Annotated in this window: 48 protein-coding genes (1 of these 48 only partly in view); 20 read left to right on the top strand and 28 right to left on the bottom strand. The window is 64.6% G+C overall.

The annotated features are described in order from the left end of the window. The first annotated feature begins 47 nt into the window (after positions 1-47). Positions 48-290: a hypothetical protein gene (locus QXZ85_RS06195; protein ID WP_315750931.1), complete on the top strand. Its 243-nt coding sequence runs from the start codon at positions 48-50 to the stop codon at positions 288-290. Between the two features lie 240 nt (positions 291-530). Here QXZ85_RS06195 and QXZ85_RS06190 read toward each other — a convergent pair whose 3' ends face one another. Continuing rightward, on the bottom strand, positions 531-1,211 hold the full coding sequence (locus QXZ85_RS06190) for a hypothetical protein (protein ID WP_315701223.1): 681 nt from the start codon (positions 1,209-1,211) through the stop codon (positions 531-533). Between the two features lie 204 nt (positions 1,212-1,415). Then, positions 1,416-2,591, bottom strand: coding sequence for a lipase family protein (locus QXZ85_RS06185; protein ID WP_315701222.1), 1,176 nt, complete (start codon positions 2,589-2,591; stop codon positions 1,416-1,418). Positions 2,592-2,992: 401 nt separating this feature from the next. Here QXZ85_RS06185 and QXZ85_RS06180 point away from each other — a divergent pair, with 401 nt between their 5' ends. Further along, a complete protein-coding gene (locus QXZ85_RS06180) occupies positions 2,993-3,229 on the top strand; it encodes a hypothetical protein (protein ID WP_315701221.1) in 237 nt (78 codons plus the stop codon). A 111-nt stretch (positions 3,230-3,340) separates the two neighbouring features. Here the strand turns inward: QXZ85_RS06180 and QXZ85_RS06175 are convergent, their stop codons facing one another. After that, entirely contained in the window at positions 3,341-3,982 is a 642-nt protein-coding gene (locus QXZ85_RS06175) for a hypothetical protein (protein ID WP_315701220.1), read from the bottom strand. Between the two features lie 370 nt (positions 3,983-4,352). On the opposite strand from QXZ85_RS06175, the gene QXZ85_RS06170 reads away from it, so the two are divergent. Beyond that, the gene (locus QXZ85_RS06170) at positions 4,353-4,571 is read left to right on the top strand and encodes a hypothetical protein (protein WP_315767193.1); all 219 of its coding nucleotides are present in this window, start codon (positions 4,353-4,355) and stop codon (positions 4,569-4,571) included. Positions 4,572-4,643: 72 nt separating this feature from the next. Here the strand turns inward: QXZ85_RS06170 and QXZ85_RS06165 are convergent, their stop codons facing one another. Then, positions 4,644-6,866 (bottom strand): tetratricopeptide repeat protein, encoded by a 2,223-nt coding sequence (locus QXZ85_RS06165; RefSeq protein ID WP_316168272.1) that lies wholly within the window; start codon positions 6,864-6,866, stop codon positions 4,644-4,646. 276 nt (positions 6,867-7,142) lie between these two features. Between QXZ85_RS06165 and QXZ85_RS06160 the strand changes: the two genes are divergently transcribed. After that, on the top strand, positions 7,143-8,369 hold the full coding sequence (locus QXZ85_RS06160; protein WP_315763729.1) for an MFS transporter: 1,227 nt from the start codon (positions 7,143-7,145) through the stop codon (positions 8,367-8,369). A 30-nt stretch (positions 8,370-8,399) separates the two neighbouring features. Here the strand turns inward: QXZ85_RS06160 and QXZ85_RS06155 are convergent, their stop codons facing one another. Then, a complete protein-coding gene (locus tag QXZ85_RS06155; protein ID WP_315743010.1) occupies positions 8,400-8,699 on the bottom strand; it encodes a helix-turn-helix transcriptional regulator in 300 nt (99 codons plus the stop codon). Positions 8,700-8,764: 65 nt separating this feature from the next. On the opposite strand from QXZ85_RS06155, the gene QXZ85_RS06150 reads away from it, so the two are divergent. Beyond that, positions 8,765-9,718 carry a threonine/serine dehydratase gene (locus QXZ85_RS06150; RefSeq protein ID WP_315701215.1) on the top strand — a complete coding sequence of 318 codons (954 nt, stop codon included), beginning with the start codon at positions 8,765-8,767 and terminating at the stop codon, positions 9,716-9,718. 97 nt (positions 9,719-9,815) lie between these two features. Here QXZ85_RS06150 and QXZ85_RS06145 read toward each other — a convergent pair whose 3' ends face one another. The 6 genes from QXZ85_RS06145 to QXZ85_RS06120 all read right to left on the bottom strand — a co-directional run bounded on the left by QXZ85_RS06145 (position 9,816) and on the right by QXZ85_RS06120 (position 18,832). After that, positions 9,816-11,408, bottom strand: a complete 1,593-nt coding sequence (locus QXZ85_RS06145) for a gamma-glutamyltransferase family protein (RefSeq protein ID WP_315743008.1) — start codon at positions 11,406-11,408, stop codon at positions 9,816-9,818. A gap of 159 nt (positions 11,409-11,567) precedes the next feature. Next, entirely contained in the window at positions 11,568-11,951 is a 384-nt protein-coding gene (locus tag QXZ85_RS06140) for a RidA family protein (protein WP_315701213.1), read from the bottom strand. Positions 11,952-12,082: 131 nt separating this feature from the next. Next, a complete protein-coding gene (locus QXZ85_RS06135; protein ID WP_316168273.1) occupies positions 12,083-14,416 on the bottom strand; it encodes an acetamidase/formamidase family protein in 2,334 nt (777 codons plus the stop codon). Between the two features lie 203 nt (positions 14,417-14,619). Further along, the gene (locus QXZ85_RS06130; protein WP_315767197.1) at positions 14,620-15,861 is read right to left on the bottom strand and encodes an acetamidase/formamidase family protein; all 1,242 of its coding nucleotides are present in this window, start codon (positions 15,859-15,861) and stop codon (positions 14,620-14,622) included. Between the two features lie 232 nt (positions 15,862-16,093). Then, a complete protein-coding gene (locus QXZ85_RS06125; RefSeq protein ID WP_315807003.1) occupies positions 16,094-17,722 on the bottom strand; it encodes an amino acid ABC transporter permease/ATP-binding protein in 1,629 nt (542 codons plus the stop codon). A 219-nt stretch (positions 17,723-17,941) separates the two neighbouring features. After that, complete coding sequence (locus QXZ85_RS06120; protein ID WP_316168274.1) at positions 17,942-18,832, bottom strand: ABC transporter substrate-binding protein; 891 nt, start codon at positions 18,830-18,832, stop codon at positions 17,942-17,944. Positions 18,833-19,227: 395 nt separating this feature from the next. Here QXZ85_RS06120 and QXZ85_RS06115 point away from each other — a divergent pair, with 395 nt between their 5' ends. From QXZ85_RS06115 to QXZ85_RS06085, 7 genes are all read left to right on the top strand, one after another. After that, entirely contained in the window at positions 19,228-20,052 is an 825-nt protein-coding gene (locus QXZ85_RS06115) for an ABC transporter permease (RefSeq protein ID WP_315701207.1), read from the top strand. After that, positions 20,052-21,116 carry an ABC transporter ATP-binding protein gene (locus tag QXZ85_RS06110; RefSeq protein WP_315701206.1) on the top strand — a complete coding sequence of 355 codons (1,065 nt, stop codon included), beginning with the start codon at positions 20,052-20,054 and terminating at the stop codon, positions 21,114-21,116. Before QXZ85_RS06115 ends, QXZ85_RS06110 begins: the two co-directional genes overlap by 1 nt. A gap of 13 nt (positions 21,117-21,129) precedes the next feature. Next, positions 21,130-22,158, top strand: coding sequence for an extracellular solute-binding protein (locus QXZ85_RS06105; RefSeq protein ID WP_315701205.1), 1,029 nt, complete (start codon positions 21,130-21,132; stop codon positions 22,156-22,158). A gap of 16 nt (positions 22,159-22,174) precedes the next feature. Continuing rightward, on the top strand, positions 22,175-23,005 hold the full coding sequence (locus tag QXZ85_RS06100) for an ABC transporter permease (RefSeq protein WP_315701204.1): 831 nt from the start codon (positions 22,175-22,177) through the stop codon (positions 23,003-23,005). A gap of 131 nt (positions 23,006-23,136) precedes the next feature. After that, positions 23,137-24,747 carry an amidohydrolase family protein gene (locus QXZ85_RS06095; protein ID WP_315701203.1) on the top strand — a complete coding sequence of 537 codons (1,611 nt, stop codon included), beginning with the start codon at positions 23,137-23,139 and terminating at the stop codon, positions 24,745-24,747. Next, positions 24,744-25,757, top strand: a complete 1,014-nt coding sequence (locus tag QXZ85_RS06090; RefSeq protein WP_315701202.1) for a CobW family GTP-binding protein — start codon at positions 24,744-24,746, stop codon at positions 25,755-25,757. Before QXZ85_RS06095 ends, QXZ85_RS06090 begins: the two co-directional genes overlap by 4 nt. Before the next feature lie 4 nt (positions 25,758-25,761). Next, complete coding sequence (locus QXZ85_RS06085; RefSeq protein ID WP_315701201.1) at positions 25,762-27,591, top strand: CocE/NonD family hydrolase; 1,830 nt, start codon at positions 25,762-25,764, stop codon at positions 27,589-27,591. Positions 27,592-27,679: 88 nt separating this feature from the next. Here QXZ85_RS06085 and QXZ85_RS06080 read toward each other — a convergent pair whose 3' ends face one another. Continuing rightward, on the bottom strand, positions 27,680-28,402 hold the full coding sequence (locus QXZ85_RS06080; protein ID WP_315701199.1) for a pyridoxamine 5'-phosphate oxidase family protein: 723 nt from the start codon (positions 28,400-28,402) through the stop codon (positions 27,680-27,682). Positions 28,403-28,467: 65 nt separating this feature from the next. Between QXZ85_RS06080 and QXZ85_RS06075 the strand changes: the two genes are divergently transcribed. After that, on the top strand, positions 28,468-29,922 hold the full coding sequence (locus QXZ85_RS06075) for a PLP-dependent aminotransferase family protein (protein ID WP_316173246.1): 1,455 nt from the start codon (positions 28,468-28,470) through the stop codon (positions 29,920-29,922). 81 nt (positions 29,923-30,003) lie between these two features. Here QXZ85_RS06075 and QXZ85_RS06070 read toward each other — a convergent pair whose 3' ends face one another. The 10 genes from QXZ85_RS06070 to QXZ85_RS06025 form a co-directional block, all read right to left on the bottom strand. Beyond that, complete coding sequence (locus QXZ85_RS06070) at positions 30,004-30,564, bottom strand: hypothetical protein (protein WP_315701197.1); 561 nt, start codon at positions 30,562-30,564, stop codon at positions 30,004-30,006. Positions 30,565-31,031: 467 nt separating this feature from the next. Further along, entirely contained in the window at positions 31,032-31,565 is a 534-nt protein-coding gene (locus tag QXZ85_RS06065; protein ID WP_315701196.1) for a putative immunity protein, read from the bottom strand. A gap of 33 nt (positions 31,566-31,598) precedes the next feature. Next, entirely contained in the window at positions 31,599-32,399 is an 801-nt protein-coding gene (locus QXZ85_RS06060) for a class II aldolase/adducin family protein (protein WP_316173249.1), read from the bottom strand. Between the two features lie 66 nt (positions 32,400-32,465). Beyond that, positions 32,466-34,007 carry a galactarate dehydratase gene (gene garD / locus QXZ85_RS06055; protein WP_316173251.1) on the bottom strand — a complete coding sequence of 514 codons (1,542 nt, stop codon included), beginning with the start codon at positions 34,005-34,007 and terminating at the stop codon, positions 32,466-32,468. A gap of 259 nt (positions 34,008-34,266) precedes the next feature. After that, entirely contained in the window at positions 34,267-35,715 is a 1,449-nt protein-coding gene (locus QXZ85_RS06050; RefSeq protein WP_315750949.1) for an aldehyde dehydrogenase family protein, read from the bottom strand. Between the two features lie 54 nt (positions 35,716-35,769). After that, entirely contained in the window at positions 35,770-37,125 is a 1,356-nt protein-coding gene (gene gudD, locus QXZ85_RS06045) for a glucarate dehydratase (RefSeq protein ID WP_315767203.1), read from the bottom strand. A gap of 175 nt (positions 37,126-37,300) precedes the next feature. Further along, positions 37,301-38,245: a 5-dehydro-4-deoxyglucarate dehydratase gene (gene kdgD, locus QXZ85_RS06040; protein ID WP_315750953.1), complete on the bottom strand. Its 945-nt coding sequence runs from the start codon at positions 38,243-38,245 to the stop codon at positions 37,301-37,303. 135 nt (positions 38,246-38,380) lie between these two features. Beyond that, the gene (locus tag QXZ85_RS06035) at positions 38,381-39,286 is read right to left on the bottom strand and encodes a LysR substrate-binding domain-containing protein (protein ID WP_315742985.1); all 906 of its coding nucleotides are present in this window, start codon (positions 39,284-39,286) and stop codon (positions 38,381-38,383) included. A 429-nt stretch (positions 39,287-39,715) separates the two neighbouring features. Further along, positions 39,716-41,053, bottom strand: coding sequence for an MFS transporter (locus QXZ85_RS06030; RefSeq protein ID WP_315750954.1), 1,338 nt, complete (start codon positions 41,051-41,053; stop codon positions 39,716-39,718). Between the two features lie 263 nt (positions 41,054-41,316). Then, positions 41,317-42,093: a class II aldolase/adducin family protein gene (locus QXZ85_RS06025; RefSeq protein ID WP_315742980.1), complete on the bottom strand. Its 777-nt coding sequence runs from the start codon at positions 42,091-42,093 to the stop codon at positions 41,317-41,319. 232 nt (positions 42,094-42,325) lie between these two features. Between QXZ85_RS06025 and QXZ85_RS06020 the strand changes: the two genes are divergently transcribed. Both QXZ85_RS06020 and QXZ85_RS06015 read left to right on the top strand, forming a co-directional pair. Then, the gene (locus QXZ85_RS06020) at positions 42,326-43,351 is read left to right on the top strand and encodes a histone deacetylase family protein (protein ID WP_315750956.1); all 1,026 of its coding nucleotides are present in this window, start codon (positions 42,326-42,328) and stop codon (positions 43,349-43,351) included. A gap of 171 nt (positions 43,352-43,522) precedes the next feature. After that, the gene (locus QXZ85_RS06015) at positions 43,523-44,959 is read left to right on the top strand and encodes a lysophospholipase (RefSeq protein ID WP_315767204.1); all 1,437 of its coding nucleotides are present in this window, start codon (positions 43,523-43,525) and stop codon (positions 44,957-44,959) included. A 98-nt stretch (positions 44,960-45,057) separates the two neighbouring features. Here the strand turns inward: QXZ85_RS06015 and QXZ85_RS06010 are convergent, their stop codons facing one another. Continuing rightward, complete coding sequence (locus QXZ85_RS06010; RefSeq protein ID WP_315767205.1) at positions 45,058-46,584, bottom strand: Do family serine endopeptidase; 1,527 nt, start codon at positions 46,582-46,584, stop codon at positions 45,058-45,060. Between the two features lie 167 nt (positions 46,585-46,751). Next, on the bottom strand, positions 46,752-49,223 hold the full coding sequence (ppsA, locus tag QXZ85_RS06005; RefSeq protein ID WP_315767206.1) for a phosphoenolpyruvate synthase: 2,472 nt from the start codon (positions 49,221-49,223) through the stop codon (positions 46,752-46,754). A gap of 270 nt (positions 49,224-49,493) precedes the next feature. Between ppsA and QXZ85_RS06000 the strand changes: the two genes are divergently transcribed. Continuing rightward, positions 49,494-50,636: an SbmA/BacA-like family transporter gene (locus QXZ85_RS06000; RefSeq protein ID WP_315701184.1), complete on the top strand. Its 1,143-nt coding sequence runs from the start codon at positions 49,494-49,496 to the stop codon at positions 50,634-50,636. Here the strand turns inward: QXZ85_RS06000 and QXZ85_RS05995 are convergent. The 3 genes from QXZ85_RS05995 to QXZ85_RS05985 are packed head-to-tail and all read right to left on the bottom strand — an operon-like array spanning position 50,596 to position 53,921. Beyond that, positions 50,596-51,534, bottom strand: coding sequence for a 1-phosphofructokinase family hexose kinase (locus QXZ85_RS05995; protein WP_315767207.1), 939 nt, complete (start codon positions 51,532-51,534; stop codon positions 50,596-50,598). The two genes, QXZ85_RS06000 and QXZ85_RS05995, sit on opposite strands and share 41 nt — an antisense overlap. Before the next feature lie 3 nt (positions 51,535-51,537). Beyond that, complete coding sequence (gene glk, locus QXZ85_RS05990) at positions 51,538-52,521, bottom strand: glucokinase (RefSeq protein WP_315767208.1); 984 nt, start codon at positions 52,519-52,521, stop codon at positions 51,538-51,540. Continuing rightward, a complete protein-coding gene (locus tag QXZ85_RS05985) occupies positions 52,518-53,921 on the bottom strand; it encodes a GH1 family beta-glucosidase (RefSeq protein WP_315767209.1) in 1,404 nt (467 codons plus the stop codon). The genes glk and QXZ85_RS05985 overlap by 4 nt, the downstream gene beginning before the upstream one ends. Positions 53,922-54,189: 268 nt before the next feature. On the opposite strand from QXZ85_RS05985, the gene QXZ85_RS05980 reads away from it, so the two are divergent. Continuing rightward, entirely contained in the window at positions 54,190-54,519 is a 330-nt protein-coding gene (locus tag QXZ85_RS05980; RefSeq protein WP_315763715.1) for a hypothetical protein, read from the top strand. Between the two features lie 12 nt (positions 54,520-54,531). Here the strand turns inward: QXZ85_RS05980 and QXZ85_RS05975 are convergent, their stop codons facing one another. After that, entirely contained in the window at positions 54,532-55,266 is a 735-nt protein-coding gene (locus tag QXZ85_RS05975; protein WP_315701179.1) for an SDR family NAD(P)-dependent oxidoreductase, read from the bottom strand. 65 nt (positions 55,267-55,331) lie between these two features. On the opposite strand from QXZ85_RS05975, the gene QXZ85_RS05970 reads away from it, so the two are divergent. The 3 genes from QXZ85_RS05970 to QXZ85_RS05960 all read left to right on the top strand — a co-directional run. Further along, positions 55,332-55,538 carry a DUF2934 domain-containing protein gene (locus QXZ85_RS05970; RefSeq protein ID WP_315742966.1) on the top strand — a complete coding sequence of 69 codons (207 nt, stop codon included), beginning with the start codon at positions 55,332-55,334 and terminating at the stop codon, positions 55,536-55,538. A gap of 138 nt (positions 55,539-55,676) precedes the next feature. Continuing rightward, complete coding sequence (locus QXZ85_RS05965) at positions 55,677-56,627, top strand: ABC transporter permease (protein WP_316173257.1); 951 nt, start codon at positions 55,677-55,679, stop codon at positions 56,625-56,627. Beyond that, positions 56,624-56,900, top strand: partial view of an ABC transporter permease gene (locus tag QXZ85_RS05960; protein WP_409997824.1) — the 5' end (the start) only. It continues 617 nt past the right edge of the window; the window shows 277 of its 894 coding nt (coding positions 1-277); its start codon is at positions 56,624-56,626; the stop codon falls past the right edge of the window. Before QXZ85_RS05965 ends, QXZ85_RS05960 begins: the two co-directional genes overlap by 4 nt.

The following is a 56,900-nucleotide window of genomic DNA, read 5'->3' as shown; positions in this document are numbered from 1 at the left end:
GAGCACGCTGCCTGCAAAGCACATAGACGCACGCAGGGAGAGAAAACATGAAGGAGCCGGGTCTGGATGGTCGTCACCGGGACAAGGATGGCGAGATCAGCAGAAAGCACGGCAACGCCCTGATCGGCACATTACGCAAGATCTACGGAAAATCGTTCGCGGCCGGCTATCCGGATACGGCAAAACTCAGCGAGGTCCTGTCTCAGCTGAATGAGACATCGCTGAGCCAGTTGCGCCGCGATCACGGCACGGGGCATCTCGAGCACAAGATCACCCAAGCTTCGAAATGATCGCCGCGGTCCGCAGCCGGAATTTCGGTGGAAATTGAAATTCGTTGACAGTGCATTCAATTAAACGAGACCGTAGAGTCTGCCAGGAGGGCCGAAGGCTCGACGACGCTTGGCTGCTTCCATCACTTCGGGGTATTAAGTGCAGTGTCAGCGTAACTCCCAGGTCAAACGGCCAACAGCGAGCTCGATGGCTTACTCGCCCGCATCCTTTCGCCGTGACGAAATGCGCCTGGCTCGTCGTTAAGGGTCGAGATCGTACAAACTACTTTTTTTGATAACTATCGGCTTATTCTCTTCGAAGAGAGCAGTAAACTGGCCGACGTTACTTTCAAGCTTGATGGTGTAGGCAAGCTGTTGCCAAGTTTTGACGAAGCTGTCAGGGGTCGCGAGATTGAGTTGAATACAAATCAGGATTCGGTCGCCTTCTTTGAAGTCAGACCTCGGTATACTTATTATGCCGTCTTTTTCAGCGGTAATCCAGGTGAACAGTGCCTCAACGCCGGAAGGTATTGCGATAGCTGCCTCGACGACTTTTATTTCGCCTGGATTTAAGACAAACGGCTTCGTGTCAAATGGGATAGAAAAGACGAGTGCATCTTTTCGACTGCAATCTTGTATCTTAGGCGATCTCGAATCTAAGCGTTGGGCTGAGGCACTCAGGCCGGATATCCCAGCGGGTCGGTTGCCAGAGTTTATGAATGTCAGCAGCGGATTTCCGAACACTTTGAACTTATTGGTGGACAAATCTAGACCGACCAACGGGTGTCGATCGATCATCATCCGTACATCGTCTCGCGGGATTAATACATTGATGGAGGTGACTGCGGAAATGATCAACGAACCCAGGGAAATGCCAATGGCTACCCAATCTCGTCGTGGCCTTACGGGTTCCCCCACCAAACCTTCAACCGTCTCGCTCATTCCGCTTCCTGTGGCTTGTTTTAGTAGCGGGGGTTTCTCGTGCCGACGGCGCGCGACCCGCCGCTCTTTCCATATTGGTGAGGCAAGGCGGATGACGCTTCGCTAAATCCGCCTTACGGCGCTCACGCGATCTGTTGGAGGCATAAAGACGTGGATGGCCGGGACGAGCCCGGCCATGACGATGACGGCCGTTCGCGGCAATCCTCACCCGCCATATTGCTGGGTCAGGTACTTCAGATAATTGAAGAGGTGGTGCTGCCAGAAATAATCCAGCTTCTGGCAACCTTTCGTGCCGTCGCTCGGGTTGCCGCCGGGGGTGGCGAACAGCGGCACCAGCGCGCCGACGTCGGCATAATCCAGCGAGAGCTGGAGCTGGTCGAGGATCTGCTGGATCACGCCCGCGACGGTCGCGCCGGTGATCGGTGCGGCGGAGGGCGCGCCGAGATCGGAGGCCTTCAGGTGGATCGGCTCGGACGGCAGCCGTGCGGAGAGTGTGGCGACCCGCTGCTGGAGCCGCCGCTTGTGATCTTCGTAGACGCGACCGACGGTCCCCTCGACGTCGACGGTCAAGCCGCCGAGCGCGAGCAGCGCCTCGGGATCGGGACTGCCCTTGAAGGCGCGCAGCGGATTTGGCGTATTGAGGTCCGACAGCCACTCCAGCGTAAACGGCACCTGCGGCACCCAATCCTGCGTCGAGGTCACGGCCCAAGCGTATCCCTCGACTGCGGCGAGCCGGGCGTAGTCATAGGCGTAATGGTCGTTGCCGGCCTTGGCGGGGGCGAACGTGTAGGTCTTGTAGACCGGCCCCTTGAAATCCACCGTCGAGTGCCGGACCAGCGAAGTCAGCAGCGTCGCGATCGAGGCGCCCTGGCTGTGCCCGGTGATGTAGACGCTCTTGGCCGACTTCGCGAGCAGCAGCAGGGTCAGGAACAGCGGGCTGTCGGTGGTGAACAGCATCAGCAGAAGGCTCAGGGCGAAGCCCGAATGCACGCCGGCCTTGACCGCGCTGTCGCCCTCGTCGCGGGCCAGATAGAACGGCAGCGTGTAGCCATCGACCTTGATGTCGAAGCGCGCGTTGATCAGGGGAAACAGCAGATCGGCCAGCACGCTGGCTGTCGTGTCGACGGTGCCGCGCACCGCGATCGCGTACTGACTCTCGTCGTTCTTGTTCTGCCAGACCTGCCAGTAATTATCGAGCAGCGTGGCGCTCGTCGGGGTGAGATCGCGACGAATAGTCCAATTTGTGCTTGGGGGCGGGACGGGGCCCACGCCGCAGGTTGCCGCCGCTTCGCTCAGCGACGGCGTGCCGGCATAGGCCTGCTGCGCAATCTCGAGCAGAAGCTGCGCTTCCGCGAATTGGAATCCGGGCTTGAGCGTCATCCTGTCCCTCCCCTGCAATGGCTGATGTTCAACCGCTCGTCTTCGGATATCGGCGGCCGATACGTCTCATTCTTTGCAGCAATCACAAGATGTGTCTACGAATAAATACAATATTAAGATGTCTTTCGGAGTCTCATCGGAAGTTCGCGTGCCGCTTCTCCGTCATTCCGGCGCTCATAAACTTTTCTTGAAGTGTGAGATCGCCCACACTCGCATCGCGCGCGCAGTGCTTCGCTTTCGGAGCTCGCATCATATCCGGTGCTTTCGTTAGCGAACGTCAGAATCCAAGAGCACCGGCCGCTCATTGAACTCGCTGCGGCTTTGAATTCGAAGTTCGGATGCAGAGGGCGCGGACAAGCTGATCGGACATTTCAAGTCCGCCGCGCCAGCGATTCAAATATATGTCAATCGATAGTGGAGCCTATCCGATGGACCAGGCGTCATTTTCGTTGCGGGGCATTCATCCGCCTCGCATCATCTCCCAAGCCACGCCGCAACGCACCGGCATTCTCAAGACCCTTGTGGCGGTGTTGCACCTGTCCCGGCGGCTGCAGGCCGAACACGTCCTGCGACAGCACGCCGACCTGTTCGAGAAGCATGGCGAGCTGCTTGACCTGACGAAACTGCGGGATTTCTGACGACGCCGGGCGGCGTGCGCGACGCCCGTTCAGTTTTTCATCCCGAACGACGACGCTCTTGTCGTGACCGCGATCGGCCTTGGCACCCAGGGCGTTCTGATGCTGTTATGACTAACCCCGGTCGCAGCCGGCGGAGCGCGCCGCCTGCGCTGCGCTCTCATAGGCCTGCCGGAACTCCTGCGAGGCCGGCGCGAAGTGCTGCTTGGACTCGGCCTCCTGCGTCGCCGTGTTCAGCTCGAAGCAGCGCAGGGCATGCGCCCACGGGCTGTCGTCGTTGCTGATGATGACGAAGTCCTGCGGGAAGCTCTCGATATAGCTGACGTTGAATACGTCGCCCTGCTGCGGATAATAGACGCCGTTGGCCGGCGGGTAGACGTTGAAATCCGCATCCGTGAACCGCGCCTCGATGGTGCGCGCGTCCGTGATCCTGATCAGCACGTTGTGGCTGCGGACGCGCTGGTCGTTGTAGAAATCGTTGGTGTCGTAGGAACCGGTGACGGTCGCCTGGCCCTGCGCGCCGAAGCGATGGACGAGGTTGGCGGAGATCTCGGTGCCATAGACGAGGTTGCCGACGCCGAGCACGACCCCGAGCGGGATCGGGAGCATGGCGCGTAACCGCCCCTTTCCGTCGGCGCCTCGCCGGAACGGCGGCAGCGCCTGCGCGGCCAGCGCCAGCAGCACGCAGGCCGGCAGCACCAGAAAGCGCCACTGCACCAGCTTGTAGAGAATGTGGAGGAGCGTGTCGGTCAGCATGGCGAGGCTCGAGCGAAAGAAAGCCTATTTATGCCCGATCGACGACGGCGATTTGACGGCGGCGGCAAGGAGCTCACGATGTCAAGCGCAGGACATGATTCCTCGCCGTCACAAACGACGGACACCCAACGTCCTCGCGGGCCGTTCGGGAGTGGAAGGCGAGGGCGCCCTGAGGCAGACGCGGAACGTGAGACCTGCAACGCCGACGCTGATCCGCCGCGCGCACCGTCGATGCAACCGGAAGGTGTGCGGCCCGGCGGGGCCTCGGCTTTCTCTTGCTTTTTGCCTGGCCTATCGCAACTCCCGCCATTGACATATGCGCGCCATACGCCACGGTTAGGAACCAAGCAAGATGATGGCGAGGAGCAACATGGCCGAGACGGATATTGAAGTTCTCATGAACGCGCGCACGGTGCTGGTCGAGATGCGCCAGAACTGGATCAAGACCATTGCGGCGGGTTACAAGCAGGGTGAGACCGAAGCCGCGATCAAGGGCCTGATCGAGATCCAGCAAGCCATCGATGTGGTCGACGACGCGGCCCAGGAACAAGAGCTCGAGGAAGAACTCGAGGAGCTCAGCGAGGACTGACCGGACGCCCCGCCGGTCCCGGTCCCGGTCTCGGATGTGACGGCGCTGGAGCCTCGTCGGCCGTCGCGCGCATCATGCGCCCGTGGCACAGTATTCGCGCCAGAACTGCCGGTAGCCGGCCTCGACGTGCTGCGTGTAGACGGCGACATTGCCGGCCGCGGAACGCGCGATGCGCGCGGGAAGCTCCGCCCGTAGCTGGGCAAGATGCGCCGGCTGCGATGCGAAGTGCTTTGCGATACTGATGTAGCCGTCGTCATCGCCGGCCACCCAATCGTCGAGGCCGATCGCCGTCAGGATGCCTCCGGCCGCGCGCGAGGCCGCACCGCGGCCGAGCTTGGCCACGACCGGCACGCCCATGTAGAGCGATTCCCAGGTCGAAATGCCGCCGTTCTGCGGGAACGGATCGAGCGAGATGTCGATGGTCTGAAGAGCCCGCAGATGGTCGCTTCGCGGGCTCGAACCGAAGCAGGCGATCCGGTCCTGCGCGATGCCCTGCGCCACGAAACGGTCCACCAGCGCATCGCGCAGGAATGTTTCATCAAGGGCGACATGCTTGATGACGATCTTGGCGCCTTCGACCTCGCGCAGCAGTCTCGCCCACACCGCCAGCGCCTCGTCCGAGATCTTGTCGATCCGGTTGAAGACGCCGAATGTGAGATGACCGTTTGATAGCATCGGCAGCGCGGACGGCGTGGCATCCGTGATCGGATCGATCGTGATCACCGACGGCAGATCATAGACGGTTTCCGCGAACAGATGCCGGACATCTTGTGGGATCGTCATGGGGTCGGCGAAGAAATAGTCCATGGTCGCAACGCCGGTGCCGGTGCCGCTGCCCCAGGCCGTAACCTGGATCGGCGCCGGCTTGCGCGCAAACACCGCCATGCGATTGCCGGTGGTGTGGCCGGAAAGGTCGACGAGGATGTCGACGCCGTCGGCCTGGATGCGGTCTGCCAGTTCGTCATCCGACAGGTTGTTCGCATTCACCCAGACATCGGCCAGCGACTCGAAGGCAAGGGTGAACTGATCGCGTACAGCCGACGACGAGTAGCAGTTGATCTGGACCTTCGTCTTGTCGTGGCATCGCAGCACCGGCAGGAACGCAAACCCCGCCGAATGCCTCCTGAAGTCGGCCGACACATAGCCGACGATGATGCGCCGGTCCGGGTCGAGCGCGCGCGCGCCCAGCTTGCGCCGCGGGAATTTGCTGCCGACCGTATCCCACCAATAACGGCGCGTCGCCTGCTGGGCTGCGAAATCCGCCTGGCTGAGAAAATCCTGATAGAAGATCTTCTTCGTGATCGCTTCGTCGTAATCCGGCCGGATCGCGATGGCGCGGTCGAAATGCGCGATCGCACCGGCCGTGTCGCCCAGCCGTCCGAGACAGGCGCCGAGCAAAGTGAGGCCGACTTCGGAACTATTGTCCTGCTCGAGCACGCGCCTGCAGGCGACGATCGCCTGCGCCACGTTGCCTCTGAGCATGCTGATCTGGGCCTTGCCCTGCCATCCCAGTTTGAGCGTGGGCTCGCGCGCGACCGCGGCATCGAAATCGGCTTCGGCCTGGTCGATTCGACCCGCCAGTATATGCAGCCGGCCGCGATGGGCGCGCACCTCCGCCATGTCGGGCCTGATCTCGATCGCGGTATTGAAGGCCGCTTCCGCCAGCTCGAAATGCCTGAGTTCGAGATGCGCCAGCCCCTTGTTGACCCAGCCTTCGAAATGGCGCGGCGCCAGCGCCAGCGCCCGCTCGGCGCTGACGGCGGCAGCATCCCAGCGCCTGACCATCAGCTCCGCGACGCCGCGGTTGCACCAGGCGTCGGCGTCGTCGGGCTTGAGCTCGATCGCGCGGGTGAAGGCGGCGATTGCCGGCTCCGCCAGTTCCAGGCGCAGCAGGGCGATCGCCAGATTGCGCTGCGCGGTCTGGGAATTTGGCCGCAGCTTCACGGCCTTTTCCAGCAGGGCGCGGGCCTCGTCATAGCGTTTGAGGTTGATCAGCGCAAAACCGAGATTGGAATTGGCATCCGCTGAACCTGGATCGAGTGCGACGACGCGCTCGAGGATCTGCCTGCCTTCCTCGAACTGTCCGCATTCGATGACCGATACGCCGAGCAGATGCATGGCATCGAAGTAGGTGGGCAAATCCTGCAGCAGCTGCCGGCACAGCGACTGCGCCTCGGCATGGCGCCCGGCGCGATAGGCCGTCATCGCTGCCGGCAGCAACGTCTCCGCCTGCTTCTTCAGTTTCTTCTGCAGCCTGGCGTTCTGGAAGGCGCGGGATCCTACATTGCTGGCCAAGGCTCGTTCTCCAGGAATTTCTTTATGATTTTGCGCAGCCGCCAGGCTGGCGGTCACGCTCCGCCGTGTCTGATCGCGCGACACTGCCCACCTTCACCCGGCAAAATTTACCCAGTACATGGTTAGCGGCTGGTTAACGGTGAGGTTCCGTGGATGTGCGAGGCCGCCGCCGGGGTCGTGCGGGGATGCTCACGCAGCTTCTGCATATGCACCCTGCGCGACTGCGGCTTGACCGCAGATTGCCGGACGACACAGTTGCGCATCGTGCCTGCTCAAATGAATCGCCATGAGGAAACGTCCGGCTTCGCCCCTGACTCGCGTCAGGCCTGGGTGCGGCTCGGCCTTGCGCTGCTGATCGGCTCGATCGGCGGGGTCGGCATGTGGTCGGTCGTGGTGGTGCTTCCGGTGGTCCAGGCCGAATTCGGCGCGAGCCGGGCCGCGGTGTCGCTGGCCTATACGCTGACGATGTTCGGCTTCGGGTTCGGCGGTGTCATCGTCGGCCGCATCACCGACCGGTTCGGCATCGTCGCGGCGATGGGCCTCAGCATCGCCTTGACCGGCGCGGCCTACGTGCTGGCGGGCGTGTCGACGACGCTGTGGCAGTTCCAGGCAGTCTATTTCCTGATCGGAATGGGCACCTCGGCGACCTTCGCGCCGCTGATGGCGGAAGCCTCGCACTGGTTCGACCGCTATCGCGGCCTCGCCGTAACGGTCGTCGCGGCCGGCAGCTATGTCGCCGGGACGATATGGCCGCCGCTCGTGACGTTCGGCATCCAGCGCGCGGGATGGCGCACCACGCATATCGCGATCGGACTGTTCTGCGCGGGTGCGATGACGCTGCTGCTGTTGGTGCTGCGCGCGCGGATGAGCGGCACCGGCGCGCAAAGCCATGTCCAGGCGCCGCCGCCGCGGCTCGACCTCGGCATTTCCGCCAACACGCTCACGGTTCTGCTCTGCATCGCCGGCGTTGCCTGCTGCGTGGCGATGGCGATGCCGCAGGTCCATATCGTCGCCTATTGCGGCGATCTCGGCTATGGCGTCGCCCGCGGCGCCGAGATGCTGTCGCTGATGATGGGCTTTGGCATCGTCAGCCGTATCGGCTCCGGCTTCCTCGCCGACCGCATCGGCGGCGTGCGCACGCTGCTGATCGGCTCGCTGGCCCAGGGTTTTGCGCTCATGTTCTACCTGTTCTTCGACAGCTTGAACTCGCTCTATTTGATCTCGGCGATGTTCGGCCTGTTCCAAGGTGGCATCGTGCCTGCTTACGCGATCATCATCCGCGACACCATGCCGGCGCGCGAGGCGGCCACGCGGGTCGGCATCGTGGTCTTCGCCACCGTGGCCGGCATGTCGTTCGGCGGCTGGGTCTCTGGCGTGATCTTCGATGCTACCGGCTCCTATGCCGCAGCCTTCGCCAATGGCGTTGCCTGGAACGCCGTCAACGTCTCGATCGTGCTGAGCCTGTTGATCCTGGCACGGCGGCACCGGGCGGTCGCCGCCTGACGGTCCCGACCGCAGTTGCCGCGGCAGCTCTCAGAGACCGTTCACCAGCCGGCGCGCCGCCTTCAACCCGTTCTGGTCGCGCTTATAGAAGGTCCAGCCCTTGGCGCGCTTGGCCTTGACCAGGCCGGCCGCGGTCAGGACGCGCATGTGCTCGCTCAAGGTCGGCGCGGAGACGCCGAGCTTGTCGGCGATGAAGATGCCGCAGACGCCGTCCCTGACCAGGTCGCCATCGGCCTGCGGCGGAAAATGCCGGCGCGGCTCCCGCAGCCAGTCGAGGATCTGCAGCCGCCTGTCGTTGGCCAGCGCGCGAAAAATCAACTCCGGCTTCATTTCGTGACTTTGCCAATTAGCTAATCCATGTCAAGGGTGGCGTCGGAAGAACAGTGAGGTGAAGCATGTCCGATGCGCCGAGATCGGTGAACCGCGACGGGATCGCGGCGACCTATGGGCTGATCCGACCTCATGTCCGCCATACGCCGCTGGTCACGGTCGATGCCGCCGAGTTCGGCCTGCCGCCGATGCGATTGCGGCTGAAGCTCGAATTCATGCAGCATGCGGGCTCGTTCAAGGTGCGCGGTGCGTTCGCCAATCTTCTGACCCGCGAGGTTCCGGACGCCGGTGTGGTGGCTGCGTCCGGCGGCAACCATGGCGTCGCGGTCGCGTTGGCGGCGAGCCGGCTGGGCAGGAGGGCGGCGATCTTCGTGCCGACCATCGCCTCGCCATCGAAGATCGAACTGATCAAGCGCTATGGCGCCGAGATCCATGTCGGCGGCGAGCGTTACGCCGATGCGTTGGCCGCGAGCGAAGCGATGGTGACCAGTACCGGAGCGATCCCGATCCACGCCTTCGATCAGGCCGAGACCATGCTGGGGCAGGGCTCGGTCGGGCTCGAAATCGAGCGCGACGCTGACGATATCGACACGCTGCTGGTCGCTGTGGGCGGCGGCGGGCTGATCGGCGGCATCGCCGCCTGGTACGAGGGCCGGATCAAGGTCGTGGCGGTCGAGCCGGCTGGCGCGCCGACCTTGCGCGATGCGCTCGCGGCCGGTCGGCCCGTCGATGCGCCCGCCGGCGGCATCGCCGCCGACAGCCTCGCGCCCCGGCGGATCGGCGAGCTGATGTTTCCGATCGCCCGTGACTTCGTCGCGCCCGACGTCGTGCTGGTTGATGACGACGCCATCCGCGCCGCGCAACGCGCGTTGTGGGCGAACCTGCGCGTCGTGACCGAGCCGGGCGGCGCGGCCGCCTTCGCGGCCTTGCTATCGGGTGCCTATCGCCCGGCGCCGTCCGAGCGCGTCGCGGTTCTGCTCTGCGGCGCCAACACCACGGCGGTGAATTTCGAGAGCTGATTGGCGCGGTAACCGAGAAGCAATCCAGGACCTCACGCAGGTCTCCGGATTGCTTCCTCGCCAACTCCTCGCAGTGACGGCATTTGCCCGAACGACGCTAATCTTCCGCGACCGCATCGCCCCAGGCATGGAAGATCTCGGTGGCGCCGCTGTTGGTGGCGCCGTCGCGCAGCACGATGCTCGGGCAGGCGAACTTCATCGGTAGCGTCTGCACCGGCGCCTGCTCGACGTCGAACTTCGCCGCGAGCGCCGACTGCACCCCGGCCGGCAGCCGCGTATCCGCACCGACGATGTCGCCCTCGCTGGCATCGATCCGTGGCTGGTGGATGGCCTGATCCAGATCCATGCCGAAATCCATCACGAAGGACAGCAACTGCGTCACAGCCGGGAGGATGCGGCGGCCACCGGAGGCGCCGAGCGCAAGACGACGGCCGTCGGCGGCTTGCGCCACCACGGGCGTGTAGTTGGTGAGGCAGCGCTTCCCGGGCGCAAGCGAATTGGTCGTGCCCGGCGTCGGGTCGAACCACATGATGCCGTTGTTCATCATGATGCCGCTCTGCGGAGTCTGGAATTTCGAGCCGAAGCTCGACAGCAGCGTCTGCGTCACCGCGGCCATATTGCCGTCGCGATCGACCACCGAATAATGCGTCGTACAGGCAGGCGCGAGATATTCGGCGCCGAGCGCGCGGCGTCCTTCGGCATCGCCCATGCCGTTGAGCCGTTCGCGATAGGCCGATTGCAGGGCCTCGACATAAGCGAGATAGGCGGCGGCGTTCGGGGTGCCGCCCGACTGCAGGTTCGCTTGCAGCAGGCGCAGCGTATGCGCCAGCGTGGGACCGGCGGTCAGCTCCGGTGTCGCGAACACGGTGCCGCCGCGGTAGGGAATTTTCAGCGGCTCGCGCACATGCGCCTTGAAGGCCGCGAGGTCTTCGACCGACAAGGCCCCGCCGGCGGCCTGGATGTCGCGGCTGACGGAGCGGGCGAGATCGCCCTCGTAGAAGTCGCGCGCGCCCGCACTGGCGAGATGCGCGAGCGTGGCCTTGAGCTGCTCCTGGGGTAGCCGCACCACCGATTTGATGCCCCATTGCGGGTTCGGCGGCAGGCCGTCTTTCAAGTATGCCGCGGCGCTGGCGCTGTAGCGGCGCAGATCGGCGGCCGCGCTCGAGATCATGACGGTGGTCCACCAGTCCACCAGCAGTCCTTCGCCGGCGAGCGCCACGCTCGGCGCGAGCAGGTCTTTCCAGGGCAGCTTGGCGTAACGCTTGCGTGCTTCCTCCATGCCGGCGACCACGCCGGGCACGGCGATGGAGCCAGGGCCGTGCAGATTGCGGTCGTCCTTGACCCGCGCCCAGGGGAAGATGTCGGCGGCAACGCCGCCATCTTTGCTGAGCGGATAATCCTCGATGCGCAGGCTGTCCGGCGTGCGCATGCCGTAGTCGATCACCTCGACCCGGTTTTCCTTGGCGCGATAGAGCACCATGGCGCCGCCGCCGCCAATGCCGCTCATCCAGGGTTCCAGCACGCCGAGCGCAAAGCCGGTGGCCACCAGCGCATCGACGCAGTCGCCACCGGCGGCCAGCACCTCCGCGCCGATCTCGGCCGCGCGGCGCGATTGTGCGGCGACGATGCCGCCTTTCGAGCTGACTGCTGGCTTTCTGATCTCTTGGCGGTGGGAGAAGTGGTTCGGCATGGCGGCTCCTTGCGACGTCGATGGCGCTGGTCGGCGCCGGAACACGGGCGAATTGACACCGCGCGACGGCGCGAGGCAATCCGCGAAAGCGGCTGGCCGCTGCGACGTCAGCGAATGGTCAGGTCCCCGCGCCGGTGAGGATGTATTTACCTTTAGCCACTATGGTCGTTTGCAGACCAGATCGATCTCGATCAGCGCATCATAAGCGAGCCCGGTCACGCCGACACAGGTGCGGGCAGGCAGCCGGTCTACGGGGAAGAATGAACGATAGGTTTCATTCATTGCCGCGTAATCCTGCTTGAAGCGCGTCAGGTAAATCCTAGCCATCACAATATGTTCGAGGCCAAGGTTGAGACCTTGGAGTATGTACTTCAAGTTCTGCATCACCGCCTTCGTCTGATCGATGATGCCGTCCGGCAGCACGCCCGGTGCTTCTGGTGAGTCCGGCATCTGGCCGGTGACGAACACGAAGCCGTCGGTCTCCACGGCGTGGCTGAATGGCGCGACGGGCCTGGTCGCGCCGGGGATCATGTGGAATTGCATGGTTTGGTCCTTTCCGTGATTGATTCTGTGGGGTGAGCGAAGCGACGCGAGGCGGCGCGTGCCCACCCTCCCAGTGTCGTCGCTCAGCGGTGGGCACGCTTGCTTTGCCCACCCTGCGAGTTGAGTGGAAATCAGCTTCCGTCCCCGAACAGCCGTTTGCTCAGGATCGCGTGCACGCCCCAATTGCCGTCGACCACCTGCGTCACGCCGAAGTCGACGGCGGCTGACATCAAGGCGATCGCCTCGTCCTCGCTGAGACCTTTGCTCTGCATCAGGAACCGGCGCATCTTGCGGAACGCGTCCTTCATTGCGAGGTCGAGCGAGGAGGTCGCGTAGACCTCGCTCTGCCCCTGCGCGCCGAACTCGGCGAGATAGTTCGGGTGACTGAAACCCGTCAGCACCCAATCGGTGGCGGTCTCGATCAACGGATAGCTGAGATCGGCAAACGGCTTGCCGGCGAGCTGGCCCTTCTTGTGCAAAATCACCTGAAAGGTGCCGGTCATCGAGCACTCGATCGCGGTGCCGGAGAGTTCGCCGTCGCCCTGGGTCGCATGGGGATCGCCGACCGAGAGCAACGCGCCGGGGACTGCGACCGGCAGATAGACGGCCGCGCCCTTGCCGAGCCGCCAATTGTCGAGATTGCCGCCGAAATAGGAGGGCGGAATCGAATCGACGAAGTCGACCTCGCGCGGGGCGACGGCGATGACGCCGAAATGTGGCCGCAGCGGAATCCGGATGCCGTCGAGCACGCCGTGGCGGCGCTTGACGCTACCGGGCGCAATGGGGATGCCGGGATAGTCGTAGGTCGCGTGCACGACGCCGAACGGATCGGTCTGTGGCTCCCAACGATAGGAATAGAGGGCGCGTGCATGCGGCTCGGAATCGTCGGCGAAGATCTCGTAGATCGTCACCGCCTCGCGCGGCGTCGGCCCGCCCAAGAACTCATTGTAATGATAGCCCCACCAGGCGGCGACGCTGGAGCCGAACACGCGCCCCGCATAGGCCGGACTGCGGCTCGGTCGCGGCACGATGTCGACGACCCGCACCTCCAGCACGTCGCCCGGCTGTGCGTCCTTGATCGCGACGGGGCCGGTGCAGATATGCACGCCAAAGCCCTCGCCGGCGCCACGGCCGAATACGCTGGCGTCCATCGGGCCGGCGCCGCGGCGATCGACATTCTTCTTCTCTCTCGTCCAGCCGAACACGCTCTCCGCGTCGGCATCGCCCACGATCATCCGCTCGGGATCATCGGAGGCGTGCTGGGTCAGCGTCTCGATCGTGATGGTGTCGCCCGAGGCGATCTCGAGAAGCGGCGGCAAGGAACGGCTGAAATAGCCCCAATGCACGCGGTCGGCGGCGACCGAGAGATGATGGGCATGCGCCGCTTGCCTGTCACGATCGTTGGCCGGCGCCGGCAAGTTCGTTTCGACCCTGGCGCCAAGCGAAGTTTGCGGGGCGCGCGCCTGCGCCAGCGCCGCGAGCGGCCAGCCGCGCTGTCCGCGCGGTGCCGCCGCCGATCCTTGCTCTGCCTTCTGCTGTCGGAATTCACGCGGTGACAGGCCGAAGCGCTGGCGGAAGCTGCGGCTGAAATGCGCGGAATCGGCAAAGCCGTAGCGATAGGCGATCTCGGAGATTGAATGGCTGGCTTCGGCGGGATTGGAGAGATCGGCCAGCGCGCGCTGCAGCCGCCGTTCGCGGACATAATGGCTGAAATTGTCGCCGGCGCCTTCGAACAGCTTCTGCAGGTAACGCTCGGAAATGCCTTCCGCCTGCGCAACGCGTGCCGGCGTCAACTCGGCATCGTCGAGCCGCCGCTCGATGGTCTGGCAGATCCGATGCAAGGTCGCGGCCTGCGCCGCGCTGCTGCAGCCATCATTGATGGGGGCCGCCTGCTGATGGGCCAATGTGAGCAGCAGGTCGATCAGGGATTGCGCGACGGTGCTCCATTCGGCATCGCTCAAGCCTTCGAGCGATCGTGCCGCCGCCTCCAGCGTGCGGCAGAACACATCCGCCAAGCCGTTCGGCTGGATCACTTGGGGTCTGGCGAGCTTGAGCTTGCCGCCGATACGGCCATGCAGGGCTTCTGACGTCACTGACAGGGCAAGCGCGCGCAGGTCGCGCTGAAACGCGATGCTCCATTCGCTCGCACGCGGCAGCAGCACGAGATGCCCGGCGGGTACGATGCGGTGGCCGTCCTTGCTCTTGAGAACGGCCCCATCCTCGATCGGAAGAAGTGCGATCGGCAGATCCTCGTGCGGCTGCGCGAGTGGTGCGACGGCCTGCGGTCCCGCCGCAAGCCGCGTCAGCGCGAGGCCGGGGGCATTGCGATGCGATGCGGTCGCGTGGCCGTCATAGAAGGAGGCGTTCGACGCGGGCTGCAGCCCGATCGCGTTCAGGACGTCGCGCCACGCTTCAGGACGATCGTCCTGTGCATAGGATTCGCTGGTGAAAGGGCGAAAACTCATGGGACTGCTCGACACCCCCAGGGTCAAGCAACCACCGTGCCAGATGAGCTTCACCATTGGGCGCTGGAGCGGCGGCCTATCGACGCGTGTGACGTTCAATCGTCTCTCAATGACTCATTGTGTCCAGTGCGATCGCCGCGGGCGGTCTGTTCCCCCCCAAGGGGGGAGGGAGCGCACCGCATTCTTTGGCGGCGGATCCGATCCTACTCACACCGGAAGACGTTCTTCCGGATGGTGCCGTGAACGCCCCAATTGGCATCGACCACCTGGGTGACGCCAAAATCGGCACCGACCGACATCAGCGAGATCGCTTCATCCTCGCTCAGATGATGCACCGTCATCAGGAACCGGCGCAGCTTGCGGAAGGCATCACGCATCGCGCGGTCGAGGCTGGAGTGATTGGCAATGTCGGTTTGCGCGTTGGCGCCGAGCTCGGCGAGATAGTTCGGATAGGTAAAGCCGTACACCGACCAGGCCTGATCGGTTTCAAGCAGAGGATGGGTGAGGCCTTCGAGCGGCGTGCCGCCGAGCTCGTTGTTCTTGTGAAGGATGAACTCGAAGTCGCCGGTCAATGATGTCTCGATGGCGGTGCCGCCGAGCTCGCTGTCGCCCTGCGCGGCATGCGGATCGCCGACCGAGAAGAAGGCGCCGGGCACGGCCACCGGGTAATAGATCCGCGCGCCCTTGCCGATGCGCCAGTCGTCGATATTGCCGCCGGTATAGCCGGGCGGAATCGAGGAGACGAAATCGGCTTCCGTCGGCGCAAGCCCCATCGTGCCGAAATGCAGCCGCGCCGGCACCTTGATGCCGGGCAGGATGTTCTCGCGTTTGGCGATCGTGGCGTGATCGACACGCACCCCGGGATAATCGATGGTCGCGTGCACGATGCCGTCGGGGTCGGTCTGCGGCGTCCACACATAGTTATACACCGCCTTGGCATGAGGCTCGCCCGCGGTGTCGAGCTCGAAGATGGTGATCACCTCGCGCGGCTTCGGCTCCTCGATCAGGTCGTGATAGTGGAAGCCCCAGTTCGCCGCGACATTGGAGCCGAAGCATTTTCCGGCGTGGCAGCCGCATTGGCTCGGCCGCGGCCGGATGTCGAGGATGCGCACTTCCAGCACATCGCCGGGCTCGGCGCCTTCGATCGCCACGGGGCCGGTGAGCAGGTGGACGCCGAGGCCTTCGCCGGAGCCACGGACGAACGGACCTTCGGTGGGCCCCGCGCCGCGGCGCGCGACCGCCTTGTGCTCGCGCGTCCAGGCGAACACGCTCTCGGCGCCGGGATCGTCCTTGATCATGCGCTCGTAGTCGTCATTGGCATGATGCGTCAGAGTCTCGATGGTGGCGCGATCGCCGGAGCGCAGCGTCAGGGCCGGGGCAACCACTTTGCTGAAATAGCCCCAATGAACGGTTTTGGACGAAACCGGCAGCAGATGATGTCTCATGCAAGGGCCTCTTTGCGCACAGATCTGGGAAGAGTTCGGATTGGATCTGGTCCTGGCCTCATGGTTCGAGACGGCTCTGCGCGCCTCCTCACCATGAGGGTCTGACGTGTTGCTGCGTAAAAGGTCCTCATCCTGAGGAGCCCGCCGCAGGTGGGCGTCTCCAAGGATGGCCACGCAAAGGATGCCGCTGCGGCGTTTACTGCCAGAGCCGTTCGCCTTGCTGTATGGGATATCATCGCACGGACTCCTTCTGCCGCTCCGCATCCATCACAGAGAGGAAGCGCGCGGTCAGCGGGTGGCGCGGGTTGGACAACACCTCGTGCGCCGGGCCTTCCTCCAGGATCACCCCGCCGGTGAGGAAGGCCACGCGGTCAGCGACCTCGTCAGCAAAGCGAATCTGATGCGTGGAGATGATCATGGTCAGCCCGTCGTCGATCGCGAGCCGGCGGATCACCTCCAGCACCTCGTTGACGAGCTCGGGGTCGAGCGCCGAGGTCGGCTCGTCCAACAACAGCACGCTGGGATTGGGCGCAAGCGCACGGGCGATCGCGACGCGCTGCTGCTGGCCGCCGGACAGATGCCGAGGCAATGCGTTGGCGCGATGGCTGAGGCCGACGCGGTCGAGAAGCTCCGTTGCCCGGCGATCGGCTTCGAAACGTCCCATGCCGTGAACCCAGCGCAAGGGACCGGCGATGTTCTCCTTCGCCGAGAGATGGGCGAACAGGTTGAATTGTTGGAACACCATGCCGACGCCGACATTGGCGCGCTCGTTGGCGATCGCGCGCGGTGACAGAGCCCGGCCGTCTTCACCGTGACCGAGGCGCTTGCCGCCGACGCGCACCAAGCCGGAATCCCAGTTCTCCAGATGATTGATGCAGCGGAGCAGGGTGCTCTTGCCCGAGCCGCTGGGGCCGAGCAGCGCGACCACTTCGCCGATGCGCACGGTGAGATCGAGGCCGTCGAGGACGGCGTGGCCGTCATAGCTCTTGCGCAGATCCTTGACCTCGACCGCGATGTTGTTGCGGGCGATGGTGGCGGCGCGCCTGGCGCGGTCCTCGCTGGTGAGCGCGAGCGGCGGCGTCTCCTTCAGCTCGGCCGGTTCGGGCGCCGCGGTGTCGGTCGCGGGGCCGGTTGTCTCGGCCAACGCCAGCTTGGTCGCGAGATCGATGCGGCGCCACGGCAGATAGTCCGCGAGCCGGCGCTGCTTCGTGCTGCGATCGAGATCGAGCAGCCATTCCAATCCGAGCTGGACCACGCTGACCGCGCCGGTCAGCACGAGATAGAGCAGGCCGGAGGCGAAGAAGATCGAAAAGAAATCGAAGGTGGAGGAGGCGAGCTGGGTCGAGCGCAGCGTCAGCTCCTGCACCGCGATCACCGAGGCGAGCGAGGAGTTCTTCAGCGCACTCACCGCTTCGTTGCCGAAGGCGGGGATCATGGTGCGGATCGCCTGCGGGGCGATGATCCGCCGCATCAGGACTGCCGGCGTCATGCCCAGCGCCTGTCCCGCAAGCAGCTGGCCGCGATCGACGCCAAGCACGCCGGCACGCAGCATTTCGGCGATGAAAGGGGCTTCGTTGCAGGCGAGCGCAAGTCCGGCGGCCAGTACCGCCGGCAGCTTGATGCCGATATGCGGGAGCGCGTCGTAGGCGAACACCATCTGCAGGATCAGCGGCGTGCCGCGGAAGATCACGGTGTATCCGCGCGCCAGTGCGGCGAGCGGCCAGAAGCGGCTGAGCTGCATGGCCGCGATGATCACGCCGAGCATCAAGCCGCCGATCAGCCCGAGCGCCGTGACCTGCAGGGTCAGCTCGATGCCCTGGAGCAGGTATGGCAGGCTGAGATAGTGCAGGAACAGGGACATCGGTGAAGAAGGCCTGACGAGTTGCGGCTAGGTTGGTTCGGCGAGCCGTCATTGCGAGCGAAGCGAAGCAATCCAGAACCGAAAAAGGCTGGATTGCTTCGTCGCTTCGCTCCTCGCAATGACGAATTCCCTGTTTCTATGGCCGAGGTTCTTCCCCCTCTCCCAAGGGGAGAAGGGGAATCGGCGGGGGACGCTCATGGGAGCAAATCGTACGAACGCTCAATCCGCCTGGAGGATATCCGGCTCCTTGAAGTTGGCGGGATCGAGCTCCCACTTCTTCAACAGCTCCTGGTGAATGCCGGCCTTCTGCACCTCGATCAGCGCGGCGAGCACAGCATCACGGAATTTCGGCTTGTCCTTTGGCACGGCGATGCCGACCGAATAGGGGATCGTCACCGCGATCGCCTTCTCGAGCTTGTCGGGATAGGCCTTCACGGCCTGGTCCACCGTGTTGACGTCGTTGATGTAGGTATCGGCGCGTCCGGCCAGGATCGCCTGGATACAGTTGGCGTTGTTGTCGTAGAGCTGCAGCGTCGGTTCCGGCTTGCCGGCTGCCTTGCACTTCGGTCCCATGTCCTGCACCAGCGGCACCTCGACGAAGCCGGTATTTTCCGCGGCGGCCGCGCCGCACAAGGTCATGTCGATGCCGTGAATGCCCTTCGGATTGCCCTTGGCGACCAGCACGCCGTCGAACACTTTCGAATAGGTGATGAAGTCGGCGGCCTTGGCCCGCTCCTTGGTGGCGTAGATATCGGAGATCACGATGTCGGCCTGGCCGCTCGCGAGCGTGGTCAAGAGCGCTGCGAAGGTCACCGGCTTGTAGGTCAGCTTGAAGCCGAGGCAGTCGCCGATGGCTTCACCGAGATCGATGTCGAAGCCGACATATTTGCCGGGATCCTTGGGATCGATCGATTCATAACCCGGCGTGTGCGGGTTGATCGCGTTGACCAGCGTCTTGCCTTTCCAGTCCGGAAATTTGTCCTGCAGCGTCGCGCAGCCCGCGGGCGTCGCGGCCTGCACGCCGACAGGCGCCAACAGTCCCGCCGCGATCACGGCGCCGAACGCGGCAAGACACGCGCGCCGCGCCTTGGTGAATAGCCAATTCTGCATGTTGCCAGCTCCTTCGAACGGTGATGGTTGCGTGGTCCGGCGGTGCTGTGATGCCGCCGCCGCGGTCCAAGCTCGAAGGCAAGCTTAGGTGTGCGTGCGCACGGAAAACTTGTCCGTAGGCGCACAATAAGTTGCATCGCTGTAGGTCAGAGATTGAGCAGAGCTTGCCCAAAAACTATCCGCGTCAGTCCGACCCGGACATTGGTCAGCGCTCGTGTCTGAGGTGAAGCGTCGCGGACTTACGCCTACTGATCATTGCCGCGTGCCCGCTGAGGCTATGCAAGTGTGCATCGCGAGACCTTGCGCCGTGGGCTTGGCTGGCGCGTTGCGGCCGACTACTGTGCCGCCATTCGACGTCGAGTGTATGGGGCGATCTCGTTGGTTAGGTATCTGCAATGATGTTCCGTTTGACGGAACAGCTGTCGTTTGGCCGAGTCCTGATGCGGACTCTGATCGTCCTCGCCTATCTCATCATCTTCGCGCCCGTCGTGATGATCGTGGTCACGAGCTTCTTTGCGCAGGAGCTGATCAGTTTCCCGCCGCCGGCGCTCTCCCTGAAATGGTACGCCAACGCATGGGACAAGCCCGAATTCCTGCGCGGCCTGCTCACGAGTTTCCAGGTCGCCCTCTTGGCGGCGGCGATCGGCGTGCCGATCGGCACGGCTGCCGCGCTCGCCATCGTGCGCGGCGAGTTCCCGGGACGCCAGGCCTTGAGCTCCTTCCTCCTGGCGCCGCTCGCCGTGCCCGGCGTGGTCGCCGGCTCCGGCCTCTATATGCTCTACGTGCTGGCCGAGGATTTTTTTGACCGCGATATCAAGGCGACCACCGAAGGGCTGGTGGTGGCGCACTCGCTGCTCGCAATCCCCTGGACCGTGCGTCTTGTGGTAGCGAGCCTGCAAGGGCTCGACCGCAGAGCTGAAGAGGCGGCCGCCAATCTCGGCGCTGGTCCGTTCACCGTGTTTCGCCGCATCACCTTGCCGATGATGCGGCCGGGCATCGTCGCCGCGGCGATGTTTTCCTTCATCCAGAGCTTCGAGAATCTCGACCTCTCGATGCTGCTCGTCGGCCCCGGTCGGATCACGCTTCCCGTCGCGATGCTGAACTATCTCGAATTCCGGATCGATCCCACCCTGGCTGCGGTGGCGACCGTCCAGATCACTCTGGTTGGCCTGCTGATGCTGGTGACCGACCGCTTCGTCAAACTCTCCCGGGTCGTTTGATGTCGCGGCTGTCTCTTGAAAAATTGAGCAAGCGCTTCGGCACCTCGGTCGCGGTCGACGAACTCGATCTCACGATCCAGCAGGGCGAACTGGTTGCGCTGCTCGGCCCCTCCGGCTGCGGCAAGACCACCACCTTGCGGATGGTCGCGGGCTTCCTGCCGCCAACCGGTGGCCGCGTGCTGTTCGACGCCGAGGATGTCACGAGGTTGCCGGCCCACAAGCGCGGCACCGGCATGGTGTTCCAGTCCTACGCGCTGTTTCCGCACATGACGACGGCCGACAATGTCGGCTTCGGACTCGAAATGCGCGGGCTGAATGCAGCGGAGCGCAAGGCGAGGATCGACGAGGCGCTCAGGCTCGTGCGGCTGTCGCATCTTGCCGATCGCTTGCCGCGTCAGCTCTCCGGCGGCCAGCAGCAACGCGTGGCGTTGGCGCGGGCGCTGGTGATCAACCCGCGCATCTTCCTGCTCGACGAGCCTCTGTCCAATCTCGATGCCAAATTGCGCAGCGAGGTGCGGCTGGAGATCCGCGCGCTGCAGCAGCGCCTGGGCCTGACCACCTTGATGGTCACGCATGATCGCGAGGAGGCGCTGACCATGGCCGATCGCCTCGTCGTCATGGAGGGCGGCCGGGTGCGCCAGATCGGCACGCCGCAACAGCTGTACGACACGCCGAGCGACGCCTTCGTCGCGGACTTCGTCGGGCGCTGCAACATCCTGCTCGGCCGCCGCGAAGACGCCTCTCACTTCCGCACCGAGGGCGGCCTGCTGCTGCCGGTCGACTCGGCTGCGGATGAATGCAAGGATGCGACTGCCTTTGCGCTGCGGCCGGAGCGCATCGTGCTGCAGGTGGATGCGACCGCAGGGCTGCAGGGGCGATTGCAGGCCGTCACCTATATGGGCCCGCAGACCGAATATGTGATCGCAGTAGGCGATGAGACCCTGGTGGTGGTCCGCCAGACACCGAGTGCCGGTGAGCCGCTCGCTGCGCTCAGGCCCGACGACTTCGTGTCCCTGCAATGGGACCACAAGGCTCCGCGCCTTGTCCCGCAAACATCAGCATGAGTGAGAGGTCATCATGATTTCGCGACGCCATTTTCTCTCTGCAACCGCCGGCGCTGCGGCGTTGGCCTCCGCTTTCCCTGCGCGCGCCGAAGGTGGCCAGGTCGTGGTCGGCACCTGGGGCGGCGACTATGGGCAGCTGCTGAGCGATATCATCGACAAGCCGATCCTGGTGCCGAAGGGCTACGAGATCGTACAGGACATTGCCAACAATGATCCGCGCAAGACCAAGCTGCTCGCCGAGCGACAGAGCCGGCGTGGCTCGATGGATGTTGCGTGTCTCTCCGACGGCGACATGTACATCGTTGCGCAATCGGGCACGTTCGATCCGGTCGACGCCAAACAGGTGACGCGGCTCGACAAGGTGTTTCCGGAGCTGAAGAGCGAGATCGCGATCCCGCACATCTATTCCGCGCAGGTCATCCTCTACAACACCAACCTGGTGAAGACACCGCCGCAATCCTTCGCCGACCTGTGGGATCCGAAATGGCGCGGCCGGGTCGGCCTCGCCGACATCCTTTATCCCAACAACACGCTGGCTGCAGCGCTGGCCGGCGGCGGCGGCCCGTCCAATCTCGACCCGGCCGAGAAGAAGCTGATGGAATGGCGCTCGCTCGACGTGAAGATCTATCCGTCGAACGAGGCGTTGGCGGCGGCGCTGAAGTCGGAGGAGGTGTGGCTGACCACGATGTGGCTTGCCCGCGGCTTCCAGTGGAAGAAGGCCGGCATTCCCTTGAACCACGTGGTCGCCAAGGAAGGCGCGCCGGCGATCGTATTCCAGGCCTCGGTGCCGAAGAACGCCAGGAACAAGCCGGGCGGCTTCGCCTACCTCGATGCCATGCTGGACGCCAAGGCCCAGGTCGCGTTCTGCGACAAGATGGGCTACGTGCCCACCGTGTCGGATGCGGTGCTGTCGGAGGATCTCGCCAAGCAGGTCAGCCTCAACGAGGCCGAGCGCGCCCGTCTGTTGAAGCCGGACTATGCCTACGCCGCTGGCCGCACCCAGCGTACGCAGGACTTCTGGAACAAGGACTTCAAGGGCTAGATCTAGGGGCTCGATGATGGCGCTGCTGGTGGTTCCCGCCTGTCTGCTGGTGCTGGCCCTGCTGGTCGGGCCGATGATCCTGATGTTTCGGATCTCGCTCAACCAGTTCAGTCCGACCCAGCTGATGGTGCAGGCCTTCACGCCCGAGAATTATATCAAGGCCGCGACCGACCCGTATTACCAGCAGATCATCGTCTCGACGCTCGGCATCGCGCTGCTTTGCACCCTGCTGACGCTTGTGCTCGCCTTTCCGGCGGCCTACTGGCTCGGCCGCATCGAGAGCCGCTGGAAGAGTTTCGTGGTGATCGCGACGCTGTTTCCGCTGCTGGTCGGCAACGTCGTGCGCTCGGCCGGATGGATGGCGTTGTTCTCGCGTGACGGCCTGCTCAACACCGCGCTGGAAAAAGTCGGCCTGATCTCCGAGCCATTGGAGATCATGTACACGCCGAAGGCGGTCATCCTCGGCATCATCGCGGTGGTGCTTCCTTACATGATCCTGACCATCGCATCCGTGATCGAAAGCATTCCGCACGATCTCGAGGATGCGGCCGCCAATCTCGGCGCCTCCGGAGCGCGCGTGTTCTGGAGGGTCATCTTGCCGCTGTCCGCGCCGGGTGTCGCGGCGGGCTCGATCCTGGTGTTCGTGCTTTGCATGAACACCTATGCAACAGCGGTGCTTCTCGGCGGTCCCAAATTCAAGATGATGGCTCCGGCCGTCTACGACCAGTTCGTGCGTGGCAACAATTGGCCGATGGGAGCCGCGCTCGCCTTCATGCTGCTGGCGGTGACGATGGCATTCACGGTGTTTGGCAGCGTCGCTTTCGCGCGACGGTACAGGACGGCGTAGGGCGATGATAATGATTGCCGTCATTGCGAGGAGCGTCAGCGACGAAGCAATCCAGACCTGCTTTCCGACTCTGGATTGCTTCACTTCGCTCGCTATGACGACAACTGATTGGAATACAAGGAAACGAGAGCATGACTGAACAGGCCGACATCCTTCCGGGCGACGAACTCGCGCATATCAGGAACAAGGGTGAAGTGCCGATCGTGCCGAAGGCGACCTCGCGCGATCGCGGCACGGGTCCGTTCAGGCGGCTGGCGCTGCGCGGGGCCACGGTGATTGACGGCACCGGCGCGCCGCCGATCGGTCCCGTCGACATCGTCGTCGAGAACGGCCGCATCGTCAGCATCAAGAAGGTGGTCGGCTATGGCTACGACGCCGGTTCAGGCCAGCCGGCCGATCATGAGATCGACTGCCGCGGCAAATGGGTGACGCCGGGCTTCGTCGATTGCCACGCCCATGCCGGCGTCGCCTATCATTCGGCGAACGGCTGGGTGCCGCCGGTCGATTATGTCTACAAGCTGTGGCTGGCGCATGGCGTCACCACGGTCCGCGAGATGGGCTCGATGAACGGGCTGTCCTGGATGATCGACCAGCGCGAGCGCGCCCAGGCGAACACGATCGCGGCGCCGCGGCTGTTGGCCTACGCCTATTTCCCGGCCGTCAACGACATGGTCAAGACGATTTATACGCCGGAGCAGGGCCGCGCCTGGCTGCGCGACGTGAAGGCGCGCGGCGCGGACGGCATCAAGTTCTTCGGCGCGCCGCCGGCGATCATGGAGGCGGCGCTCGACGAGTGCAAGAAGCTCGGCCTGCGCGCCGGATGCCATCACGCGCAGATGGCGGTGTCGCGCATGAACGCGTTGACCACCGCGCGCTGGGGCCTGACCAGCGCCGAGCACTATTACGGCCTGCCGGAGGCGCTGTTCGAGGATCGCGTGATCCAGAACTTCCCGCTCGACTACAACTACACCGACGAATATTTCCGCTTCTCGGTGTCGGGCCAGATGTTCCGGCAGGGCGCCGAACCCGGCTCGGCGAAGTGGAATGAGGTGCTGGAGCAGTTCCTGGAGCTCGGCTTCACCTTCGTTCCGACATTCACGATCTATGACGCCAACCGCGATTTGATGCGCGCGCGTCAGGCCTATTGGCACAAGGATTACACCTGGAAGTCGATGTGGGACTACTTCACCCCGCAGCGCGGCGGCCACGGCTCCTACTGGTATCGCTGGTCGACCCAGAACGAGATCGAGTGGAAGGAGAATTACCGGCTCTGGATGGCCTTCATCAATGAATACAAGAACCGAGGTGGCCGGGTCTGCACCGGCTCCGATTCCGGCTTCATCTACCAGATTTTCGGCTTCGGCTATGTGCGCGAACTGGAGCTGCTGCAGGAGGCCGGCTTCCATCCGCTGGAGGTGATCCGCTCGGCGACATCGCAAGGCGCGGCGCTGTGCGGTCTCCAGGACGAGATCGGCACCATCGACATCGGCATGCGCGCCGACATGCTGGTGCACGACCACAACCCTCTGACCGATTTCAAGCTGCTCTACGGCACCGGCGCGATGCGCTTCAATGATGCCTCCAACGCGGTCGAATGGCATCGTGGTCTGAAATACACGATCAAGGACGGCATCATCTACGACACCGAGGAACTGCTGGCCGACGTGCGCGAACTGGTCAAGGCGAGCTGGGAAAGCGACGTCCCGGAGAAGTACGCAGCCAAGGATGCCGCGGCGCCATGAGCGCTGACATCATCGACTTCTTCGTCCTGACCGGCTTTCTCGGCTCGGGCAAGACCTCGCTGCTGCGCGATCTCCTGCTGGGGGCGGCAGCGGCCGACACCGCCGTGATCGTCAACGAGGTCGGCGAGATCGGGCTCGACGGCGTGATCCTGCGCGAGAGCGGGGACGATGTGCCGATGGCCATGCTCTCCAACGGCTGCGTCTGCTGCCAGATCGGCTCCGACCTTGCATTCACGATCGACCGCCTGATCATGGCGCCGCGCCCTGCAGGCGCGGGGCCGTTGCGGCGAATCATCCTGGAGACGTCCGGCCTGTCGATGCCGGGTCCGGTGTTGCGCCAGCTCGCGACCTTGGCCGAGCATCGGATGCGCGTCGCCGTGATCGGCACCTACGATCTCACGCGGGGCGCGGCGGTGGCTGCCTTCGAGGAGGCGGCGGCGCAATGGGCGGCGTCGCACCGCATCGTCGCGACCAAGGCCGACCTGCTCGGATCAGAAGGCTTGGCCAAAGCGCCGGACGCGATCGCCAGCATCAATCCGGTCGCCGAGGTGGTTGTGACCGCCGATCGCGCCTTGGCCGTGAAGATCGCCTTCGCGCCGCTGATGGCGGCGCTGCCGTTGCGCGAACCGGCGCCGATGCTGACATCGGCGCATCCGCGGCTGGCGTTATGTCTGGCGCGGCCGGCGGGCGGACTCGCTTATTCCGATCTCGCTGCCTGGCTCGATAACCTTGCCGGCGCGCTTGGCGAACGCCTGCTCCGCATCAAGGGGCTGGTCGGGGTTCACGAGGCGCCGCGACCGCTCCTGATCGAGAGTGTCGGCACGGTGTTCTCGCCCCCGCGCCAGCTCTCTGCTGAGAATCCGCCGCAGCCCTTCATCGTGGTGATCGCGCGTGATGTCGCGCGGGTTGAGATCGAGCAGGTCGCGCCAGCGGGTCTGTTCACCTACACTTGGCGGCAGCCGGAGACCGCGCTGGATGCGCCCACAATCAAAGCGGAATGGGTGAGCTGAGCAGATGAGTGGGACCGACACGACCGCGTCGGCCTGGCGGGTGCCGCCGGCCGACTATGTGGCGGCGCGGCCAGTCGACTATCGGCTGACTCAGCCGTCCTCTTGCTACGTGACGATGCACGACGGCTGCCGCATCGCCGTCGATGCCTACGTGCCACAGCCGAAGGATGGTGCCGGTCCGGGCCGTTTCCCGACGCTGCTGTTCTTCACCCCCTACTATCGTCGCTTCAAGCTCAGGCCGGGGGGCAGCGGCGAGGTCAATCCCAACACCGGCAAGTTTCGCGACTACTTCGTGCCGCGCGGTTACGCTGTCGTCGTCGTGGATGTACGCGGCACCGGCGCCAGCTTCGGCACGCGCGACAGCTTCCGCTCCCCCAGGGAGCGTGAGGACAGCCGCGAGATCGCCGAGTGGGTCGTTGCGCAGTCCTGGTCGAATGGCGCAATCGGGGCTACCGGCATCTCTTATCTCGGGGCTGCCGCCGATTTCCTCGCCAGCACCGGACATCCTGCGGTGAAGGCGATCGCGCCGTTGTGCTCGGTCTGGGACACCTACGCCGACAATTACTTCCCTGGCGGCATTCAGCTGAAATCGCTGACCAAGGTCTATGACGAACTGATGGTCGGGCTCGATCACGATCGGCGCGACGTTCTCCGTCAGTTTTCCTATTTCGCCAATCCGGACTTCGAAGGGCCCCAACCGGTCGATGAAGACCCAGATGGCGTGCTGCTGAACGCGGCGATCACAGAGCATCTCGGCAATTTCCGCCAGACCGATTTCATGGCCGAGTTCAGGTTTCGCGAGGAGGGGCTGCCTTACGATCCCACCTTCAGCTCGGCCTCGTTCAGTCCCTATGCGGTGTCTGACGGCATCAGGCCGGACGTCGCGATCCTGTCGGTGTCCGGCTGGTTCGACGGCGCCGGTTATGCCAATGGCGCCATCGCGCGGTATCTCACCCTGCAGGACAATCCGCGGCATCTGTTGCTGGGCCCGTGGGATCACGGCGCCCGCATCGATATCTCGCCGTGGCGCACGTCGGTCGAGCCGGGCTTTCCGCTGCTCGGCGAAGTGCTGCGCTTCTTCGACACCTATCTGCTCGGCTATGACACCGGGCTGATCGACGAGGCGCCGATCCATTATTACGCGGTGCATGCGGAGCGCTGGCGCGCCGCGCATCAATGGCCCCCGGTCATGGCGCGACAGCGGTTGTATCTGGCGTCCGATGGAGCGCTTGCCGAGGCCGCGCCGCAAGCGGGCGAAGATCGATATCGGGTCGATTTCAGCCGCGGCACCGGCAACAACACCCGCTATGAGCGCATCGCGGGTATCGACAGCCGGGACTATTACGCGGACTGGCAGGGGCGGACCGAGGCGATGCTGAGCTACACCGGCGCGCCCTTGCCGTCGGCGATGGAGCTCGCCGGGCACGGGCTTGCGGAGCTCTGGCTTGCCTCGGGCGAACCGGATCTCGCACTGTTCGTCTATCTCACCGAGATCGAGGCCGACGGCACCGAGCGCTATGTCACCGAAGGCCTGCTGCGTGCGCTCCATCGCAAAGAGAGTGAAGCGCCGGACAATTATCGCACAGCATGGCCATTCCGCAGCTTTGCTCGGGGCGATGCCATGCCGCTGATCCCGGGACAGTTCGAACGTATCCGCGTGCCGCTGCTTCCCGTTGCTTGGCAATTCGCGAGAGGCAGCCGCATCCGCATCTCCATCGCGGGCCATGACGATGATCATTGCGGCCAGGTGCCGCATGGCCGTCCGCCGCTGATCACGCTGATGCGTGGCGGCGACAACGCGTCCGCGATCGAGCTGCCGTTGGTTGCGGTGTGACGAAGCCGGTCTGTTGCCGCGTTGTCAGTGCGTCACCTCCTCCGCAAGTGGGGGAGGTGACGAGCGTCGCATTCTGGCGAATGATAGACTACCGCTCCGGATAGCTCATCGCATAAGCGTCCATGAGCGCCTGCTCGAGCAGCCGACCCGCGCTGTAGCTTGCAAGTGTCGCTGGGCGCTCCACGCCGGGCAGCAGGCGGTCGCACGGCTCGGGCGCGCCGAGCACGGTGCGCACGGGAATGCGTTCGGCATGGATCGGCAGCGCATAGTCTTCCTCGTCATCGATGATGCCGGCGGAGCGGATCTTCGCCGAGGCCTTCTCGATTTCCATCGCGACAACGGCGGTCGCTTTGAGCTCCTGCTCCGTGGTCGGGCGCAAGGTTGCGGTGCGGCCAGGGAAGAAGCGATCGACCATCATGGTGAGGGCACGTGCTTTCTCGGCCTGGTCCTCGATCAGCTTCGCGTGGCCGAACGCCATCACCGCGCGGTAGTCGGCCGAATGGTGAAAACCGCTGCGCGCCAGCACCAGGCTGTCGAGATGGGTGACCGTGAGGCAGGCTGGCTGCCCCTCCGAAAGATTGCGCAGCATGCGGCTGGCGCTGGAGCCGTGCCAGTACAGCGTGGTCCCTTCGCGCCAATAGAGCGTCGGTGTGCAATAGGGCCGGCCGTCGATGACATAGGCGACATGGCACAGCGCGGCGGAATCGAGCAGGGCGTGGACGGTGGCGTAGTCATAGCGGCCACGGTCGTGGCGGCGCTTGACGCGGTTGGTCTCGTCGACGGGATAGCTGGCCGCGGCCTGCTCGGACATGGGACTTTCTCCTGTTGGATGATCGTCCATGCCATGGCAAAGTGGTTGCCGCGAGTTCCACTTTGATGCCAAACTTAGCAACCACTTCGAAACGCCGGGACGACGTTCTGGCCCTGCCGATCCGGCTCGACCGCGCCTTGCGCAATCAGCCGCAGCAGGTGCACGCGGCGCTGCGCACCGCCATCGTCGACGGGCTGCTGGCGCCGGGCTTGCGCCTGCCGTCGACACGGGCGTTGGCCGAGCAACTCGGCGTGCGCCGTAATGCCATCGTTGCGGCGTATGAACAGTTGCTCTCCGACGGGCTGGCTGAAGCGCGGCACGGCGCCGGCACCTATGTCGCGGCGCAGCTGCCGGCGCCGCCACCGGCGGCTCCAGCGGCAGACTTCGCCGTCCAGACCACGCCGCACCGTCCGTTCGCGCTCGGCTTCACGCTCGTGGACGCTCCGTTGTTGAAGCGGCTTGCCGCTGCGAGCCGCCGCCGCATTGCGCAGGCCTCAAGCGATGAACTCGGCTATGGCGATCCGTGCGGCAGCCTGCATCTTCGTACGCAGATCGCCCATTATCTTGCGGCCAATCGCGGCATCCGCTGTGACCCGAGCTGCATCCTGATCGTGTGCGGCACGCAGCAGGGCTTGCGGCTCTGCGTCGAGGCGCTGCTGAGGCCGGGCGATCCCGTCTGGTTCGAGGACCCCGGCTATTATGCGTCGCGTAACACCTTGCGCGCATCCGGCATGAAGCTGGTGCCGGTGCCGGTCGACGGCGAAGGCATCGTGGTCGCCGCCGGCAAGAAGGCCGATGCAAGGGCGGCTTACGTGACGCCGTCGCATCAGTTCCCGACCGGAGTCGCGATGAGCATGGCGCGACGGGTTGCGCTGCTTAGCTGGGCGCAAGCGACCGATGCGTTCATCTTCGAGGACGATTACGACAGCGAGTACCGCTTTGCCGGCCCGCCACTCACGGCGTTGGCCGGTATCGGCGGCGAACGCGTGATCTATATCGGCACCTTCAGCAAGACCTTGTTCGCGGGTCTCAGGCTCGCTTATCTGGTGCTGCCGCCAGCGGTCGTGCCGCGCGTGGTCGCCGCGCGCGCCTCGCACGATCGCTTTCCGCCGCGCTTCATGCAGGATGCGCTCGCCGACCTGATGGCCGATGGCGAGATCGCAGCGCATATGCGGCGCATGCGCCTGCGCTATCGCCAGGCGCGCGACGCGGTCGCCGAGGCGTTGGAACGCTCGGCCAAAGGCTGCCTGCATCTGTCGGCGCCGGCTCAAGGCCTGCATCTGCTCGCCACGTTGCCGCCTGGCGCGCCCAAGGACGCGGCGCGGCTGATCCGCGAGCGTGCGGGGATCGAGAGCAGGTTGCTGTCGGACGCACGCATCGTGCAGCGCGGCCCGGACGGGTTCATCCTCGGCTACTCCGGCTTTGCAGTCAGCGATCTCATCGCTGCGGCCAGGCGGCTCGGGCGCGCCGCGCACGACAGGCTGCACGAGCGCGATCGCCGGGGCGATCAAAAAAAATAGTCGGCGAAAATTTCGCTTTTTCGGCGCGGAGACGACGGCCGGCAATCTGCCCACGACCGGACTGGCTGGCCTGCGCAAATGCTATCGATACGGATCGCTCTGGATGTTCGGCGCGGTCTGGCGCACGCGGCGCAGCGTGATCGGCGCGCCGTCGGAGACGAATTGCAGTTCATAGGCGCGGCCGGAGCGATCCGTTGCCTGACAGGTCACGCTTGCGACCTGCAGCGCGGCGAAATTGCCGATCTGGCGGCAGACGCCGGCCGAGGTCTCTGCTGCTGGCACCGGGATGCCATCGACCTTCGGCCGGTCCTTGGAGTTCAGCAGCATCCGGTCGACCGGCAGCTCATAGAGTTCCTGCTGGGTCCGCGAGCGGTGGCCATGAAGGCCGGAAAACGCGATGATGTGGCTTTGATCGGCCGGATCGTCGAGCGCGACCGTGAAGTGGGCGCGCCCCTTTTCGCTATGGAAGAAGGCGACCGCCTTGCACGGGTAATCCTGGCCGTCGACCTTGAGCGTACGGCAGGTGCCGGACATCAAAGCGTAGAGGTCGATGTCCGGGGCGACCTCCGGCGCCGTCGAGGCCGGGGTGGGCGTCTGGGCCAGCACAGGCGTGGCGAGAACCAGGACGCCCGCGAGGAGCATCGACCGGCCGGAGAAGCGATCAAGGAACCGATCAATGTACGAAGGCATGAAGGAGCGGGACCACATCGGACGAAGGTTGGGCCAGTCGGCAGAGCTATTGCAAGCAGGGTGACGGCGGAAAGGCGGCGAAAAAACGACAATGATTCATCGAGCTTATACCGCTCGCGAGGGGGTTCGTCACGCCCGCCGAGGACCGTCTCACCACACTATCGATGTGCCGGTCGCATCGATCTGGCTGGCCGACGTGCTCGCGGGCCCGATCACTCGGCCAGCGGGATCGTCGAGATGCTGCCCTGGAACTGGAAGGCCGCAGCCGTCCCCGCCGCTGCCTGATCGGCTCTCTGGATTGCTGCCGCCGAGAGCGGCCAACCTGCGGCCTTTATCGGATGCGTTCTGAAATGGAGATACTGGCGGCTGGTTAATATTGCTGGTTCTATGGTGATGACAAGCGTCGATGATGTATGGGGCTATTCCCGCAATCCTGCGTCGAGCTGATAGAGCAATGCGTGGAGCTTGCCCTTGCTACGAGGGCGAGGCGGAAATCGCTGAACCAGCTCCCTGACTTCGGGTGATGCATGCGAAATGGCCCAGCGAACCTCGGCATCTCCCTTGTCGGACCCGTCGCTTGCGGAAAGGGCGCTGGCGTGCGCGGCGTAGGCGGCCGGGCTCAAAATGTGACTTGTTTGGTGCGATGTCGCAATCGGATGTGTGTAGGCCGTTGCAGCAGCAGTCGAAGCTGCCCGAGCTGCCGCAGCGGCTGAAGGCTCATCGACCTCTTTCGCGGCTGATTGGGCGGCCCAAGCGAGCTTCCGCAGATTTGCCGTTCGCACGCCGCTTCGCGCAAAAACTTTGGCACCGTCAATGGCATCCCGCGGACGAGCGTCGTTTGGCGCGAGCGCTTCAAAAATCGGAAGCGCGCGTTCCGCGCAATCCGCCGCCCATCCCGCGATGTGACAAAGATCGGTCATCGTCAATTCGATCGCGGGCGGAAGATCGTCCATTGATTGCACTCCACGAGGGCGTCGCAATTCGTACTACTTGCCCATCAAGGCCTGCACCCGCAGCTTCCAGAGGTTCCAGACCCGGTCCATGATCACCATGTTGACGGCGTCGGCCTTGGCGCCTTCCTCCGGACTGAGATAGGTGACCTCGCTGCCGAGTCCGATCGCCTGGGCTTGCAGCTTGGCATTGACGTCGGTGTAATAGGCGCGGAACACCGCGACCTTCACCGCGGAGCCGACCGCGACATCGCCGTGGCCGCGCATCAGCACGATCGATTTGTTGCCGAGTGCAGTCGCCAGCGCGTTGCCGATGGCGTTGTTGCTCACCAGCATGTTGGTGGGGCCGAACTCCTTGCCGATGTCCCAGACCGGCGCGCCCGCGGCCAGGAAGGCGGCGTTGTGGAACAGTGGGCGTAGCGGGGTCTTGCTGACCGAAAACGGAATCACGCCCGGCGAATGGGTGTGCACGACCGCCATCACATCCGGCCGCGCCCGGTAGATGGCGGCGTGAATGAAGCGCTCGAGGAAGACGGTGCGGCCGCGCGCGTCGACCGGCTCGCCATTCTCGTCGAACTCCATGATGTCGTTGGCGGTCACCAGTGCCGGCGCGAGCGAACGCGACATCAGGAAATGCGACGGATTGGCCGGGTTGCGCACGCTGACATGGCCGAAACCGTCGACCACGCCGAGATCGGCAAGGATGCGGCTGCCGACCACGATGTCGTCGAGCAGTTCGTGCGGGACGTTGGGAATAGTCTCCTGCGCGTGCGATGGAGGGGCGGTCAGAAGCAGCAAAGTGATGGCGACGGCAGCAAGGTGGCTGATCCTGTGCATCTGATCGCTCCGACTGTGTGTGCTCGCCGAATTGGCTTCGACCCTCTGAGCATACGCGCCAATGGCTTACGTCACCGGTGCGGGATTGAACAGGGTGAGGTCGTTATGGATGCCCCAGCGGTCCGACCATGGCTTGGTCCGGCCGGAGGCGACATCGAGGATCAGTTTGAACAGCTCCCAGCCGGTCTCCTCGATCGTCATCTCCCCGGTCGCGATGCGCCCGGCGTCGAAGTCGATCAGGTCCTTCCAGCGCCGCGCCAGCTCGCTGCGGGTCGCGACCTTGATCACCGGCGCGGCGGCGAGACCGTAGGGCGTGCCGCGGCCGGTGGTGAACACCTGCAGGGTGATGCCGGAGGCGAGCTGCAGCGTCCCGCAGATGAAGTCGGAGGCAGGCGTCGCCGCGAACAGCATGCCCTTCTGCCGCGCCTTCTCACCCGGAGCCAGCACGCCCGCGATCGGGCTGGAGCCGGACTTGACGATCGAGCCGAGTGACTTCTCGACGATGTTGGCGAGGCCGCCCTTCTTGTTGCCGGGCGTGGTGTTGGCGCTGCGGTCGGCGCCGCCGCGGGCGAGGTAGGCGTCATACCACGCCATCTCGCGCACCAGCGCGCGGCCGACCTCCTCGTTGATGGCGCGCCGGGTCAAGAGCTGGATCGCGTCGCGGACCTCGGTGACTTCGGAGAACATCACGGTCGCGCCGGCCCGCACCAGGAGGTCGGCGGCAAAGCCCACGGCCGGATTGGCGGTCACGCCCGAGAACGCGTCGCTGCCGCCGCATTGCAGGCCGATCACGAGGTCGGACGCGGGGCAGGTCTCGCGCTTGCGCGTGTTGAGCTGAGCGAGCCGTGCGTCGGCCTGGGTCATGATCGCATCGACGATGGCACCGAAGCCGTCGAAGGCTTCGTCCTGCATGCGCACGATCGCATTATCGACGCCTTCGGGCACCAGCCGCTCCGGCGCGAGCTTCTCGCAGCCGAGGCCGACCACCAGGATCTCGCCGCCAAAGTTCGGGTTTTGCGCGAGGTTCTGCAGGGTGCGGATCGGCACCACGGCATCGGGCGCGGTGATGGCGACACCGCAGCCATAGGCGTGGGTCAGGCCGACGACGTCATCGACGTTGGGATATTTGGGAAGCAGCTCGTTCTTGATCCGCTTGATCGCGAATTCCAGCGTCCCCTTGACGCATTGCACCGAGGTCGAGATGCCCAGCACGTTCTTGGTGCCGACCGAGCCGTCGGCATTGCGATAGCCCTCGAAGGTGTAGCCTTCGAGCGGGGGCAACGGGGCTGGCACGGCGGTTGCGATCTCGAGCTTGTCCAGGGCAGGCGCCTCGGGCATCTCGATGCGGGCCTCGTCGACCCACTCGCCGGCCGCGATCGGCGATTTGGCGGTGCCGATGATTTCGCCGTAGCGGACGATGGGCTGGCCCTGGCCGATATCGACCAGCGCGGTCTTGTGACCCTGCGGCACGAAGCTTTTCAGCTCCAGGCCGTCGGGAAATCTGGTGCCGGCAGGCAGGCCGAAATCATTGACGACGATCGCGACATTGTCGCGCGCGTTGAGCTTGATATAGCGCGGCTCCGCCGCCGCGACTGTCTGATGTTTCATGCCTGCTCCCTTCGGACTAACTCGTAGGGTGGGCAAAGCGAAGCGTGCCCACCGCCTTGTCGGTCAATCCGGCCGGTGGGCACGGCGCTGCGCGCCTTTGCCCACCCTACAGATCTGACTTGAATTTTCGTCATTGCGAGCGAAGCGGCTTGTCCACCCTAGCCCGAAGGGCGACGGCGGAAGCAATCCAGGCTCTAAAAGAAAGTCTGGATTGCTTCGTCGCCTTCGGCTCCTCGCAATGACGAAGCGTGTCAGCGGCTCACACCGGATAGGTGTAGGCCGTCTTGACCGTGGTGTAGAACTCGCGCGCGTAGGAGCCCTGCTCGCGGGCGCCATAGCTCGAGCCTTTGCGGCCGCCGAACGGCACGTGATAGTCGACGCCGGCGGTCGGCAGATTGACCATCACCATGCCGGCCTCGCTGTTGCGCTTGAAGTGCGACGAGTACTTCAGGCTCGAGGTGCAGATGCCGGCTGCCAAACCGAACGGCGTGTCGTTGGCGATCGCAAGCGCCTCGTCGTAGGTCTTGGCGCGGATCACCGCGGCAACCGGCCCGAAGATCTCCTCCCGCGCGATGCGCATGCTGTTGCTGACTTCGGTGAACAGCGCCGGCTGCATGTAGAAGCCGGGAGTCTCGCGGTTGAGCAGCTCGCCGCCCCAGGTGAGCTTGGCGCCTTCGTCCTGGCCGATCTTGAGGTAGCGCTGATCCTGCTCGAGCTGGTTCTGGTCGACGACCGGGCCGATATGGGTGCCCTGCTTCACGGCGTCGTCGACCACGAGGCCCTTGAGCCGCTCGGTCATCGCCGCGACGAACTTGTCATGGATGCCGTCGGTCACGATCAGGCGCGAAGAGGCCGTGCAACGCTGGCCGGTGGAGAAATAGGAGCCATTGACGCAGGCTTCGACCGCGACCTTGAGGTCGGCGTCGTCGAGCACGATCATCGGATTCTTGCCGCCCATCTCGAGCTGGAATTTCTTCAGGGGATCCGAGGTCACGCAGGCCTGCGCGATTCTGCGCCCCGTCGCGACCGAGCCGGTGAAGGAGATCGCGCTGACGTCGGGATGTTCGAGCAGGGTCTGGCCCACCACCGAGCCGGAGCCGACCACCAGATTGAAGACACCGGCAGGGATGCCGGAGCGCGCGATGATCTCGGAGAGTGCGTGTGCCGAGCCGGGCACGAGCTCGGCCGGCTTAAATACGACGGTGTTGCCGTAGCAGAGCGCCGGCGCGATCTTCCAGGCGGGAATCGCGATCGGGAAATTCCAGGGCGTGATCAGGCCGACCACGCCGACCGGCTCGCGGACGATCTCGACCTCGATGCTTGGTCGCACCGACGGACCTTTCTCGCCGGTGAGCCGCAGCGCTTCGCCGGCAAAGAATGCGAAGATCTGTCCGGCACGGGCGACCTCGCCGATGCCTTCGGGCAGCGTCTTGCCCTCTTCGCGCGCCAGCAACCGGCCGAGCTCTTCCTTGCGGGAGAGGATCTCGGCCGAGACCTTGTTGAGCGCGTCGTACCGCTCCTGCGGGGTCGAACGCGACCAGGCCGGGAAAGCGGCCTTGGCGGCGGCGATCGCCTTCTCGGTCTGCGCCTTGTCGGCCTTGGCATATTCGCCGACGACATCATTGGTGTTGGAAGGATTGATGTTGCGCGTGGCGCCGCTGCCGTCGACCCATTCGCCGGCAATGAAATTCTTCAAGATCGCGTTCATGTTGTTCTCCGAGAAGTTGCGCGATTGGACGGGCACCTTACCCCATCAAATGCGTTAACGCACGAGACAGGGCCGTTTGTCGTCAAACGTCCAGCCGGGGATGAGGTACTGCATTGCGATCGCGTCATCGCGGGCGCCAAGCCCATGTTGCTTGTAGAGCGCATGGGCCTTTTCGATGGCGGCGCGATCGATCTCGACGCCGAGGCCGGGGCGTTCGGGAACGGCGATCTTGCCGCCCTTGATCAACAGCGGTTCCTTGGTCAACCCCTGGCCGTCCTGCCAGATCCAATGGGTGTCGATCGCTGTCACCTTGCCGGGGGCGGCCGCACCAACATGGGTGAACATCGCCAGCGAAATGTCGAAATGGTTGTTGGAATGCGAGCCCCAGGTCAGCCCGTTGTCCCTGCAGGTCTGCGCCACTCGCACCGAGCCCTGCAGAGTCCAGAAATGGGGATCGGCCAGTGGGATATCGACCGCGCCCAGCCGCAGCGCATGGCCAAGTTGTCGCCAGTCCGTGGCGATCATGTTGGTTGCAGTCGGCAGTCCGGTCGCGCGGCGGAATTCGGCCATGATCTCGCGACCCGAGAAGCCCGCCTCGGCGCCGCAGGGGTCCTCGGCATAGGCGAGGATGCCGTGCATGTCCTTGCACAGCCGGATCGCCTCATCGAGCGACCAGGCGCCGTTGGGATCGAGCGTCACGCGCGCATCGGGGAAGCGCTTGGCAAGCGCGGTGACCGCCTCGATCTCGGCTGCACCCTCGAGCACGCCGCCCTTCAGCTTGAAGTCGGCGAAGCCGTAAGCGTCGCGCGCGGCCTCGGCGAGCTGCACGACGGTGTCCGGCGTCATCGCCTGCTGGTGGCGCAGCCTGAACCAGCCATCCTTTTCGCCTTCGCCGGTGGCGTAGGGAAGATCGGTCCTGGTGCGGTCGCCGATGAAGAAGAGATAGCCGAGCACCTCGACGGTGGCGCGCTGCTGGCCTTCGCCGAGCAGCGCTGCGACCGGCAGCCCGAGATGCTGGCCGAGCAGGTCGAGCAGCGCGGATTCCACGGCCGTCACCGCGTGGATCGTCACGCGCAGATCGAAGGTCTGCTTGCCGCGGCCGCCGGCATCGCGATCGGCAAATTTTTCGCGCATCGCCGCCAGGATGTTGTTGCAGGCGCCGATCGTCTGGCCGACGATCAGGTCGCGCGCATCTTCCAGCGTCTTTCGGATCTTCTCGCCGCCTGGCACCTCACCGACCCCGGTGTGGCCGGCATTGTCGGTGAGGATGACGAGGTTGCGGGTGAAGAATGGCGCGTGCGCGCCGCTTAAGTTGAGGAGCATGCTATCGCGGCCGGCGACCGGGATCACCTCCATCGCGGTCACGACCGGCGCGCCGGTGAACCCGGTGCGGACGGTATCCTGGATCATCTGCTCCTCCTTTGGCCGCCTTGTTAGTACCATCGTCATTCCGGGGCAGCCCGTCAGGGCTGAACCCGGAATCTCGAGATTGGCTTGCGTCTTTTCTCTTCCATCAATTCTTTTCCATGAATGTCGAGATTCCGGGTTCAAGGCCTTACGGCCTTGCCCCGGAATGACACTGAAATTACTCAGCCGCCTGCCGCGCCGGCAGCGCGTTCGGCAACTTCGCCACCAGCGCGGTCAACTCCGCCATTTCCGCCTCCGTCAGATCGGTCAGCGGCGGACGCACCGGACCGGAATCGCGGTCGATCACCTTCATGCCGGCCTTGATGATCGAGACCGCATAGCCCTTCTTGCGATTGCGGATCGCGATCAGCGGCAGGATGAAATCCTTCAGCCCCGCATGGATCGCCTCATGATCGCGCCGGCGCACGGCGGCGTAGAACTGGGTTGCGAATTCCGGCACGAAGTTGAACACAGCCGATGAATATGTCGTGACGCCCATGTCGAGATAGGGCAGGGCGAAGGTCTCGGCCGTCGGCAGGCCGCCGATATAGGTCAGGCGGTCGCCGAGCTTGGAATAGACCCGGGTCATCAGTTCGATGTCGCCGATTCCGTCCTTGTAGCCGACCAGGTTCGGGCAGCGCTCGCACAGCTTTGCCAGCGTGTCCGGCTGCAGAATCGCGTTGTCGCGGTTGTAGACGATGACACCGATCTTCACGGAGGCGCAGATGGCCTCGACATGGGCGGCGAGGCCCTCCTGCTCGGAATGCATCAGATAGGGTGGCAGCAGCAACAGACCGTCGGCGCCGGCCCTCTCGGCACCAAGCGCGATCTCGCGCGCGATCGCGGTGCCATAGCCGGTGCCGGCGAGCACGGGCACGCGGCCTTTGGTTTCCTCGACCGCGACTTTCACGACCTGCGGGACCTCGGCTGCGGTGAGCGAGAAGAACTCGCCGGTGCCGCCGGCGGCGAACAGGCCGGCGACGTCATAGCCGCACAGCCAGTCCATGTTGGAACGATAGGTCGCCTCGTCGAAGGAATAGTCCGCCTTGAACGGCGTCACGGGGAAGGAGAGCAGGCCGCTGCCGATCTGCGCTGCCATCTCCTTTGGGGTCATCTTGCTCATCGCGCCGCTCCTTTGGGAAATCCGTAACGGACGCAGAACTTTCGCACCAGACATCGCGTCCTTCAGGCCTTTCGTTAAGGCCAAGTCCGATGCCGGTCCAAGCCAATCACGGTATCGATCGATGTCGGATCGGCATCAATCCTCGCCGTGCTGCAGGGTCGCAAGACTGCCTGCGATGTCGACCAAGGCGGGCAGCAACGGGTTGTCGTGCTCGCGCCGCCAAACCATGAAGAGCTCGACTGGAGCGGCATTGCGCAGCTTCAGCGGGCGCAGTTTCACGTCGGCGATCTTCAGGCTGCTCGCTGCCTGCGGGACGATCGCGACGCCCAGCCCGGCGCGCACCATCGACAGGATGGAGTGGATCTGGCTCAGGTGCTGGACGTAGCGCGGCAGCACCTCGGCGCGCATGAACTGCGCCACCAGCAGATCGTGGAAATAGCGCGCTTCCGACGGCGAATACATGATGAAGGGCTGGTCGTCGAAATCCTTGATCGAGACGCTTTCGGCCGAGGCGAGACGATGGCGCCGCGGCACTGCGGCGAGCAACTGCTCGGCGACGACCCGCTTGGTCGCGAATTCCGGGCGTGCGATCGGTGGCCGCAGCAGGCCGGCGTCGATCTGTCCCGAGGCGAGCGCCTCGATCTGGTCGCCGGAGACCATTTCCTTCAGCGACAGGTCGGCCTCCGGCAGTCGCGTTCGGCAGGCAGCCAGTAGCTCCGGCATGAAGCCGTAAGCGGCAGCGGCGGTGAAGCCGATCTTGAGCGAGCCGCTCTTGCCGCGGGCGATCCGGTGCGCCACCTGCGCCGCGCTTTCCGCCATTTTCAGAATGCGCCGCGCTTCGGGCAGGAAGCTGCGCCCGGCCGGCGTCAGCTTCACCGAGCGGCTGGTGCGCTCGAGCAATGCGGCGTCGATGATGTGCTCGAGCACCTGGATCTGCCGGCTGAGCGGCGGCTGGGTCATGTTCAGCCTGGCGGCCGCGCGGCCGAAATGCAGCTCCTCGGCCACCGTGACGAAGCAGCGGAGCTGGTTGAGATCGAACATCGATGCCTCCCTGGCATGGATCGAGCTGGTGCGGAACGCGCATTAGCATTGATCACACCGGGTGAAAATGTGGGGAGAAGTGCGCCGATGGCGGTCGGACCCCTCCCCCTTGCGGGGAGGGGTCGGGGGTGGGGGTCCACGAGTCGCGCTCGATATGAGAGAGCGCGCGCATTCAATCAGTATCCCGATCGATGAGTCATTCGGCTCAGCGACGGCTGCGGTCTTGTTCTCGCGCGTCCGTACCGATGAATTGCAATATCGGAGATACTCACGACGGTCCGCGCGTGGGGACCCCCACTCCCCAACCCTTCCCCGCTGGGGGAGGGGAGCGGACTGCGGTTGCGATACCATTTGATACGATGCACGGCGCGCGCAAAAAAAAACGGCGGCCGAGGCCGCCGTTGAAGGTGAGCCACCCACGCGAGGTGCTCAGGAGGTTCGCAATTGGACTCGCTCGATCTTGCCGACGATAAAGAGATAGGCGATCGCCGCGACCAGCGCGTTAAGGCCGACGAAGACCAGGGCGCCGTTGAAGGAGCCGGTGGCGGCCAGGATGTAGCCGATCACGATCGGCGTGGTGATGCTGGAGAGATTGCCGAAGGAATTGAACAGGCCGCCGGAGACGCCGCCGGCTTCCTTCGGCGAGGTGTCGGAGACGACCGCCCAGCCGAGCGCACCGATGCCCTTGCCGAAGAAGGCCAGCGCCATCAGGCCGACCACCAGCGCCTGGCCTTCGGCATAGTTGCAGCCGATGATCGCCATCGACAGCAGCATGCCGCCGACGATCGGGATCTTGCGCGCCAGCGTCAGCGATCCGGTCCTGCGCAGGATGGCATCGGAGATGAAGCCGCCGAGCACGCCACCGATGAAGCCGCACAGCGCCGGCAGCGTGGCGACGAAGCCGGCCTGCAGGATCGACAGCCCGCGCTCCTTGACGAGATAGACCGGGAACCAGGTCAGGAAGAAATAGGTCAGGGTGTTGATGCAGTACTGGCCGATATAGACGCCGAGCATCATCCGGTTGCTGAGCAGCTGGCAGATATGCGACCAGCCAGGTCCACTCGACGCGGACTTGGCTTCCTTGGCGCCATCCAGATCGACCAGCGCGCCGCCCTGGCGGATGTAGTCGAGTTCGGCCTCGTTGACTGCCGGGTGCTCCTTCGGGTCGTACATGGTCTTGATCCAGAGCGCGCCCATCACGAGCCCGAGCGAGCCCATGACGGTGAAGACATGGCGCCAGCCGAACTCATGCGCGATCCAGCCCATGAGCGGGGCGAAGATCACGGTCGCGAAATACTGGCCCGAATTGAAGAAGGCCGAGGCGGTGCCGCGCTCATTGCTGGGAAACCAGGCGGCGACGATGCGGGCATTGGCCGGGAAGGAGGGCGCCTCGGCGAAGCCGACCAGGAAACGCAGGGCAAACAGCATCGTCACGGCCGCGCCGCCGCTCAAGAAGCCGATCCAGCCCTGCAGCATCGTGAATACCGACCAGGTGAGGATGCTGATGGCGTAGACCCAGCGCGAACCGAAGCGGTCGAGCAGCCAGCCGCCCGGCACCTGCGCGATCACATAGGACCAGCCGAAGGCGGAGAACACGTAGCCCATCGCGACCGGATCGAGATGCAGTTCCTTGGAGAGCGCAGAACCCGCGATCGAGAGTGTTGCCCGGTCGGCGTAATTGACGGTCGTGACCAGGAACAGCATGGTTACGATGAACAGCCTGACCCGCGATCGTCGCGCCTCGGCCACCGACACAATTGCGCTCATGCGCAACACCTCCCTGGATTTTTTCCTCTTTGGCCTGTCTAGAGAGGCGCAGGCCGCCGGTCCAAGCCGAAGCCTGTATCGATCGATACAAATTTTGTATCGATCGGTTTGCAGCCGCCTAAAAGTTGGATCACATCATGCGTGTCCAGCGCCGCCGATGAACGTCGTGCGCGAGGTGCGTCGGGGCTGTGAGGCGCGGGCAGAAACGCAAATGGCCGGGCTAAGCCCGGCCATCACGCTTGGCGACGAAGCTGGCGATCGTGTCAGTTCACATAGTCCGGATCGGTCTTCTCCAGCATGCGCTTGAATGCGGCCCATTCGCTGTCCGGCCGGCCTTCCTGCTCCAGCTTGTCGTAGCCCTTGGCATATTGCTCGGCGGTGTGGCGAGCGATGTTGTCCGACACGTGGTTGATCTCGGCGCCGGATGCCTGGATCGCAAGCTGCGCCTTGCAGGAGCGCTCCAGGTTATGCATCAGCTTGAAGGCTTCCGCGACCGAGCGGCCGCAGGTCAGCAGGCCGTGGTTGCGCAGCACCAGCACGTACTTGTCGCCGAGATCGTTGATCAGGCGCGACCGCTCGTCGAGGTCGAGGGCGATGCCTTCGAAGTCGTGATAGGCGACGCGATGAGCGAACTGCAGTGACCATTGATTGAGCGGCAGCAGCCCGCATTTCAGCGACGACACGGCGACGCCGGCAACGGTGTGGGTGTGCAGCACGCAGGCGACGTCGGGGCGAGCCATGTGAATCGCGCTGTGGATGGTGAAGCCCGCCGGATTGATGCCGAGTCCGAGCGGATCGTCGGTCACCTTGCCCTCGATGTCGACAGTGACGAGGTTGGAGGCTGTGACCTCCTCGAAGCGCATGCCATAGGGATTGATCAGGAAGCGGTCATGGGTGCCGGGAAGCCGGACCGAGATGTGGGTGTAGATGCTGTCATCCATGCCGAGCCGGTGGATCAGGCGGTAGGCGGCGGCGAGATCGACGCGCGCCTGCCTGTTCGCATCCGTCAGGGTCTCGGGCTTCACATGCGTGGTCATCATCTGGCTTGTCCTTGTGCCGGTTGCCCGAACTTTCGTTCAGGGGCGGCGGACGGGCAAGCTCAAACTGTCGACAGCCGGCGCATAGGAGTTAGTCGAATGCGGCGGAAGCGCGGGCATTGTTCCGCGCGATGGAAGTCTCGCCACGGAGGCCGCCAAGGATTTGGCGGTCTGCGCTTGTGCTGTCCGTTCGCGCGTGCACAATTCGCCATCTCTCAAACAGGAGTGATGTCAGGTGAAGGCCGTCTACAGCGAGCTGCATCGCAGCCACGATCCGCAATTCTACCTGGTGCGCGGTGTGGTCAAGCGCACCACCGAACAGCCCGAACGTGCGGATCGTCTGCTGGCAGGCCTGAAGGCCGGCAGCCACGAACTGGTCGCGCCGATCAATTTCGGCCAGGGGCCACGTGCGCGCGTGCACAGTCCCGAATATCTGAGGTTTCTGGAGGAGGCGTGGGACGCCTGGGCGGCGCTCGGCGATTCCGGGTCAGAGATGATCCCGAACATGCACCCGGTGCGTAACGCCGGCACCTATCCGACCCATATCGTCGGACGGCTCGGTTGGCACACCACCGACACCTCCGCGCCGATCGGTCCCGGCACCTGGGCCGGCGCCTGCGCGGCGACGGACATTGCGACCACGGCGGCGCAGCTGGTGATGGATGGTGAAGACGCCGTCTATGCGCTGTGTCGTCCGCCGGGCCATCATGCCTATCGCGATATCGCCTCCGGCTTCTGTTTCATGAACAACAGCGCTATTGCCGCCGCGCATCTGCGTCTCACCCATGAGCGCGTCGCGATCCTCGATGTCGACGTGCATCACGGCAACGGCACGCAGGGCATCTTCTACGATCGCGGCGATGTGCTGACGGTATCGATCCACGCCGATCCCACCTTTTACTATCCGTTCGTGTGGGGCTATGCGCATGAGCGCGGCGAAGGCGCCGGCTTAGGCGCCAATCTCAACATTCCGCTGCCGCTGAAGACCGGCGATGACGGTTACATGGCGGTGCTGGGAGATGCGGACAAGACCATCCGCGCCTTCGCGCCGGGCGCGCTGGTGGTGGCGCTCGGGCTCGATGCTTCCGAGCACGATCCGCTCGCCGGCCTTACCGTCACCACGCCCGGTTTCAAACGCATTGGGGCTGATATCGCGCGGCTGGGGCTGCCCACGGTGTTCGTGCAGGAGGGCGGCTATCTCTCGGATATTCTCGGCCAGAATCTCACCGCAGTGCTGGCGGGATTCGAGGAGGCAAGGTGAGGGAACCGCTCTCGGTTCGTCGGATCGCAGCCGCGGGCGGCCTATCGAGAATCATTCGCGGTGGTGGGACGTTTGTGCCGAGACGCTTGAGCTTCGGTCCCATCACTCCGCGTTTAGCAACTGCTAGTCTTTGCGGACTACCTTCCGTCTGATTCTGTTCGGAGGGAAAGCATGAAGCGGCAAATGACGGGGCACGATCGGTGTCGTGCCAACGCTGACATCGTAGCAGCCGATCCAAGCGTCGGACTTCCCGAGCAGGAGTTCGGGCTTGCAGCAATGGCGGGACAGCTCTCCCGCCGGCGCCTATTGACGTCGGCAAGCCTGGCCTTTGGCGCAGCCGCGCTGTCCATCCCAGGCGGTCCTGCTGTCGCCCGACCGCAGGCATCAAGCGGCGCCGGCCTCGGCCGTCCGGTCCGTGTGGCCAAGGATCGGCTCGACGCTCTTGCGGCAAAATTCCATGCGGTGTTCAACGAGCACAACATCCTCCCGCCATTCTCCGCTGACAAGCAGGGGGCGCGCGTCGATGTCGAGCTGCGGCGGCTCACCACCTTCACCCGTGTTCCCGAGACGGGCGAGCGCGTCAAGGTCAGCGGCCTGCTCGCGCTGCCCGCCGATCACAAAGGTCCGCTGCCGGTGGTATCATGGCAGCATGGCACCATCCTGTCCTTCGATCAGGTCCCGTCCAATCTCATCAAGCTGGCGGATCCGAACTACGAGCTGCGCGACAACGTCGATTCGATCGAGACCTTGTTCAACATTCAGCGACTGGTCGGGAACGGTTTTGCGCTGATCGCAGCCGATTATCTCGGCAAGGGGCCGTATCGGGACGGCCGCGGCGAAGCTTATGCCGTAAAAGATGCCACGGTGCAGTGCTGCCTGGACGTGCTGAACGCAGGTCTTTTGGCGCTCGACCAGCTCGGCTTTCGCAAGAGAGCGCTGTTCCTCAACGGCTGGTCGCAGGGCGCGTTGAACACGCAGTGGCTGCGGCAGGAGCTGCAGCGGCGACGCGTGAAGGTGGCGGCCAGCGCGGCGCAGAGCCCGTTCAACAATCTTCCGGAGTCGATGCGCTATTGGGTCACGGCCGGCGCCGACCCGTCGGCCGACAGCGCCTATCCGAAGCCGCCGATCTGGATCACGCCCTGCGTCATCATCCTGCTCGGAAGCTATCGCCTGCAGTATCGGCTCACCGATCTGTTCAAGACCGCGATCAAGCCGCAGCACATCGCGCTGGCAGAGAAGTACTGGTCCGACTACAGCATGGATGACGCCTTCAGCCGAGCGGTGCCACAGCCACCGGACCTTTTGGTCGACGGCTTCTTCGACCGCTTCACCCACGAGACCAACAGCCGCTTCCTGCGTCACCTCGCCGCCAACAGCACGACCTTTTGGGATTATGACGCGCCGATGCGATTCTACTATGGCGCGGCTGACGAGGCGCTGCCGCCACGGCTGGTGAAGATGTCGCTCGCGGCGAACGGCCACTTCATGCAAGGCGTCTCAGTTGCCGGCGCCAGCCATCGTGGCACGTTCCTGGCGAGCTTGTACGGTGAAGGCGACGTGGTGGGCGGCAACTCGACCGTGCTCGACTGGTTCAAATCGGCGTTGTGACGGATCGGATCGCGGCAGACAAGTCGTGGGCAGACAACAAGCCGAGCCCGCCGCGGTCTTGAAGGAAGCACCGCGACGGGCTTGCAGGGTCATGCCGATCAGCCGATCGGCACCGCCACGAAGTGAGTGTTGTCGGCGGTCTTGACCCGGATCAGCACGTCATGCTTGCCGTCCGACTTCGCCGTGGACAGCGCATTGCGCAGATCGGATACATTGGCGACGCTCTTGCCGCCGACATCGAGGATAACGTCGCCGGATTTCAGCCCGTGTTCGGCGCCCGGGCCGTCCGGATCCACCGCCGTGATCACGACGCCCTTGCTGCCGGCGCCCGCGACCTGATCCGCCGGCGCAACCGACAGGCCGAGATGCGGCAGGCCGGGAACTGATCCGTTCTCATGCTCGCTCGCGTTGGCCTGCTTCTGCTCGCCGGGCATTGTCGCCAGGGTGACGTTGATGCTCTTGGGTTCACCCTTGCGCAGGATGTCGAGCTTGACGCTGGTCCCGGGGCTCATGCCGGAGATCTCGCGGGCCAGCGTGCGGGAGTCCTTGATTGCGTTGCCGTTGACCGCGGTGATCACATCGCCTGCCTGGATGCCTGCCTGCGCGGCTGGCGTGTCCGGCTGGGCCTCATCGACCAGGGCGCCCGCGGCGTTCTTCATGCCGATACTCTCTGCGATCCCTGCGGTGACCGGCTGCACCTGCACGCCAAGCCAGGCGCGCGTCACAGTGCCCTTGTCCTTCAGCTGCGCGATCACCTGCTTGGCGGTGGCGGCGGGAATGTCGAAGCCGATGCCGACCGATCCGCCGGACGGCGAGTAGATCGCGGTATTGACGCCGACCACATTGCCGTTGACGTCGAAGGTCGGGCCACCGGAATTGCCCTTGTTGATCGGCGCGTCGATCTGGATGTAGTCGTCATAGGGACCGTTGCCAATGTCGCGCCCTTCGGCGGAGACGATGCCGGCCGTGACCGTACCGCCGAGGCCGTAGGGATTGCCGACCGCGACCACCCAGTCGCCGACACGCGGCATCTGGGTCTCGAAATCGACATGGGCGAAGTTGTGGTTGCCATCGACCTTGATGAGGGCGAGATCGGTCTTGGGATCGGTGCCGATCACCTTGGCGGTGTAGGTCTGACCGTCGTCGGTGGTGACTTCGACCGACTTGGCATGATCGACGACGTGATTGTTGGTGACTGCATAGCCGTCAGCGGAGATGAAGAAGCCTGAGCCGAGGCCGGTGATCAGCTGATGCCCCTGCATCTGCGGACCGTTGCCGTTGCCGTAGCGGCGAAAGAATTTCTCGAACGGGGTCCCGTTCATGAAGGGTTGCAGGTCCGGAAGCTCGTCATTGCGGCTGAGCACGTTGCCGTCGGAGGCTTCATCGATGCGCACCCGCACCGAGATCACGGCGGGCTTCACCTTGCTGACGAGGTCGGCAAAACCACGCGGTCCCTGTTCGGATTGCGCTGTGGGCGTGGCTGCGAATGCGCTCTCGGTGAAGTGTCCGGTGGCGAGCGGGCCGGCCAGCATCACGCCGGCGCCGATAATGGCGACCGAGCCGAGCAGGGCCAGCCGGCGCTTGGCAAACGGCCTGCGGCGGGGTGGCTGATTGGTATCTGTCATGATCGTCTCTCTCCGAAATGCGAAAGCTCAACTGCCCCGCTTCGGAGGTACAACGACGGGATTACGGTGTCCTGTCGGGCGAATTAATTGATCCTGTCCGCGGAATTAATTCGCCGTAATCAGGTTGCCGTCATCAAGTTCTTGCCGCGCGTGACCAGGCGCGGACGTCAGCTCGCCAGCGCCTGTGGAGCGCGGGCGGCCAATTCCCGCTCGGCTTCGCGCACGATCTCCATGGTGCGCAACACGCTGGCGGGATTGACGCTGATGGAGTCGATGCCGAGCTCGGTGAGGAAGCGCGCGATCTCCGGATAGTTCGCCGGCGCCTCGCCGCAGATGCCGACATGGCGGCGGTTGCGCTTGGCGCCTTCGACCGCGAGCGTGAGCATCTTCAGCATGCCGGGATCGCGCTCGTCGAAATCGAAGGCCACGATGTCGGAGTCGCGGTCGACGCCGAGCGTCAGCTGGGTCAGGTCGTTGGAGCCGATCGAAAAGCCGTCGAACAGCTTGGCGAACTGATCGATCAGGATGACGTTGTTCGGAATTTCGCACATCATGAAAATCTCGAGGCCACCTTCGCCGCGCTCGAGGCCGTGTCCGGCCATGGTCTCGATGACTTTGCGTGCTTCGTCCACCCGGCGGCAGAACGGAATCATGATCTTCAGATTGGTCAGCCCCATCACGTCACGCACGCGCCGCAGCGCCGCGCATTCGAGTGCAAAGCCAGCTGCATAGGCGGGGTGCGCATAGCGCGAGGCGCCGCGGAAGCCGAGCATCGGATTCTCTTCTTTAGGCTCGAAATCGCGCCCGGCAATGAGGCTCGCATATTCGTTGGTCTTGAAGTCCGACAGCCGCACGATCACCGGATGCGGGTAGAACGCGGCCGCGATGGTGCCGACGCCTTCGGACAGCCGTTCGACGAAGAAATCCGCCGGTGCCTTGTAGCGCGCGGTGAGGTTCTGGATGGTCTTGCGGTCCTTCGCGGAATTGACCTTGTCGGGTGTGGCGAGCGCCATCGGGTGGATGCCGATGTGCTGGTTGATGATGAATTCCATGCGCGCAAGGCCAACGCCCGCATTTGGCATCATCGCGGTCTTGAATGCGACTTCGGGATTGCCGAGATTGACCATGATCTCCGTGCGCGGTCTCTGCAGCGTGTCGATCGCGACCTTGGTCACTTCGAACGGCAATGCCCCGTCATAGACGTGGCCGACGTCGCCTTCGGCGCAGCAGACGGTCACGGTCGTGCCGGTCTTTGCGTGCTTGCTGAAGTTCTCGGTGCCGACCACGGCAGGGACACCGAGCTCGCGGGCGATGATCGCCGCATGGCAGGTGCGGCCGCCATGATCGGTGACGATCGCGGCGGCCGTCTTCATTACCGGCTCCCAGTCCGGGCTGGTCGAGGTCGCCACCAGCACCTCGCCGGGGCGGAAGGCGCGCAGGTCGCGTTCGCTTTTGACCAGGCGGATCTTGCCCGCGGCGATCTTCTCGCCGACGGCGCGCCCGGTCGCGATCGCCTTGCCGGGCTTTTTCAGCGCGTAGGTTTCCAGCGCATCGGGCGTGCGCCGCGAGGCCACCGTCTCCGGCCGGGCCTGGATGATGTAGAGTGCGCCGTCGTTGCCGTCCTTGGCCCATTCGACATCCATCGGCGTCGGCCGGCCGGCCTTTTGCGAATAGTGATTTTCGACGACGATGGCTGCCCGCGCGAGTTCGAGCACGTCGGCATCGGAGATGCAGAACTGGCTGCGCTCGGACGGCGGCGTCGCGACGTTGCGCGTGGTCGTGCCATGTGTCTTCGTCTTGGCACCGGTCTTCGCATCGGTCTTGGCATAGACCATGCGCTTTTCCTTGGCGCCGAGCCGGCGCGACAGCACGGCACGGAATCCCGCGTTGAAGGTCGGCTTGTGCACATAGAATTCGTCCGGATCGACCGCGCCTTGCACGACGTTCTCGCCAAGGCCGTAAGCGCCGGTGATGAACGCGACGTCGCGGAAGCCGCTTTCGGTGTCGAGCGTGAAGATGACGCCGCTCGCGGCGATGTCGGAACGCACCATCTTCATGATCGCGACCGACAACGCCACCTTGAAGTGATCGAAGCCGTTGTCGATGCGATAGGAGATCGCGCGATCGGTGAACAGCGAGGCGAAGCAGCGCCGGCAGGTCTCGAACAGGTCTTTCGTACCGCGGATGTTCAGGAAGCTGTCATGCTGGCCGGCAAAGCTTGCATTGGGCAGGTCCTCCGCAGTGGCCGAGCTGCGGACCGCGACGGCTGCCGCCCTGCCATATTCCTGCTCGAGCAGGCGATAGGCCTCGTTGACCTCCTTGCGCAAATCGGCACGATCGGTTGCGTCATAGACGATCGCGCGCGCCTTGGCCGCGCGCTTGGCGAGATCGGCGATACGGCGCTTGTCGAGGCCGTCGAGCAGCTTGCGAAGCTCGTCGTCGGCCCCGCTCTCGCGCAAAGCGTCGCGATAGGCCGCGGCCGTGATGGCAAAGCCGTTGGGTACCCGAACACCCTGCGGCGCCAGCGCCGAATAGAGCTCGCCGAGCGAGGCGGTCTTGCCGCCGACCAGGGGCACATCCTCAATGCGGAGGTCCTTGAACCAACGGATATAGTCAGGGGCAGTTTGAATTGCCGTCATTCGCCAGTTCTCCCGCACTGCAGCGTCATCGGAACAGTTTGCCGGGTCGCGGGAGGAGTGCCTTGCGGAGGATCAAGCCGGTGCGAATGATAGGCTCTAACACTATGAGCGCGAAGAGAAAGGGAGTGGGAGGAGAAAGGGCATGTCAACGAAATGACGTTAGCGTATCTTCACCGACCTGCCCGCTCGCGCACGATGCATGCTGAAGAAGGATAATGCGATGACGTCCGCTGTCAGGGTTCATCGCGGCACGGATCGCAACGAGCCATGATGCCCGAAGACATCGAGGAGGACGCCAATCGCGAATGGTCGCGGTTCTGGCTCACCGCCCGGCGCTTCTGGTGCGGGCCGGCGGCTTGGCGCGTGTGGGTCCTATGCGCCGCCCTGGTGGTCGTTGTCGTGCTCCAGCTCTACGTCCAGTTCCGCTTCAATTATTGGAACAGGGATTTCTTCGACGCGCTGGACAGCCGCGATCCGGCGCGCTTGCGTCATCAGGCCTATTTGTTGGTCCCGCTCTGCGCCAGCAGCGTCGTGCTCGCCGTTACTTCAGTGTGGGGCCGCATGACCATGCAACGCAATTGGCGGGAGTGGCTGACGAAGAAGGTGACCAACTATTGGGTCGAGAACGAGCGCTACGCGCGGCTCGCCGCCGTGCAGGGCGACCAGAAGATACCGGAATATCGGATCGCCCAGGATGTCAGGGTCGCGACCGATGCGCCGGTCGATTTCGCGCTCGGCGTGATCTCCTCGCTTCTCACCGCGATCATCTTCATCCAGGTGCTGTGGGAGGTCGGTGGATCGATCTCGTTCAGCCTGTCGGGCCATCGGTTCTGGATCCCCGGCTATCTCGTCGTGAGCGTGGTGGTCTATTCCGGCCTCGTCACCGGGGCGATGATCTTGGTCGGTTCGCCGCTGACGCGTGTGATCCAGACCAAGGATCAGGCCGAGGCCGAGCTGATCACCGCGGCGCATCTGCTCCGTGACATCGGCGAAGGCGTGACGCCGAAGCAATTGGCTCCTGGCGTCATCAGCGGGCTCTGGCAAGCGCTGCACCACGTCATCAAGCAATGGAAGCGGTTGTGCTGGCAGCTTGTGCGCACGACGCTGGTGTCGCACACCAACTCGCTGCTGGCGCCGATCATCGGGCTCGTGCTGTGCGCGCCGAAGTTCCTCAACGGCTCGATCACACTCGGTGAGCTGACACAGGCAGCGGCGGCCTTCACGTTGGTGCAGGGCTCGTTCAATTGGCTGGTCGACAATTACGGCCGCGTCGCCGACTGGATCTCCTCGCTGCAGCGGGTCGGCGGATTGCTGCTGTCGCTCGACCGCCTCAACCATCACGGTGCAGCGGCCGATGCCGGCTGTAGTGATGTCACGCCGCCTGCAACTGTACCTCTCCGGCGAGACGGCTGACGTCAATTGGATCGCACAGCGCCGTGCCGGGATGCAGGAGCGCCGCAGCACCGGCGGCAACGGCCCAGCGGAAGGCGTCGTCGATTGCAGCCCCCGCGGCGAGCTTGGCGACGAGAGCGCCGAGAAAGCTGTCACCGGCGCCGACCGCGCTGACCGGCGTGATCGCAAGCGGCCGGGCGCGCAGTACGAGGTCGCGCGTGACCAGGACCGCACCAAGATGGCCCATGGTGAGCGCCACCGTCCCAACCTTGCCGCTGTGAACCAGCGCACGCGCCGCGGTCTCCCATTGCGCCGCATCGGCGAGCTCGCCCCCGGCGAGTTCGCGCATTTCGCGCAATGACGGCTTGATCAGGTCGACTCCCGCCTCTGCGGCGGCGGCCAGCGCCGGCCCGGACGTATCGAGGATGAACCTCGCCCCGCGCTCACGCGCGAGCTTCGCCACCCGGCCATAGAAGTCGATGGGCACACCATGCGGCAGGCTGCCGCTGCCGATGACATAACGGGGAAATGGCTCGAGCGCGGTCAGCAGCGCGAGCCCCGCCTGCCACTCGCGCTCGTCGAGCGTCGGGCCCGGCAGGATGAAGCGGTAGGGCTGCCCGGTCGCAGCTTCCTGCACGAAGAAATCCTCGCGGGTCTCGTCGGCTGTCGGAAATGTCAGGCTGGCGACACCCTCACGCGCGACCAGCTTGTTGAGCAGGGCACCGGTCGCGCCGCCGACCGGGTAGACCGCGGTGACGTCGCCCCCGAACCGGGTGATGACACGCGCGACATTGATGCCGCCGCCACCGGGGTCGCGCCGCTGCGTGGTGCCGCGCAGCTTCATCACCGGCACGATCTTCTCGACCACCGTCGAGAGGTCGACCGCGGGGTTCGGCGTGATCGTAACGATGTTGCTCATGGCTTAGCGGACCGTCGCCCCGGCTTTGGCCATAACGGCCGTCTCGAAATAGGACTTCAGGCCGAGGAAGCTGATGTCCGGCCGGGTGACGATATAGGCGGGGATGGCTCGCAAGTACGCATCATAGCGTCCCTTGCTCTCGAACTGGCTGCGGAAGTCCGATCGCGCCAGATAGTCCGGAAAGCGCGGGGCGATGCCGCCCGCGATATAGACCCCGCCGCGTGCGCAGAAGGTCAGCGCGAGGTTGCCGGCGACGGCGCCGAGCCAGCCGCAGAACATGTCGAGGGTGGTGCGGCAGACCGTGCAGCTGCCGTCGAGCGCGCTATGCGTGATGGCTGCAGCCTCGCGCTCTGGCACCGTCACGCCATCGAGCGTGGCAATGGCCTGGTAGATGTGTTCGATGCCCATGCCGGACAGCGCGCCGCGCTCGACCGAGACATGACCAAGACGCTCGCGCATCTTGGCGACGACCTTGGCCTCGCGTTCGCTCGTCACCGGCAAAGTGACATGGCCGGCTTCGGTGACGACAACCACGGGGTGACCATCGCCGGGCAGATAACAGGCGGCACCAAAGCCGGTTCCAGGACCGAGCACCAGCATCGGCGCGCCGGCCGCAGCCCGTCCGCCACCGAGCGGAAAGAGGTCGGCCGGTTGCAGCGCCGGCAGCGACCAGCCGACGGCCTCGAAATCGTTCAGGAGCTTTGCCGAGGCGAGCTTGAATTGCCGCGCGAGTTCGGCGCCGTCGATGGTCCAATGGCTGTTGGTGAGAACGCCGCGATTCTGTTCGATCGTCGCCGCAACGTCGAGCACGGCGGCGGTGGGCGAGGCTCCCGCGGCGCATCGCGATAGAAACGATGTGATGGCGTCGGCAATGGAGCGAAAGTCGGCGACCTTCAGATGCTCGATCGGCCCAATTGCGCCATGACTCATCAGCGCGAAGCGCGCATTGGTTCCGCCGATATCGCCCAGAAGAACGTGATCGCTCATCCCTCAGCCGCTTCCACCCGGTTGGTGCGGACAGAGCGACCTTTAGTGGCCCGCTGCGCCGCAATCATGTCCGCATACCACCGCGCAGATGCCTTGGGAATGCGCCGCTGCGTGGCGAAGTCGACATAGATAATGCCGAAGCGCTGTGAATAGCCCGAGCCCCATTCAAAATTATCCAGAAGCGACCAGACGAAATAGCCGCGCACATCGGCGCCAGCCGCCATCGCCTGTGCCATCGCCTCCGTATAGGCCTTCAGGTAGGCGATGCGGCTGTCGTCCTGGACGCCGCCCGCGGCATCAAGCGTGTCGTCAGCGGCGGTACCGTTCTCCGTCACATAGATCGGCAGCTGGAACCGTTTGTGAATGTCGAGCAGGGTATCGCGGAATGCGTCCGGCACGATCGGCCAGCCGATCGCCGTGCGCGGCACGTCATCGGGCGGCGCGCCGAAGCTGGCGCCGATCAGGTTGCTGTCGGCCTTGATGTAGTGCGGCGAATAGTGGTTGAGGCCGAACCAGTCCAGGGGACGGGCGATCTGCGCCATGTCGCCGGGCTGGACGTAGGGGGCAACCGCCTCGGCGAGGGTCGGGGGATAGCAGGCGAAATGTTGCGGCAGCGGGAATGCGTCGTTCCAATATTCGGCGAACCGCAGCGCAGCCGCGGCGTCGGCCGGGCTCTTGGTGCGGGGATAGCAGGGCTGGCGGTTGTGGACGGCGCCGAGCCGTGCCCCGGGCACGCTCGCGCGCAACACGTCGATCGCCTTGCCGTGGCTCAGATTGACATGGTGGATCGCCTTGTGGAGCGCGGCTCTGTCGGCGACCCCGGGCGCGTGCCAGCCGAAGCCATAGCCGAACAGCGTGAACACACATGGTTCGTTGAAGGTGGCGAAGTGTTTGACCCGGTCGCCATAGCGCTTCGCGATCAGCGCGGCGTAATCGGCGAACCAGCCGGCGATATCGCGGTTCTGCCAGCCGCCGAGATCATCGAGCGCCTGCGGCAGATCCCAGTGATAGAGGCAGATCCAGGGTTCGATCCCGGCTGCGAGCTGGGTGTCGATCAGCCGGTCGTAAAAGGCGAGGCCCTTTTCGTTCGGAGCGCCGCGGCCTTGCGGCAGCACGCGCGGCCAGGCGATCGAGAAACGGTAGGCATTCAGGCCAAGCTCCCGCATCAACGCGACATCGTCGGGATAGCGATGATAATGATCGCAGGCGACCTCGCCGCTGTCGTTGTTCTTCACCCGTCCGGGCGGACGCGCATAGACATCCCAGATGCTGTCGGCGCGACCATCGACATGCGCCGCACCTTCGATCTGATAGCTCGACGTCGAGGCGCCCCAGAGAAAGCCGCGCTGTGACGGGGCGGCGGCGCCAGGGTGTCGAGTTCTGTCGATGTTGATGGTCATTTCCAAACTTGCCTGCACGTCATGGCCGATCTCACCGGGTCATGATGCCGGGGCTGCGGAACCACCCATTGACCAGGATCAACACGCCCTGACGTCAGGCCCATAGGCTCAGTTTCAGGAGCCGCGTGTGTTTGCGAGGCGCGGCTATCATGCAAGAGGTTCAAGATTCATGTTGTGTCGCAATCCGCTCCCGCTTCCCGGTCGCCTGGACGAGAAGCTCGAACCCCTGCACGCGCTCTGGCGAGGCTTGAGGCGCGCTGAAAACGGCATGCCCTTTGCCGACGATCTCGCACTTCCGGCGCTGGAAAAGCTGCTGGGCAAGGTCTTCCTGCTGCAGGTGTTCACCGGCCCGGAGCGCTTCCGCTTCGAATTCGCCAGCGCAGGACTGCCGGCGGTGAGCCAAGGTTCGTTCCTCGACGAGATCGCCCCGAACTCAGAACTCAGCTATCTGCGCGCGCAGGCCAGCGCCACGGTGGAGGCGGGCGAGCCGACCCTGCTGCGGCTGACCGAAGCGTCGGGCCGCGAGCTGTCGCGGGTGCTGCTGCCGTTGTGGGGCAACGGCCAGGTCAGCCTTCTGCTCGGCGCGGTCGCAGGCTGATTTCGAGGCGTGTCAATTGAACGCCATGCCGCCGCTCATCGCGATGGTCTGGCCCGTCATATAGGGATTGTCGAGCAGCAGCATCACGGCCTTGGCGACTTCCTCCGGCAGGCCGAAGCGGCCGAGCGGAATGCGCGAAACCAGCGCCTGTTGCTCCTTCATCATGTCGGTCGCGATCAGGGATGGCGCGACCGCGTTGACCGTAATGCCGTCCTTGACCAGTCGGGCGGCGTAGCCGCGCGTCAGCCCCTCCATCCCGGCCTTCGAGGCGTTGTAATGCGGACCGATCGCGCCGGCGCCGCGCGCCGCGCCCGAGGAAATGTTGACGATGCGGCCCCATTGGCGTGCCCGCATCCCCGGCAGCACGGCCTGGGTGCAGAGAAATGCCGATTTCAGATTGACCGCAATCGTGGTGTCGAAATCGGCCTCGGTGAGCTCCTCGACGGCGCGGGTGATCGCAATGCCGGCATTGTTGATGAGGATGTCGGCCGGGCCGAGCTTGGCGTCCACCGCGGCGACCAGATCGGCAACGGCGGCAGCCACCGACACATCGGCCTGAAGGGCCGCGGCAGGGACGCCCTTGTCACTCAGCTCTGCCGCCAGCCGTTCGGCCTCATCGGCGCGGTTCCGGTAGTTGATGGCGACGGACGCGCCGGCCTCGGCCAGGGCGCGGCAGATGGCAGCGCCAATGCCGCGCGAGCCGCCGGTGACCAGAGCGCTGCGCCCGCGAAGGAATTGATCGGCCATGACTGTCTCCAGGACTGTTTCGCGCGTTGATGGGAAGCCGAGCTTTAACGCCGGGGAGTGCCGACTTGGCCGCAAATCTCGGTGAGGGCCGCAAGATGCAGGAGCAGATGATGACCGTCATGGACGACCAGGAGATCAGAACCCGCGCCCATCAGCTCTGGGAGCAGGCCGGCCGCCCGAGAGGCCGCGACGCGGAATTCTGGCTGGAGGCGGAGCGGCAGATCAAGGAGGAGCGGGTCCGCCACGAGCTGAAAACGCCGGATAATCTCTGACCGATCAGCTCCCCGGGCTGACCGGCCATACCTGTTGTGTCAGACGTGTGGTTGGCGCCATGCGCGTTGAGATTGCTTGCATCGGGCCGCGATCCCGTGGATCGTGCCGCCACGATGATGAAGGCTTCGTGACTTCGGATGAGCGTATTCCTGCTGCGACGATTTCTGACCCTGGTTGCGACCCTGGTCGGCGCGTCGCTGATCATTTTCCTGATATTGGACGCTCTTCCGGGCAATGCGGCGCAGATGCTGATGGGGGCCGACGCCTCGCCTGACGCGGTGCGCGCGCTTGCGGTCAAGCTGGGGCTCGACCAGCCGCTCGTGGTTCGCTACGCGCATTGGCTCGGCGGCATGGTGGGGGGTGATCTCGGCAACAGCTATGCCTATGGCACGCCGGTCGCCGGCCTGATCGCGGAACGGCTGGTTCTCACCATCCCGCTTGCGATCATGGCGATGACACTCACCACGGTACTGGCGCTGGCGGCCGGCATCTACACCGCGGCCAACCACAACAAGCTCGGCGATGTCGGGGTGATGTCGCTCACCCAGATCGGGATCGCGCTGCCCAATTTCTGGTTCGCGATCCTGTTGATCCTGCTGTTCGCGGTGAAACTGCAATGGCTGTCCGCGGGCGGCTTTGCCGGCTGGGATGACGGGCTGTGGTCCGGCATCAAGTCGCTGCTGTTGCCGGCGATCTCGCTGGCGGTGGTTCAGGCCGCGATCCTCGCGCGCGTGACGCGCTCGGCGGTGCTCGAGGTGCTGCGCGAGGATTTCGTGCGCACGGCGCGCGCCAAGGGACTGACGAGACGCGAAGTGCTCTGGCAACACGTGCTGCGAAATGCGATGATTCCGGTGCTGACCGTGATGGGCCTGCAATTCGCCAATCTGCTCGCCGGCACGATCGTCATCGAGAACGTGTTCTATCTGCCGGGACTCGGCCGGCTGATCTTCCAGTCGATCGCCAATCGCGACCTGATCGTGGTGCGCAACTGCGTCATGCTGCTCGCGGCGATGGTCATCATCGTCAACTTCGTGGTCGATGTGCTCTATGCCGTCATCGATCCGCGCATCAAGGTTCACGAGCTGTGACGTCATTCTCGCCTTTGGCTTCCGGCGCCGTGACGATCAGCCGTCCGACTTCACGGAACGGATTTTGGCGTCGCGCGCTGCGCCACCGGAGCTTCGTCGCCGGCGGCGTGCTGTGCCTGCTCGTGCTTTGTGCTGCGCTGCTCTCGCTGTTGTGGACGCCGTGGTCGGCCTACGATCTCGACATTGCCGCAAAGCTGCAGCCACCCTCTCTGGCGCACTGGCTCGGCACCGACGTGCTCGGGCGTGATATCGTCTCGCTGCTGCTGGTGGGGG

It is taken from the genome of Bradyrhizobium sp. SZCCHNGR1005 (genome assembly GCF_032489995.1).
GTDB lineage: Bacteria > Pseudomonadota > Alphaproteobacteria > Rhizobiales > Xanthobacteraceae > Bradyrhizobium.
The sequence above is the reverse complement of the archived record's forward strand: the minus strand, read 5'-3'. Positions and strand labels throughout refer to the sequence as shown.

Bases quoted from the DNA above. Each gene is read 5' to 3' on its own strand.
- QXZ85_RS06135 (WP_316168273.1), bottom strand. From the start codon at position 14,416: ATGAGTTTTCGCCCTTTCACCAGCGAATCCTATGCACAGGACGATCGT.
- QXZ85_RS06070 (WP_315701197.1), bottom strand. From the start codon at position 30,564: ATGCTCCTCGCGGGCGTCCTGGTTCTCGCCACGCCTGTGCTGGCCCAG.
- QXZ85_RS06190 (WP_315701223.1), bottom strand. From the start codon at position 1,211: ATGAGCGAGACGGTTGAAGGTTTGGTGGGGGAACCCGTAAGGCCACGA.
- QXZ85_RS06075 (WP_316173246.1), top strand. From the start codon at position 28,468: ATGCCAAACTTAGCAACCACTTCGAAACGCCGGGACGACGTTCTGGCC.
- QXZ85_RS05985 (WP_315767209.1), bottom strand. From the start codon at position 53,921: ATGACCATCAACATCGACAGAACTCGACACCCTGGCGCCGCCGCCCCG.
- QXZ85_RS05975 (WP_315701179.1), bottom strand. From the start codon at position 55,266: ATGGCCGATCAATTCCTTCGCGGGCGCAGCGCTCTGGTCACCGGCGGC.
- QXZ85_RS06160 (WP_315763729.1), top strand. From the start codon at position 7,143: ATGAATCGCCATGAGGAAACGTCCGGCTTCGCCCCTGACTCGCGTCAG.
- QXZ85_RS05995 (WP_315767207.1), bottom strand. From the start codon at position 51,534: ATGAGCAACATCGTTACGATCACGCCGAACCCCGCGGTCGACCTCTCG.
- QXZ85_RS06085 (WP_315701201.1), top strand. From the start codon at position 25,762: ATGAGTGGGACCGACACGACCGCGTCGGCCTGGCGGGTGCCGCCGGCC.
- QXZ85_RS06060 (WP_316173249.1), bottom strand. From the start codon at position 32,399: ATGCACAGGATCAGCCACCTTGCTGCCGTCGCCATCACTTTGCTGCTT.
- QXZ85_RS06140 (WP_315701213.1), bottom strand. From the start codon at position 11,951: ATGCAATTCCACATGATCCCCGGCGCGACCAGGCCCGTCGCGCCATTC.
- QXZ85_RS06115 (WP_315701207.1), top strand. From the start codon at position 19,228: ATGATGTTCCGTTTGACGGAACAGCTGTCGTTTGGCCGAGTCCTGATG.
- QXZ85_RS06125 (WP_315807003.1), bottom strand. From the start codon at position 17,722: ATGTCCCTGTTCCTGCACTATCTCAGCCTGCCATACCTGCTCCAGGGC.
- QXZ85_RS06010 (WP_315767205.1), bottom strand. From the start codon at position 46,584: ATGACAGATACCAATCAGCCACCCCGCCGCAGGCCGTTTGCCAAGCGC.
- QXZ85_RS06080 (WP_315701199.1), bottom strand. From the start codon at position 28,402: ATGTCCGAGCAGGCCGCGGCCAGCTATCCCGTCGACGAGACCAACCGC.
- QXZ85_RS05980 (WP_315763715.1), top strand. From the start codon at position 54,190: ATGCCCTTTGCCGACGATCTCGCACTTCCGGCGCTGGAAAAGCTGCTG.
- glk (WP_315767208.1), bottom strand. From the start codon at position 52,521: ATGAGCGATCACGTTCTTCTGGGCGATATCGGCGGAACCAATGCGCGC.
- QXZ85_RS06035 (WP_315742985.1), bottom strand. From the start codon at position 39,286: ATGTTCGATCTCAACCAGCTCCGCTGCTTCGTCACGGTGGCCGAGGAG.
- QXZ85_RS06110 (WP_315701206.1), top strand. From the start codon at position 20,052: ATGTCGCGGCTGTCTCTTGAAAAATTGAGCAAGCGCTTCGGCACCTCG.
- QXZ85_RS06025 (WP_315742980.1), bottom strand. From the start codon at position 42,093: ATGATGACCACGCATGTGAAGCCCGAGACCCTGACGGATGCGAACAGG.
- QXZ85_RS06145 (WP_315743008.1), bottom strand. From the start codon at position 11,408: ATGCCGAACCACTTCTCCCACCGCCAAGAGATCAGAAAGCCAGCAGTC.
- ppsA (WP_315767206.1), bottom strand. From the start codon at position 49,223: ATGACGGCAATTCAAACTGCCCCTGACTATATCCGTTGGTTCAAGGAC.
- QXZ85_RS06065 (WP_315701196.1), bottom strand. From the start codon at position 31,565: ATGGACGATCTTCCGCCCGCGATCGAATTGACGATGACCGATCTTTGT.
- QXZ85_RS06130 (WP_315767197.1), bottom strand. From the start codon at position 15,861: ATGAGACATCATCTGCTGCCGGTTTCGTCCAAAACCGTTCATTGGGGC.
- QXZ85_RS06050 (WP_315750949.1), bottom strand. From the start codon at position 35,715: ATGAACGCGATCTTGAAGAATTTCATTGCCGGCGAATGGGTCGACGGC.
- QXZ85_RS06095 (WP_315701203.1), top strand. From the start codon at position 23,137: ATGACTGAACAGGCCGACATCCTTCCGGGCGACGAACTCGCGCATATC.
- QXZ85_RS06105 (WP_315701205.1), top strand. From the start codon at position 21,130: ATGATTTCGCGACGCCATTTTCTCTCTGCAACCGCCGGCGCTGCGGCG.
- QXZ85_RS06155 (WP_315743010.1), bottom strand. From the start codon at position 8,699: ATGAAGCCGGAGTTGATTTTTCGCGCGCTGGCCAACGACAGGCGGCTG.
- QXZ85_RS06120 (WP_316168274.1), bottom strand. From the start codon at position 18,832: ATGCAGAATTGGCTATTCACCAAGGCGCGGCGCGCGTGTCTTGCCGCG.
- QXZ85_RS06150 (WP_315701215.1), top strand. From the start codon at position 8,765: ATGTCCGATGCGCCGAGATCGGTGAACCGCGACGGGATCGCGGCGACC.
- QXZ85_RS06015 (WP_315767204.1), top strand. From the start codon at position 43,523: ATGAAGCGGCAAATGACGGGGCACGATCGGTGTCGTGCCAACGCTGAC.
- QXZ85_RS06000 (WP_315701184.1), top strand. From the start codon at position 49,494: ATGCCCGAAGACATCGAGGAGGACGCCAATCGCGAATGGTCGCGGTTC.
- QXZ85_RS06195 (WP_315750931.1), top strand. From the start codon at position 48: ATGAAGGAGCCGGGTCTGGATGGTCGTCACCGGGACAAGGATGGCGAG.
- QXZ85_RS06100 (WP_315701204.1), top strand. From the start codon at position 22,175: ATGGCGCTGCTGGTGGTTCCCGCCTGTCTGCTGGTGCTGGCCCTGCTG.
- QXZ85_RS06175 (WP_315701220.1), bottom strand. From the start codon at position 3,982: ATGCTGACCGACACGCTCCTCCACATTCTCTACAAGCTGGTGCAGTGG.
- QXZ85_RS06185 (WP_315701222.1), bottom strand. From the start codon at position 2,591: ATGACGCTCAAGCCCGGATTCCAATTCGCGGAAGCGCAGCTTCTGCTC.
- QXZ85_RS06170 (WP_315767193.1), top strand. From the start codon at position 4,353: ATGGCCGAGACGGATATTGAAGTTCTCATGAACGCGCGCACGGTGCTG.
- QXZ85_RS06090 (WP_315701202.1), top strand. From the start codon at position 24,744: ATGAGCGCTGACATCATCGACTTCTTCGTCCTGACCGGCTTTCTCGGC.
- kdgD (WP_315750953.1), bottom strand. From the start codon at position 38,245: ATGAGCAAGATGACCCCAAAGGAGATGGCAGCGCAGATCGGCAGCGGC.
- gudD (WP_315767203.1), bottom strand. From the start codon at position 37,125: ATGATCCAGGATACCGTCCGCACCGGGTTCACCGGCGCGCCGGTCGTG.
- QXZ85_RS06180 (WP_315701221.1), top strand. From the start codon at position 2,993: ATGTCAATCGATAGTGGAGCCTATCCGATGGACCAGGCGTCATTTTCG.
- garD (WP_316173251.1), bottom strand. From the start codon at position 34,007: ATGAAACATCAGACAGTCGCGGCGGCGGAGCCGCGCTATATCAAGCTC.
- QXZ85_RS05965 (WP_316173257.1), top strand. From the start codon at position 55,677: ATGAGCGTATTCCTGCTGCGACGATTTCTGACCCTGGTTGCGACCCTG.
- QXZ85_RS06030 (WP_315750954.1), bottom strand. From the start codon at position 41,053: ATGAGCGCAATTGTGTCGGTGGCCGAGGCGCGACGATCGCGGGTCAGG.